The sequence below is a fragment of the Mesorhizobium sp. M7A.F.Ca.MR.148.00.0.0 genome (assembly GCF_003997735.1).
Taxonomy (GTDB): domain Bacteria; phylum Pseudomonadota; class Alphaproteobacteria; order Rhizobiales; family Rhizobiaceae; genus Mesorhizobium.
Window position 1 is genome coordinate 1 of record NZ_RZTB01000005.1, and the last position, 56947, is coordinate 56947.

Annotated in this window: 54 protein-coding genes and 1 pseudogene (1 of these 55 cut by a window edge); 36 read left to right on the plus strand and 19 right to left on the minus strand. The window is 62.4% G+C overall.

The window, feature by feature from the left end:
- Together EOB49_RS03015 and EOB49_RS03020 are read left to right on the plus strand one after the other, a co-directional pair.
- Positions 1 to 290: hypothetical protein (locus EOB49_RS03015; protein ID WP_206526082.1), on the plus strand; the 290-nt coding region annotated here is incomplete at its 5' end.
- Between the two features lie 74 nt (positions 291 to 364).
- Entirely contained in the window at positions 365 to 1156 is a 792-nt protein-coding gene (locus EOB49_RS03020; RefSeq protein ID WP_127380106.1) for a YdcF family protein, read from the plus strand.
- Here the strand turns inward: EOB49_RS03020 and EOB49_RS03025 are convergent.
- Positions 1135 to 1848, minus strand: coding sequence for a DUF599 domain-containing protein (locus EOB49_RS03025; RefSeq protein ID WP_127380107.1), 714 nt, complete (start codon positions 1846 to 1848; stop codon positions 1135 to 1137). The two genes, EOB49_RS03020 and EOB49_RS03025, sit on opposite strands and share 22 nt — an antisense overlap.
- Positions 1849 to 2026: 178 nt before the next feature.
- On the opposite strand from EOB49_RS03025, the gene EOB49_RS03030 reads away from it, so the two are divergent.
- From EOB49_RS03030 to EOB49_RS03045, 4 genes are all read left to right on the plus strand, one after another.
- Positions 2027 to 3430: an L-serine ammonia-lyase gene (locus EOB49_RS03030; protein WP_127380108.1), complete on the plus strand. Its 1404-nt coding sequence runs from the start codon at positions 2027 to 2029 to the stop codon at positions 3428 to 3430.
- A 76-nt stretch (positions 3431 to 3506) separates the two neighbouring features.
- A complete protein-coding gene (locus EOB49_RS03035; RefSeq protein WP_127321621.1) occupies positions 3507 to 3944 on the plus strand; it encodes a DUF1489 family protein in 438 nt (145 codons plus the stop codon).
- A gap of 84 nt (positions 3945 to 4028) precedes the next feature.
- Positions 4029 to 4760: a VWA domain-containing protein gene (locus EOB49_RS03040; RefSeq protein ID WP_164761857.1), complete on the plus strand. Its 732-nt coding sequence runs from the start codon at positions 4029 to 4031 to the stop codon at positions 4758 to 4760.
- A complete protein-coding gene (locus tag EOB49_RS03045; RefSeq protein ID WP_127321619.1) occupies positions 4760 to 5458 on the plus strand; it encodes a DnaJ domain-containing protein in 699 nt (232 codons plus the stop codon). Before EOB49_RS03040 ends, EOB49_RS03045 begins: the two co-directional genes overlap by 1 nt.
- A 46-nt stretch (positions 5459 to 5504) precedes the next feature.
- Here EOB49_RS03045 and EOB49_RS03050 read toward each other — a convergent pair whose 3' ends face one another.
- Positions 5505 to 6914, minus strand: coding sequence for a D-alanyl-D-alanine carboxypeptidase (locus tag EOB49_RS03050; protein WP_127380109.1), 1410 nt, complete (start codon positions 6912 to 6914; stop codon positions 5505 to 5507).
- A gap of 285 nt (positions 6915 to 7199) precedes the next feature.
- On the opposite strand from EOB49_RS03050, the gene EOB49_RS03055 reads away from it, so the two are divergent.
- From EOB49_RS03055 to EOB49_RS03070, 4 genes and pseudogenes are all read left to right on the plus strand, one after another.
- Entirely contained in the window at positions 7200 to 7529 is a 330-nt protein-coding gene (locus EOB49_RS03055; protein WP_013531776.1) for a phasin family protein, read from the plus strand.
- A gap of 296 nt (positions 7530 to 7825) precedes the next feature.
- The gene (gene clpS / locus EOB49_RS03060; RefSeq protein WP_023812950.1) at positions 7826 to 8155 is read left to right on the plus strand and encodes an ATP-dependent Clp protease adapter ClpS; all 330 of its coding nucleotides are present in this window, start codon (positions 7826 to 7828) and stop codon (positions 8153 to 8155) included.
- Between the two features lie 6 nt (positions 8156 to 8161).
- On the plus strand, positions 8162 to 10630 hold the full coding sequence (gene clpA, locus EOB49_RS03065; protein ID WP_127258970.1) for an ATP-dependent Clp protease ATP-binding subunit ClpA: 2469 nt from the start codon (positions 8162 to 8164) through the stop codon (positions 10628 to 10630).
- 61 nt (positions 10631 to 10691) lie between these two features.
- Positions 10692 to 11317 (plus strand): annotated as a pseudogene (locus EOB49_RS03070) (chloramphenicol phosphotransferase).
- 26 nt (positions 11318 to 11343) lie between these two features.
- On the opposite strand, the gene EOB49_RS03075 reads toward EOB49_RS03070, so the two are convergent.
- The 4 genes from EOB49_RS03075 to EOB49_RS03090 all read right to left on the minus strand — a co-directional run bounded on the left by EOB49_RS03075 (position 11344) and on the right by EOB49_RS03090 (position 14347).
- Positions 11344 to 11775 carry an HIT family protein gene (locus EOB49_RS03075; RefSeq protein WP_127380110.1) on the minus strand — a complete coding sequence of 144 codons (432 nt, stop codon included), beginning with the start codon at positions 11773 to 11775 and terminating at the stop codon, positions 11344 to 11346.
- A gap of 99 nt (positions 11776 to 11874) precedes the next feature.
- A complete protein-coding gene (locus EOB49_RS03080) occupies positions 11875 to 13089 on the minus strand; it encodes a GNAT family N-acetyltransferase (protein WP_127322676.1) in 1215 nt (404 codons plus the stop codon).
- A 50-nt stretch (positions 13090 to 13139) separates the two neighbouring features.
- Positions 13140 to 13868 carry a glycerophosphodiester phosphodiesterase gene (locus EOB49_RS03085; protein WP_127380111.1) on the minus strand — a complete coding sequence of 243 codons (729 nt, stop codon included), beginning with the start codon at positions 13866 to 13868 and terminating at the stop codon, positions 13140 to 13142.
- 14 nt (positions 13869 to 13882) lie between these two features.
- A complete protein-coding gene (locus EOB49_RS03090) occupies positions 13883 to 14347 on the minus strand; it encodes a RidA family protein (protein WP_127380112.1) in 465 nt (154 codons plus the stop codon).
- Between the two features lie 138 nt (positions 14348 to 14485).
- On the opposite strand from EOB49_RS03090, the gene EOB49_RS03095 reads away from it, so the two are divergent.
- From EOB49_RS03095 to tsf, 6 genes are all read left to right on the plus strand, one after another.
- Positions 14486 to 15313, plus strand: coding sequence for a cell envelope integrity EipB family protein (locus tag EOB49_RS03095; RefSeq protein WP_127269019.1), 828 nt, complete (start codon positions 14486 to 14488; stop codon positions 15311 to 15313).
- Between the two features lie 114 nt (positions 15314 to 15427).
- On the plus strand, positions 15428 to 16480 hold the full coding sequence (locus EOB49_RS03100) for a hypothetical protein (protein WP_245472430.1): 1053 nt from the start codon (positions 15428 to 15430) through the stop codon (positions 16478 to 16480).
- Positions 16481 to 16593: 113 nt separating this feature from the next.
- Complete coding sequence (locus EOB49_RS37295) at positions 16594 to 16734, plus strand: hypothetical protein (RefSeq protein ID WP_245472433.1); 141 nt, start codon at positions 16594 to 16596, stop codon at positions 16732 to 16734.
- Between the two features lie 59 nt (positions 16735 to 16793).
- Entirely contained in the window at positions 16794 to 17072 is a 279-nt protein-coding gene (locus EOB49_RS03105; RefSeq protein WP_127380113.1) for a DUF4031 domain-containing protein, read from the plus strand.
- 203 nt (positions 17073 to 17275) lie between these two features.
- Entirely contained in the window at positions 17276 to 18058 is a 783-nt protein-coding gene (rpsB, locus tag EOB49_RS03110; protein WP_023777441.1) for a 30S ribosomal protein S2, read from the plus strand.
- A gap of 109 nt (positions 18059 to 18167) precedes the next feature.
- On the plus strand, positions 18168 to 19088 hold the full coding sequence (tsf, locus tag EOB49_RS03115) for a translation elongation factor Ts (protein ID WP_127321483.1): 921 nt from the start codon (positions 18168 to 18170) through the stop codon (positions 19086 to 19088).
- A gap of 21 nt (positions 19089 to 19109) precedes the next feature.
- On the opposite strand, the gene EOB49_RS03120 is transcribed toward tsf, so the two are convergent.
- Positions 19110 to 20036, minus strand: coding sequence for a LysR family transcriptional regulator (locus tag EOB49_RS03120; protein ID WP_127380114.1), 927 nt, complete (start codon positions 20034 to 20036; stop codon positions 19110 to 19112).
- A gap of 115 nt (positions 20037 to 20151) precedes the next feature.
- Between EOB49_RS03120 and EOB49_RS03125 the strand changes: the two genes are divergently transcribed.
- The 13 genes from EOB49_RS03125 (at position 20152) to lpxB (ending at position 33253) form a co-directional block, all read left to right on the plus strand.
- Entirely contained in the window at positions 20152 to 20688 is a 537-nt protein-coding gene (locus EOB49_RS03125) for a nuclear transport factor 2 family protein (RefSeq protein WP_127321485.1), read from the plus strand.
- A gap of 27 nt (positions 20689 to 20715) precedes the next feature.
- A complete protein-coding gene (locus EOB49_RS03130) occupies positions 20716 to 21822 on the plus strand; it encodes an aldo/keto reductase (protein WP_127380115.1) in 1107 nt (368 codons plus the stop codon).
- 138 nt (positions 21823 to 21960) lie between these two features.
- Positions 21961 to 22683: a UMP kinase gene (gene pyrH, locus EOB49_RS03135; RefSeq protein ID WP_127380116.1), complete on the plus strand. Its 723-nt coding sequence runs from the start codon at positions 21961 to 21963 to the stop codon at positions 22681 to 22683.
- Positions 22684 to 22782: 99 nt separating this feature from the next.
- Entirely contained in the window at positions 22783 to 23337 is a 555-nt protein-coding gene (gene frr / locus EOB49_RS03140; RefSeq protein WP_013531759.1) for a ribosome recycling factor, read from the plus strand.
- 34 nt (positions 23338 to 23371) lie between these two features.
- Complete coding sequence (locus tag EOB49_RS03145) at positions 23372 to 24106, plus strand: isoprenyl transferase (protein ID WP_023812930.1); 735 nt, start codon at positions 23372 to 23374, stop codon at positions 24104 to 24106.
- A complete protein-coding gene (locus EOB49_RS03150; RefSeq protein ID WP_127270545.1) occupies positions 24103 to 24918 on the plus strand; it encodes a phosphatidate cytidylyltransferase in 816 nt (271 codons plus the stop codon). The genes EOB49_RS03145 and EOB49_RS03150 overlap by 4 nt, the downstream gene beginning before the upstream one ends.
- 104 nt (positions 24919 to 25022) lie before the next feature.
- Entirely contained in the window at positions 25023 to 26165 is a 1143-nt protein-coding gene (rseP, locus tag EOB49_RS03155) for an RIP metalloprotease RseP (protein ID WP_127273216.1), read from the plus strand.
- A gap of 217 nt (positions 26166 to 26382) precedes the next feature.
- Positions 26383 to 28752 (plus strand): outer membrane protein assembly factor BamA, encoded by a 2370-nt coding sequence (gene bamA, locus EOB49_RS03160; RefSeq protein WP_127380117.1) that lies wholly within the window; start codon positions 26383 to 26385, stop codon positions 28750 to 28752.
- Between the two features lie 75 nt (positions 28753 to 28827).
- Positions 28828 to 29886, plus strand: a complete 1059-nt coding sequence (lpxD, locus tag EOB49_RS03165; RefSeq protein WP_027036658.1) for a UDP-3-O-(3-hydroxymyristoyl)glucosamine N-acyltransferase — start codon at positions 28828 to 28830, stop codon at positions 29884 to 29886.
- The gene (gene fabZ, locus EOB49_RS03170; protein ID WP_013531753.1) at positions 29879 to 30346 is read left to right on the plus strand and encodes a 3-hydroxyacyl-ACP dehydratase FabZ; all 468 of its coding nucleotides are present in this window, start codon (positions 29879 to 29881) and stop codon (positions 30344 to 30346) included. Before lpxD ends, fabZ begins: the two co-directional genes overlap by 8 nt.
- 13 nt (positions 30347 to 30359) lie before the next feature.
- On the plus strand, positions 30360 to 31193 hold the full coding sequence (lpxA, locus tag EOB49_RS03175) for an acyl-ACP--UDP-N-acetylglucosamine O-acyltransferase (RefSeq protein ID WP_127380118.1): 834 nt from the start codon (positions 30360 to 30362) through the stop codon (positions 31191 to 31193).
- The gene (locus EOB49_RS03180) at positions 31180 to 32082 is read left to right on the plus strand and encodes an LpxI family protein (protein ID WP_245466297.1); all 903 of its coding nucleotides are present in this window, start codon (positions 31180 to 31182) and stop codon (positions 32080 to 32082) included. Before lpxA ends, EOB49_RS03180 begins: the two co-directional genes overlap by 14 nt.
- Entirely contained in the window at positions 32075 to 33253 is a 1179-nt protein-coding gene (lpxB, locus tag EOB49_RS03185; protein ID WP_127380119.1) for a lipid-A-disaccharide synthase, read from the plus strand. The genes EOB49_RS03180 and lpxB overlap by 8 nt, the downstream gene beginning before the upstream one ends.
- Before the next feature lie 61 nt (positions 33254 to 33314).
- Here lpxB and gltA read toward each other — a convergent pair whose 3' ends face one another.
- Both gltA and gltX read right to left on the minus strand, forming a co-directional pair.
- Positions 33315 to 34643, minus strand: coding sequence for a citrate synthase (gene gltA / locus EOB49_RS03190; protein WP_127327357.1), 1329 nt, complete (start codon positions 34641 to 34643; stop codon positions 33315 to 33317).
- A gap of 185 nt (positions 34644 to 34828) precedes the next feature.
- The gene (gltX, locus tag EOB49_RS03195) at positions 34829 to 36253 is read right to left on the minus strand and encodes a glutamate--tRNA ligase (RefSeq protein ID WP_127380120.1); all 1425 of its coding nucleotides are present in this window, start codon (positions 36251 to 36253) and stop codon (positions 34829 to 34831) included.
- A 102-nt stretch (positions 36254 to 36355) separates the two neighbouring features.
- Between gltX and EOB49_RS03200 the strand changes: the two genes are divergently transcribed.
- Positions 36356 to 38818, plus strand: a complete 2463-nt coding sequence (locus EOB49_RS03200) for a ComEC/Rec2 family competence protein (protein WP_127380121.1) — start codon at positions 36356 to 36358, stop codon at positions 38816 to 38818.
- Here EOB49_RS03200 and lexA read toward each other — a convergent pair.
- The 4 genes from lexA to EOB49_RS03220 form a co-directional block, all read right to left on the minus strand.
- Positions 38812 to 39552, minus strand: coding sequence for a transcriptional repressor LexA (lexA, locus tag EOB49_RS03205; protein WP_127327360.1), 741 nt, complete (start codon positions 39550 to 39552; stop codon positions 38812 to 38814). The two genes, EOB49_RS03200 and lexA, sit on opposite strands and share 7 nt — an antisense overlap.
- A 409-nt stretch (positions 39553 to 39961) precedes the next feature.
- On the minus strand, positions 39962 to 41209 hold the full coding sequence (kynU, locus tag EOB49_RS03210) for a kynureninase (RefSeq protein WP_127380122.1): 1248 nt from the start codon (positions 41207 to 41209) through the stop codon (positions 39962 to 39964).
- A 71-nt stretch (positions 41210 to 41280) separates the two neighbouring features.
- Positions 41281 to 42117 carry a tryptophan 2,3-dioxygenase gene (gene kynA / locus EOB49_RS03215; protein WP_127380123.1) on the minus strand — a complete coding sequence of 279 codons (837 nt, stop codon included), beginning with the start codon at positions 42115 to 42117 and terminating at the stop codon, positions 41281 to 41283.
- Positions 42114 to 43739 (minus strand): AMP-binding protein, encoded by a 1626-nt coding sequence (locus EOB49_RS03220; RefSeq protein ID WP_127380124.1) that lies wholly within the window; start codon positions 43737 to 43739, stop codon positions 42114 to 42116. The genes kynA and EOB49_RS03220 overlap by 4 nt, the downstream gene beginning before the upstream one ends.
- A 311-nt stretch (positions 43740 to 44050) precedes the next feature.
- Between EOB49_RS03220 and EOB49_RS03225 the strand changes: the two genes are divergently transcribed.
- Complete coding sequence (locus EOB49_RS03225; RefSeq protein WP_127322492.1) at positions 44051 to 44881, plus strand: alpha/beta hydrolase; 831 nt, start codon at positions 44051 to 44053, stop codon at positions 44879 to 44881.
- Between the two features lie 49 nt (positions 44882 to 44930).
- Here the strand turns inward: EOB49_RS03225 and glp are convergent, their stop codons facing one another.
- From glp to EOB49_RS03250, 5 genes are read right to left on the minus strand one after another with little or no spacing between them, the layout of a single operon-like run.
- On the minus strand, positions 44931 to 46136 hold the full coding sequence (glp, locus tag EOB49_RS03230) for a gephyrin-like molybdotransferase Glp (RefSeq protein WP_127272192.1): 1206 nt from the start codon (positions 46134 to 46136) through the stop codon (positions 44931 to 44933).
- Positions 46136 to 46618 carry a cyclic pyranopterin monophosphate synthase MoaC gene (gene moaC / locus EOB49_RS03235; RefSeq protein ID WP_127271357.1) on the minus strand — a complete coding sequence of 161 codons (483 nt, stop codon included), beginning with the start codon at positions 46616 to 46618 and terminating at the stop codon, positions 46136 to 46138. Before moaC ends, glp begins: the two co-directional genes overlap by 1 nt.
- Positions 46619 to 46620: 2 nt before the next feature.
- Positions 46621 to 47433 (minus strand): indole-3-glycerol phosphate synthase TrpC, encoded by an 813-nt coding sequence (gene trpC, locus EOB49_RS03240; RefSeq protein ID WP_127380125.1) that lies wholly within the window; start codon positions 47431 to 47433, stop codon positions 46621 to 46623.
- A gap of 10 nt (positions 47434 to 47443) precedes the next feature.
- The gene (trpD, locus tag EOB49_RS03245; protein ID WP_127380126.1) at positions 47444 to 48454 is read right to left on the minus strand and encodes an anthranilate phosphoribosyltransferase; all 1011 of its coding nucleotides are present in this window, start codon (positions 48452 to 48454) and stop codon (positions 47444 to 47446) included.
- The gene (locus EOB49_RS03250; protein WP_127380127.1) at positions 48451 to 50343 is read right to left on the minus strand and encodes a SurA N-terminal domain-containing protein; all 1893 of its coding nucleotides are present in this window, start codon (positions 50341 to 50343) and stop codon (positions 48451 to 48453) included. Before EOB49_RS03250 ends, trpD begins: the two co-directional genes overlap by 4 nt.
- 145 nt (positions 50344 to 50488) lie before the next feature.
- On the opposite strand from EOB49_RS03250, the gene tpiA reads away from it, so the two are divergent.
- The 5 genes from tpiA (at position 50489) to EOB49_RS03275 (ending at position 55565) form a co-directional block, all read left to right on the plus strand.
- The gene (tpiA, locus tag EOB49_RS03255) at positions 50489 to 51256 is read left to right on the plus strand and encodes a triose-phosphate isomerase (RefSeq protein ID WP_127380128.1); all 768 of its coding nucleotides are present in this window, start codon (positions 50489 to 50491) and stop codon (positions 51254 to 51256) included.
- 170 nt (positions 51257 to 51426) lie between these two features.
- Positions 51427 to 51897, plus strand: coding sequence for a preprotein translocase subunit SecG (gene secG / locus EOB49_RS03260; protein WP_127268768.1), 471 nt, complete (start codon positions 51427 to 51429; stop codon positions 51895 to 51897).
- A gap of 211 nt (positions 51898 to 52108) precedes the next feature.
- Positions 52109 to 53236, plus strand: a complete 1128-nt coding sequence (locus EOB49_RS03265) for a L,D-transpeptidase (protein ID WP_127327369.1) — start codon at positions 52109 to 52111, stop codon at positions 53234 to 53236.
- A 146-nt stretch (positions 53237 to 53382) separates the two neighbouring features.
- Positions 53383 to 55011, plus strand: a complete 1629-nt coding sequence (locus tag EOB49_RS03270; protein ID WP_164781575.1) for a CTP synthase — start codon at positions 53383 to 53385, stop codon at positions 55009 to 55011.
- A 17-nt stretch (positions 55012 to 55028) separates the two neighbouring features.
- Complete coding sequence (locus tag EOB49_RS03275) at positions 55029 to 55565, plus strand: DUF1697 domain-containing protein (RefSeq protein WP_127380130.1); 537 nt, start codon at positions 55029 to 55031, stop codon at positions 55563 to 55565.
- 35 nt (positions 55566 to 55600) lie between these two features.
- Here the strand turns inward: EOB49_RS03275 and EOB49_RS03280 are convergent, their stop codons facing one another.
- Positions 55601 to 56947: the 3' portion of an NCS1 family nucleobase:cation symporter-1 gene (locus EOB49_RS03280; RefSeq protein WP_127380131.1), read on the minus strand. Its footprint extends 111 nt past the window's final position; only the last 1347 of its 1458 coding nucleotides appear in the window; its start codon lies off the right edge, out of view; the stop codon is at positions 55601 to 55603.

A 56947-nucleotide genomic window follows, 5' to 3' on the forward strand; every position in this document is an offset into this window, starting at 1 on the left:
GCAGGCACGTTCCAGCCGGAGAAGTGGTGGTAGAGAACGAAAAGATCATGTCGTATGGATTTGCCAGCTTGCTACTGCTGGCCATCCTTCTGCCGCTCTATTGCTACTGGCTTTGGCGCGGTGTTCCTGTACTGATCTCAGCTTTGAAAACGAAAACGCTCAAGACAAGGACAGGATTACACCGGAAAAGCGAAGATCCGGGAATATATTGGCTCGGCGTTGGTTTTTACATTTTGGCGTTGACCGTAATTCCGCTGTGCATATTTTCCATTGTGTATCCTTATTTGTAAGATATTGCCGCTATTCGTGCCAGAGCGTAGATTTCGTATAAATCGACGGGCACTCCGAGGGACATCCGGCTCCTATGTTCTTCTACCTTTCCAAGATCTTCTGGTTCTTCATCCAGCCGCTCAACCTGGCGATCTTCCTGCTGCTGGCGGGATTGCTCGCGGCCATGATCGGGCGCCGGCGGCTGGCGGCCACCGGCAGCGTGCTGGCATTTCTGGTCCTTGCGCTGTCAGCCTGGACGTCGCTCGGCGCCATGATGCTCAATCCGCTGGAAGAGCGCTTCGCGCGCCCGCCGCTGCCGGCAAAGGTCGACGGCATCGTCGTGCTCGGCGGCGGCTTTGAGGGCGCCATCAATCTGGCGCGCGGTGGCTATGAGTTGAACAGCAGCGGCGATCGGATGGTCGAGACCGCAGTTCTGGCCCGGCGCTTTCCCACCGCCAAGGTGGTCGTCTCCGGCGGCACCGGCGCGTTGTTTCTCGATGGCGAGGGCGATGCCGCAACCGCGCCGCGCCTGCTCACCGCGCTTGGCGTGGCCGCCGATCGTCTGATCCTGGAGAACAAATCCCGCAACACCTATGAGAACGCGGTCTTCACCAAGGAGTTGGTCACGCCGAAGCCCGGCGAGACCTGGCTGCTCGTGACCTCAGCCTTCCATATGCCGCGCGCCAAGGCGCTGTTCGACAAGGCTGGCTTCGCCACCGTTCCCTGGCCGGTCGACTATCGCACCTCGGGCAAAGAAGGCATCGGGCTGTTCCGCGATAATCCGGCCGACTCACTGCAGGCCACCACCATGGCCATCCGCGAATGGATCGGGCTTTTTGCCTATTGGCTGTCTGGCCGGATCGATCATGCTTTTCCAGGCGGCTGACCGATCACCGCCTGCCTGGCGGCCGAGAAGAACTGGCGCCGCACCAGAACGGCCAGCAGCAACAGCGTCGACAACACGAACACCATGGGGTCGACGAACCAGCCGAGATAACCGATCGAGAAGAACACCCCGCGCAGGCCGGAGTTGAAGTGCTTTCCGGCCAGCATGTTCATTTGCGCCGCACGCCACACCGCCGTTTCGGTGACCGGATTGCGTGAGGCTTCGCCATGCGGGATCGGCACGGCGCCGATCAGGATCGTGCAATAGTTGAACAGCCGGTACGCCCAGCCGAATTTGAAGAACGAAAACGCCAGGATCAGCACCAGTCCGAACACCTTTATCTGAAAAGCCGCGCGCGACGGCGCGCCACCCAAGGGCAGGTCGCTGAGCACTTCAAGAACCCGGTCGGACGCGCCGAGCAAGGCAAAGCAGCCGCCGATCGCGATCAGCGAGCTGGAGGCGAAGAAGGCGGTGCCTTGCTGCAGCCCGCTCATAATGGCGGTGTCGACGATGCGGATCTCGCGCTCGGCCATGGTCCGCATCCAGGCTTGCCGCTGTGCATTCATCGCCGTCGTCAGCGACATGCGGCTGACCAGCTTGCCGTCGGAGGCGAACGTGTGCAGCAGCCACGCGACGAGGAAGAAGGCCAGCGCCGCGAGATCGGCTGTCGAAAGATCGAGGGAATCGCCCATGGACTGAATTTATCACATTCAGCGCAATCGCTTCGATGTCCGCATACAGCGATCGTACCAATGTCGCTGCCGGAGCAAACAAGGTCGGCGGGTGCAGCGCCGCGATTTCCAAAAGAGCGGAAACATCGTGGGAATTCCTATATGTAGTCCTCGACCTGACTCCAGGAGACAACGCCGCGTGTTCCTTTCGGTTTTCGACCTGTTCAAGATCGGCATAGGACCGTCGAGTTCGCACACGATGGGGCCGATGACCGCCGCTGCGCGGTTTCTCGACGAGGTCGCGGGAAATGACTGGCCGCGTCCGGCGGGCGTCAAGGTCGACCGGCTTGGCGCAAGCCTGCACGGGTCACTCGCCTACACCGGTATTGGCCACGGCAGTGATCGCGCCGTCATGCTCGGCCTTGCCGGTCTGACGCCGCAGACGGTTGATCCCGATCAGGCGGATGGCATTGCCGGCCGCATCACCGCCGAAAAGCGCATTTCGCCTCCCGGCCATCCCTCGTATCGCTTCGATCCGGCCACCGATCTGGTGCTGGACCGCAAGACGCCGCTCACCGGCCACGCCAACGGCATGGCGTTCTACGCCTATGACGCCGGCGGCCGCCTGCTGCTCAAGCGGATCTATTATTCGATCGGCGGCGGCTTCGTGGTTTCCGAAGAAGAACTGCAGCGGATGAAAGCCAAGGGTTCGGTGACAACCGAAGGCAAGAAAGTGCCTTATCCGTTCAAGAATGCGGTCGAGATGCTGGCCATGGCCGGCAAAAGCGGTCTTTCCATCGCCGACATGAAACGCGTCAACGAGGAGACGCAGATGACGCGCGAGGAGCTCGACGCCGGCCTCGACGGAATCTGGAGCGCCATGAAGGGCTGCATCGACCGTGGCCTGTCGCAGGATGGCATCATGCCGGGTGGGCTGAAGGTGCGCCGCCGTGCCCGCATGCTGCACGATAAGCTGCAGGAGCAGTGGCAGCAGAACAAGCCCAATCCTTTGCTCGCCAATGACTGGCTGTCGATCTACGCCATGGCCGTGAACGAGGAAAATGCCGCCGGCGGCCGCGTGGTCACCGCGCCGACCAATGGCGCTGCCGGCACGCTGCCGGCGGTGCTGCGCTACTGGCTGCATTTCCATCCCGAGGCGGACCAGCCGAGCATTCGTGATTTCCTGCTGACGGCTGCCGCCGTTGGCGGCATCATCAAGACCAACGCATCGATCTCGGGCGCCGAGGTCGGCTGTCAGGGCGAGGTCGGGTCGGCATCGGCGATGGCGGCGGCCGGCCTGTGCGCCGTCATGGGCGGTACGCCCGAACAGGTCGAGAATGCCGCCGAGATCGCGCTCGAACATCATCTCGGCATGACCTGCGATCCGGTTGGTGGTCTGGTTCAGGTGCCGTGCATCGAGCGCAATGCGCTGGGCGCGGTCAAGGCGGTGACGGCCGCGTCGCTGGCCATCAAGGGCGACGGCATCCATTTCGTACCGCTCGATGCGGCGATCGAGACCATGCGCCAGACCGGCCTCGACATGAACGAGAAGTACAAGGAAACCAGCCTTGGCGGGCTTGCAGTCAACGTCGTGGAGTGCTGAAGGCTGGCCTAAACCGCCACTGTGGAGAAGTCGATCCGGTCGTTGACGCGTTCGCGTGCGGGACTAACCTTAAGCGATGTCTCTCAATCTCATAAAACTCTGTGTCGGCTGCGACAGCGTCGAGGATCTCGAAGAGTGGATCGCCTTCCGCCTCGACGAGCGGCGGCGCTCCGGTGAGCCGGTCGAGCAGTATCACACCACCCGCATGATGCCGACGCGCGGCGCCGAGGTTACCGATGGTGGTTCGCTCTATTGGGTGATCAAAGGCAATGTGCAGTGCCGCCAGTTGATCACCGAGATCCGGCCGTTCACCGACGGTGAAGGCATCAGCCGCTGCCACCTGATTCTCGACCCCGAGGTTGTTCGAACCGACTGGCAGCCGCGCCGGGCTTTTCAGGGCTGGCGCTACCTGAAGCCGGCGGACGCGCCGCTCGATCTGGGCAAGGGCAAGGCCGGATTGATCGAGATGCCGCCGAAACTCAGGCGCGAGCTGGCCGATCTCGGTCTGCTCTGACCCCAGGTGGCATCACCGCCTGGCCCTTTGCACCGCCCGATGTGGGGCTTGCAAGCGATGTGGCAACGCCACATCTTGTTTTTCATGAGCGATAAGAAGCAGCCCGTGCCCGCGAGGGCCAATCCTGCGCCGATCAAGCCTCAATCCAACGCCGGCGAGATCGACGCCTTCATCCGTCAGGCGAGGACACTTGCCACGTCGGCGACCGGTTCGGGCAGGCTGATCCTTGCTCTCGACGCAACAATGAGCCGCCAGCCGACCTGGGATCTGGCTTGTGAGCTGCAGGGCCAGATGTTCGACGCCGTCGGCAAGGCCGGAACCCTCAGCGTGCAACTGGTTTATTTTCGCGGTCTCGGCGAGTGCCGTTCGTCGGCTTTCGTGAGCGACACCAATGCCTTGAAGCAGCTGATGACGCGGATCGAATGCCGTAGCGGCCACACCCAGATCGGCAAGGTCCTGACGCATGCGCTGAAACAGACGGCGGCCGCCAAGGTCAATGCGCTGGTCTACATCGGCGACGCGATGGAAGAGAATATCGACGATCTGGCCGAAAAGGCCGGCAGCCTCGGCCTTCATGGCGTTCCTGTCTTCGTGTTTCAGGAAGGCCATGATTCCGGCGCGGAAAAGGCGTTCAAAGAGATTGCGCGGCTTTCCAAGGGGGCTTGGTTCCGATTTGATCGGCGGGCTGCCGCGACCCTGGCAGGGCTGCTTTCGGCCGTCGCCGTGTATGCGACCGGCGGGTTGAAGGCGCTCGAAGCCAGGGGCAGGCCGGAAGACCGGCTGATGATCGAGCATCTGCGGGGCGGCGGAAAATAATGGGCGCAATCATCGCTTTTGTAGCGTTGCTTCTGCTGCTTCTCGGCGCGGTGACGATCTTTCTGCGTGCCGAGCCGGCGAAACTGGCGAGCACGCTGCGAACGCTCGGCCCGGCTCTTCTGGCACTTGTCGGCGTCGCCGTGCTTGTGGTCGGCCGTGAAGGCATCGGCGGCATGATCCTCACCGCGGCAATTGCCTGGTATGGTTCCATGCGCATGAAACGCGAGCCGGCCGGGCTTGCACCGGGCAAACGCTCCACGGTGCGCACGGCCGCATTGGAAATGGAGCTCGATCACGATACCGGCGGCCTCGAAGGACTGGTCCTGGCTGGCCGCCACGAAGGCAAGATGCTTGGCGCGATGGGGCTGGCGGAATTGCAACACCTCTACCGCGAACTCTCCAGCGATCCAGAGAGCCGACAGCTGCTAGAGACGTATCTTGACGGCAGATTTCCCGTCTGGCGCAAAAACGCTGAGACGAACGGTGGCGAAGGGCTGGGTGTTCCGCCAGGTCCGGGCGCCATGACTAAGGAGGAGGCCTACAAGGTCCTTGGTCTTGAAGCGGGGGCCGCCGCGGCGGATGTCCGCAAGGCGCACCGCCGCCTGATGCAGCGCCTGCACCCCGATGTCGGCGGCACGTCTTTCCTGGCGGCGCGGATTAACGAAGCCAAGGACGTCTTGCTCTCCAATCACAACTAGTCTCCTTCGACGCAGAATTTTTCCGGGAGATGGCTTGCGCGCCGTCCTACTGCTGGACGGCGTAGCACTCGATGTTCTTCTTCTTCAAAGCGGTACAGGCCTTCCAGGCGGCGGTCTTCGAACCGAAGCCACCGAAGCGGGCGCGGTAGTAGGTGACGCCATCCTTGTCGAAGGCGACAGTGAAACCGGAAGCTTCCGCCAGCACCTTGGGCGCCTGCTTGGTGGTCTTGTCGAGAAAGGCCTGGGCCTCGGACTGCTTGGGCGACGAGGCGACCTGAATGGCCCAGCCCGACGGCACCGACGCGGTGTTGACCGGGTCGACAGCCGCCGGCGTCGGCTCGGCATAGGCCGCTACCACCTGGGCCGTCGCGACCTGGGGGGCTGAAACGATGACGGTCTTGACCTTTCTGGTCTTGACGACGGGAGCTGCTTCCTCGGCCTGCGCGGTGTCGTCTTCGGCGACCGTGGCGTCCTCGGCAACGATGGCATCGTCCTGCGCTATGACAGGCTTGTCGTCCGGTGTCGGAGCGTCATGCTTGGGCAGAAGAACCTTGGCGAGGGCGGTGATCGGGTTGTTGCCACCGGCCTTGGCGACCAGATCGCCACCGCCGCGAGTCGATGCCCTCGGCAGATAGGTGTTGATCAGGTTGGCCATCTGATTGTCACGGCTGCCGCCCGAGGTGCCGCCCATGACCACGCCGACGATGCGGCGATTGCCATCGGAAACCGATGAGACGAGGTTGAAGCCGGAGGCGCGGGTGTAGCCCGTCTTGATGCCGTCCACACCCTTGATGCGTCCGAGCAGGCGGTTGTGGCCGTTGATGCGCTTGCGCCCGTAGAGAAAGGAGCGCTGCGAGAAATAGCCGTAATACTGCGGAAAATGCTCGCGCAGCGCGATGCCGAGCGTCGCCATGTCGCGCGCGGTGGTGAACTGGCCGGGGTCGGGCAGGCCATTGGCGTTTCGGAACACGGTGCCGTTCATGCCCAGCGCACGCGCCTTGGCCGTCATCATGCGGGCAAAAGTGGTTTCATTGCCACCGAGCATTTCGCCGAGCGCGGTGGCCGAGTCGTTCGCCGATTTGGTGACGACCGACAGGATCGCGGTCTCGACCGTGACGGAACCACCCGGCTTCACGCCAAGTTTCGTCGGCGCCTCGGCGGAAGCCTTGGCGGAAAATACCACTGGCGTGTTCCTGCTGATCTTGCCCTTCGCCATAGCTTCGAAGGTCAGGTACAGCGTCATCATCTTGGTCAGCGAAGCCGGGTAGCGCCTGCCGTTGGCATCTGCGGAGTAAAGCACCTTGCCGGTCTTGGCATCCACGACGATGGCCGCCTGCCTGGCCGCCAGCGACGAGGCAACGTCGCCAAAAACGAATGTCATCGCCAAGGCGATGATCATCATCGTTTTGAGAGGGGAGGTGGATTTGGAAACGATGCCCAACAACGCCTTACGCACTGGTACTTCCCTTGGATTTCTTCGTTGCGTTGGAGGCGGCAAAGGGTCCTGCCTCGCTTCCGGTCAAGCTACCGGCGCAGCGTTACCAATCCGTTTATGGTAACCGCCGCGTTCACCATTTTCTTCGGGTTTGAGGTTCTCTTTATTCCATTTTTAGCCATTGGCTGGGCAGGCGGGCCCGCAAGCCCGCGAAATCTTGACTTTTGTGCGGCGCACAATATATTATCTTGCATTGCACAAGGGCGCCCCGAAGAAGGACGCTTCAACCGTCAAGGGAATCGTGAAATGACCCAGACCTATGAGGACTTCAGCAAATACGGCAAAGAGTTCGCCGACACCGGATTGAAGAGCTTCGCGTCGCTGTCCAAGGGCGCGCAGGCGATTGCCACCGAGGCTGGTGAATACACCAAGAAGAGTTTTGAAACCGGCAGCGCCACTGTGGAGAAGCTGTTTTCAGCCAAGTCGCTGGAAAAGGCGATCGAGATCCAGTCGGACTACGCCAAGCAGTCTTATGAGGCGTTCGTCGCCGAGGCCACCAAGATCGGCGATCTCTATGCCGAACTCGCCAAGGAAGCTTACAAGCCATTCGAATCGATCGTTGCCAAGGCAAAGTAATTTTGCCCGGGCGAACTGATTTCGCCTGACGTGACCCCAGATTCAGCCTTTGAACCCGAGAAAAGGCCCGGCCACGGAAACGCGGCCGGGCTTTTTCGTGTCAATTTCCGTTCCAGGGCCTCGCGCCCCTTCACGATTGCGAAAATCGTCCAAGTTGGTGACCTAGCCATATTGTCAGCTAACCAGAAGGGCTTAAAATCGTACATCGAACACCTACATGTCGAACTCGCATGGGGAATCGAAAGAGGCAGGAATACGTGACTTCAGGTTTGACTGCCACGAGACGAGTGGTGCGAATGCAAGACGGCGACGGTAACGGCAATGGGGCCGGCCGTGGGACGGCCGTCATCACGCGCACCAAAACCAAGACCAAGAAGCCCAGCCTTTATCGGGTCCTCATCCTCAACGACGACTACACTCCGATGGAGTTCGTGGTTCACGTGCTGGAGCGTTTTTTCCAGAAGGATCGCGAAGCCGCCACACGCATCATGCTTCATGTTCACAATCATGGAGTGGGCGAGTGCGGGGTCTATACATTCGAGGTGGCCGAGACCAAAGTGTCCCAGGTCATGGATTTCGCCCGACAGAATCAGCATCCGCTGCAATGCGTGATGGAGAAGAAGTGAGGTAACATGCCGGCTTTCTCCCAAGGCCTGGAAAAGGCGCTTCACCAGGCGCTGACGCTCGCCAATGAGCGGCACCATGAATATGCAACCCTAGAACATCTGCTGCTCGCGCTCATCGACGACACCGAGGCGGCCGCCGTCATGCGCGCCTGCAATGTCGATCTCGATGAGCTCAAGCACACGGTTCTCACCTATATCGACACCGAGCTCGACAATCTCGTCACCGGTTACGACGAGGACTCCAAGCCGACCGCCGGTTTCCAGCGCGTCATCCAGCGCGCGGTGATCCATGTGCAGTCGTCTGGCCGCGAGGAAGTGTCGGGCGCCAACGTGCTCGTCGCCATTTTCGCCGAGCGCGAGAGCCATGCCGCCTATTTCCTGCAGGAACAGCAGATGACCCGCTACGATGCGGTCAACTACATCTCGCACGGCATTGCCAAGCGTCCGGGCGCGTCGGAGACACGCTCGCCGCGCGGTGCGGACGACGAGCAGGGCGGCCAGAACGGCGCCGAGCCACAAGAGGAAGGCGGCAAGAAGAAGCAGCAGCAGGATGCGCTGACGGCTTATTGCGTCAATCTCAACAACAAGGCCAAGGCCGGCAAGATCGACCCGCTGATCGGCCGCGAGTCCGAGATCAACCGCACCATCCAGGTGCTGTGCCGCCGCTCCAAGAACAACCCGCTCTATGTCGGCGACCCCGGCGTCGGCAAGACGGCGATCGCCGAGGGTCTGGCCAAGCGCATCGTCGAGGGCGACGTTCCCGAAGTGCTGCACAACGCCACCATCTTCGCGCTCGACATGGGCACGCTGCTCGCCGGCACGCGCTATCGCGGCGATTTCGAGGAACGGCTGAAGCAGGTCGTCAAGGAGCTCGAGGACTATCCTGGCGCCGTGCTGTTCATCGACGAGATCCACACGGTCATCGGGGCAGGGGCTACTTCAGGCGGCGCCATGGATGCGTCCAACCTGTTGAAGCCGGCGCTGTCGTCGGGTGCGATCCGCTGCATCGGCTCGACCACCTACAAGGAATTCCGCCAGTTCTTCGAGAAGGACCGTGCCCTGGTGCGGCGCTTCCAGAAGATCGACGTCAACGAACCGACCATCGAGGACGCCATCGAGATCATGAAGGGCCTCAAGCCCTATTATGAGGAGTTCCACAAGGTGAAGTTCACCAATGAGGCGATCAAGGCCTCGGTGGAACTGTCGGCACGTTACATCAACGACCGCAAGCTGCCGGACAAGGCGATCGATGTGATCGACGAGACCGGCGCCTCGCAGATGCTGGTGCCCGAAGCCAAGCGCAAGAAGACCATCGGCATCAAGGAGATCGAGGCGACGATCGCCACCATGGCCCGCATCCCGCCGAAGACGGTTTCGGCCGATGACGAGAAGGTGCTGCAGGGCCTCGATATCGAGCTGAAGCGCGTCGTCTATGGCCAGGACACTGCGATCACCGCGCTGACCTCGGCGATCAAGCTGGCACGTGCCGGCCTGCGCGAACCGGAGAAGCCGATCGGCTCCTACCTGTTCTCCGGCCCGACCGGCGTCGGCAAGACCGAAGTGGCCAAGCAGTTGGCCGCCTCGCTCGGCGTCGAGCTGATCCGCTTCGACATGTCGGAATATATGGAACGCCACACCGTCTCGCGGCTGATCGGCGCGCCTCCGGGCTATGTCGGCTTCGACCAGGGCGGTCTTCTGACGGACGGCGTCGACCAGCATCCGCATTGCGTGCTGTTGCTCGACGAGGTCGAGAAGGCGCATCCGGACCTGTTCAACATCCTGTTGCAGGTGATGGACCACGGCAAACTGACCGACCATAACGGCAAGCAGATCGACTTCCGCAATGTGATCCTGATCATGACCACCAATGCGGGCGCGTCGGATGCGCAGCGCGCGGCGATCGGCTTCGGCTCGACCAAGCGCGAAGGCGACGATGTCGAGGCGATCAACCGGTTGTTCACGCCGGAGTTCCGCAACCGGCTCGATGCGATCATCCCGTTCGGCTCGCTGCCGGTGCCGGTCATCCATCAGGTGGTGCAGAAGTTCGTCATGCAGCTCGAGGCCCAGCTTTCCGAGCGTGGCGTCACCTTCGACCTGTCGGCGGATGCGATCGCCTGGCTCGCCGACAAGGGCTATGATGAGCGCATGGGAGCGCGGCCGCTCGGCCGTGTGATCCAGGAGCACATCAAGAAGCCGTTGGCCGACGAGGTGCTGTTCGGCAAGCTCAAGAAGGGCGGCACGGTGCGCGTCACCGTCGAGAAGAAGGAAACCGGCGAGACCGGCCTGAAGCTCGAATCGCTCGCCGACGAGGCGCCGGTGAAGCCGAAGAAGGAAGAGCCGGAAGAAACGCCGAAGCCCAGAAAGGCCGTGGCGAAGAAGCCGGCGGCCAAGAAGCTGGTGGCGCAGAAGCCCGAAGCCAAGGGCAAGGACGGCGGCAAGCGCAGTCTCGTCCCGCAACTGCCCAGAAAGAACTGACTTTGAGGAAAGTCGAAAAGCCCCGGAAACGGGGCTTTTTTCGTTTGCAAGGAGGAGGGGCATGAGCGGCCAGATCATCATCCTGAACGGTGCGCCGCGATCGGGAAAAACAAGCATCGCCAGAGCTGTTCAGGAGCGCTTCAATGGCGTCTGGATCAATCTCGGCGTCGACGTTACGAGCAGGCTACGCCGGCACGCTATCGGCCCGGGATAGGATTGCGGCCCGGCGGCGAGCGTCCGGACCTTGAGGCCCTCGTGCCCGGATTATACGCCGCGCTCTACGAATCGATCGCCGTCCACAGCCGGCTGGGGCTGAATGTCGTGGCGGATATCGGCCATCACGATGCTTATTCGAGACCACTTCACATTGTGGCCGGTTGCGCGCGGCGGCTTGTAGGTCTGCCGGTGCTGTTTGTCGGTGTTCGCTGCCCGCTGGAAATCATCATGGAAAGGCGTGCCGCCAGCGCGGCGGACAAGAGATATGTGACCGGCTCATCAGACGATCCGGTGCCGTTGCCCGTGCGCCTGTGGCAGGAGGAGGTCCACCGCCCAGGCGTCTACGATCTGGAAGTCGATACTTCGCTCATGAGCCCGAAGCAGTGCGCGGATACGATCCGGCGACGGCTGGAGCAAGGCATCGCTCGGCCCAGCGCGATTGAGCAACTGGCTCAAACCGGAACCGATTAAGACGGTTTCGCAAGCGGACATGCGCGTCAGCTTTGCAGCGCTGACCGTATCTTTTCGGCGTTCCCGACCAAAATCTCCGGCTTCTCCATCCCGCCCGTGTGCGGCTTCAGGGGAATGCCGTCGAAGCGCGGGATGACATGCACATGCAGATGATAGACGGTCTGCCCCGAGGCCGGCTCATTGAACTGCATGACGGTGACGCCATCGGCGCCGAAGGCCTTTTTCACCGCCAGTGCCACTTTCTGAACGACGCTCAAGAGATGGCCGAAAATTGACGGGTCGGCGTCGAGCAGGTTGCGCGATGGCGCCTTCGGCACCACCAGCGTGTGGCCCGGCCCCTGCGGCATCACATCCATGAAGGCGATGACCGCGTCATCCTCGTAGACACGGTGCGAGGGAATTTCGCCGCGCAGGATCTTGGCGAAGATGTTGTCGGTATCGTAGGCGGCCTCGGTCATGGCGAACGCTCCGGATTGTGCCTTTCGTGTAGCGAAACGGTGGAAAATCGGCAAGACGATCGGACGAAGTCGGCCCTGCTCGTCAAGGCAGCCCTGTTGCTACTCCTCCAGATCCTTGCGGAACGGGGTGTGCTCTTCCAGATATTCGCTCATCCGCTCCACCTCCTGCCGTTCGCGCCCGAGGTAGTCGGCGACGGCATTGCGCAGGCCTGGGTGTGCAATGTAGTGCGCGGAATGCATGGTCACCGGCCGGTAGCCGCGCGCCAGCTTGTGTTCGCCCTGCGCGCCCGCCTCGACCACCTTCAGCTTGCGCTCGATGGCGAAGTCGATCGCCTGATGGTAGCAGACCTCGAAATGCAGGAAGGGATGGTCCTCGATGCAGCCCCAGTTGCGGCCATAAAGTGCGTCGGAGCCGATGAAATTGATGGCGCCGGCGATATAGCGCCCATTGCGCCTGGCCATCACCAGCAGGATGTCGTCGGCCATGCGTTCGCCGATCAGCGAGAAGAATTGACGGTTGAGATAGGGCCGGCCCCATTTGCGGCTGCCGGTGTCCATGTAGAAGGCGAAGAAATCGTCCCAGGCCTTCTCCGTGAGGTCCTTGCCGGTCAGCCGATCGATCGAAATGCCGTCGCCAAGCGCTTCGCGCCTTTCCTTCTTCATCGCCTTTCGCTTGCGCGAGGCAAGGGTGGCGAGGAAGTCGTCATAGGTTGAAAAGCCTTCGTTGAAGAAATGGAATTGCTGATCGGTGCGGTGCAGGAAACCGGCCGCTTCCAGCACCTCCACATCGCTCTCTTGCGCGAAGGTGACATGCGCGGAAGAGACACCGAGCTTTTGCGTCACCGCCTTCAGGCCCGCCGCGAGACCGGCCTTCACTTTGGCGCTGTCCTCGCCTTTGCTGACCAGCAGGCGAGGGCCGGTGACCGGCGAGAACGGCACGGCACTTTGCAGTTTGGGATAGTAACGGCCGCCGGCGCGCTCGAAGGCATCCGACCAGCCATGATCGAACACATATTCGCCCTGGCTGTGCGATTTGAGATAACAGGGCACCGCACCCAGCAATCTGCCTTGCCCGTCCTCCAGCCTGAGGTGATGGCCCTGCCAGCCGGTGCGCCGCACGGCGCATCCAGAATCTTCGAGTGCGCTTAGAAAAGCGAAGGAAACCAAAGGATTGTAACTGGTTTCTGAATTTCCGCGCGCAGTTCCGGCAAAGCCGTTCCATTCATCACAGGTGAAGGCGCCGATGCCGGCGGCGACGCGGATCGAATAGTCCGCATTGGCCGTTTGTCCGTCACCCTCGTCGCCCTGATCCATGAGGCTTATTTAAGCTCCGTCCGGCCTGGTACAAGTCACGTTTCAGACATTCAGGCGACTTTGACCAGATCGGGCTCGAACCCCTCGAACGTCATCTGGTCGGCATATCTGAAGGTCAGGTCGACCGCCGGCTGGTCGTGCACCGTCCAGGTGATAACAGGCATTTTCAGCCTTTCACGCACGAAGCTGACAAATGGGTTCGGCAGGTCGCCGGCGGCGTAGGAGGTGAAGGCGATCTCATGCGCCAGCATGGCGAAATGCGCCTCGATCAACCCGACGTCCTTGCCGTAGGCGGTGAGCCCCCCCGGGATACCCGGCGCGTCCTTCGGAAAATCGCGGACCAGCCAGTGGTCGAACGACATGATCGCCGCCTTGCCCTTGTAGCGCTTGAGCATATTGCCGACGCTTGCCACCAGGCCTTCGTCATAGCCGGGCGTGCCTTTCAACTCGACCACCAATGGCACGCGGCCGTCGACCAGGTGGAGCATTTCCTGCAGCGTCGGCACATGGTCCGCCGTGCCACCGACCCTGAGCGCCGCGAGTTCTGCTGCGGTGCGCTGCCAGACGAAACCATCCTGGCCGGTCAGGCGCTTGAGATCTCCGTCATGGATGATGACAGGAACGCGGTCGGACGACAGGTGGACGTCGCATTCGATGGCATAGCCGCGTTCGGCGGCCGCGGCGAAGGCCGACAGCGTGTTTTCCCAGCGCGTCTTGTTCATGTCGTGGAAGCCGCGATGGGCGACGGGCCGGGCGGTCAGCCAGGATAGGTCGGTCATATCAGTCCCCTGGCTCATTCGATTTCGAAGACGGCTTCGATTTCCACTGAGGCATTAAGCGGCAGGCAGGCGGTGCCGACGGCGGAGCGCGCATGCTTGCCACGCTCGCCAAGGGCCGCCACCAGGAAATCGGAGGCGCCGTTGGCAACCAGATGCTGCTCGACGAACTCAGGTGTCGAGGCGACGAAAACGGTGATCTTCACCAGACGGCTAATCTTCTCGAGGTCGCCGAGTGCTGCCTTGGCCTGCGCCAGGATGTTGATCGCGCAGTATTTTGCCGCATCCTTGCCACCTGCCGTATCCAGATCGCGACCTAACAGCCCGCTCGCCTGCAGCTTGCCGTCCTTGAGCGGCAATTGCCCGGCGGTGAACAGCAGATTGCCGGTCCGGCAATAGGGCACGTAGTTGGCGGCGGGCGCGGCGGCGACGGGAAGCGTCACACCCAGATCGCTTAGCCGCTTTTCGATTGTTTCACTCATGGTATTTCCCTATTGCTTGGTGACGCCGCGCCGGCCGGGCCGAAATTGCTATTTTTGCCTCGCTTCCGCCACGACTTTTTTTAAGCTGGACCATCTTTCCCTGCGGCCTGCCATCAGTCGCGACGATCGGAGTACCTCATGCGCGCAACGCGCCTCGCATTCCATGCCGTCCTGTTGTCGGGGGTCTTCTCGATAGGCCCTGCCTTCGCAGCGCCGGCGTTGCAAGCCCACCGCGCCGTCTACGATCTTACCTTGAAAAAAGCGTCCGATCAGTCCGGCATCACAGGCATATCCGGCCGCATGGTCTATGAGTTCAATGGCTCGGCCTGCGAAGGCTATACGGTGAAATTCCGCTTCGTCACCCAGATCGTCACCGCCGACAACACCAGGCTGACCGACCAGCAGACGACCACTTTCGAGGACGCCGAAGGCAAGACATTTTCGTTCGTGACAAAATCCTTCGTCGACCAGAATCTCGACAAAGAGGTCAAGGGCATCGCCACCAAAGAGACCAAGGGCCTGAAGGTCGACATCGACAAGCCTGAAAAGAACAGCGTCGAGCTGGCGACAACCCAATTCCCGACCCAGCATCTGGTCGAGCTGATCGGCAAGGCCGAAAAGGGCGAGAATTTTTACGAAACCAACCTGTTCGACGGTTCCGAAGACGCCAACAAGGTGATGACCACCACCGTCGTGGTCGGCAAGAAAACCGATGCCGACAAGGCCGACCCGGAAGCTTCGGCACTGGCAAAGCTCGCCACCGACAAATACTGGCCGGTCGATATCGCCTATTTCGACGACACCAACAAGACGGGCGAAGAGGTGCCGGAATACCGTATCAGCTTCAAGCTGCATGAGAACGGCATCACCCGCGATCTCGTCATGGACTATGGCGACTTCTCGATGACCGGCAAGCTGGTCAACCTGTCGCTGTTCGACCAGACGAAACCCTGTCCCGCCAAATAGTGCCGGTCTAGGCAGTTGTTTTGCCACGACGCAGCGTGGTCGTAACGATCGACTTGAACGTGCCGCAATCGTCTCTCAACCTCTCCCCGGCGTCCAGGCGCGAGGGGGATCAGCTTGAGCAGGATCGATACATTCGTGGCGCCGCGGCCCAACCCGGCACTGATCAGGGCCATGACATCCGTCAACCGGATCGTCATGCTGCGCGGCATTCCCGGATTTCGGGATATCTTGCCGTTCAATCGCCTGGCCGGTCTGCGCGGCGTCTCAGATGTCCGCCATATCGACTTTCCCCACGCCGACCTTGAGCGGCTGAAGGCCAGTTGCGGGGCAGGGAAGGCGACCTTCATCACGCCCAATCATCCCGAGTTCTTCACCGACTGGATGATCGACAAGGAAATCGTGTCGCAGGTCAGCCCGCTCACGGCCTCATGGGCAACCAATGGTGTCGTCAACGGCCTTGGCCGGCTGATGCAGAAGTTCTGGCTGGCCAACAATTTGATCGCTCAGATTCCCGGCAACAGCGGGGCAGCCAAGGAACACTCCATCGCCTGGGCCTTGAAAGGGCATGGCGTGCTGCTGCATCCCGAAGGCGGCGTCGGCTGGCATGCCAATGTCGTTGCGCCTTTGCTGCCGGGTGCCATCGAGATGGGGCTGGAGGCCCTCAAGCGCGGCCGGGCCACGGATTCCGATTTCAAGGTCTGGATCGCGCCAGTCGTCTGGAAGCTCGCCTTCACCGGGAATGTCGAAGCGGCGCTGGCGAAGGAATGCGCTTATGTCGAGAAAAGCCTGAAAATAGAACGCCTTGCGACCGACACGCTCCTGCAGCGCATCCACCATGTCTATTCGGCGCTGCTGGCCCGCGATGAAGCAGCATCGGGCATGCCATCCGGCGAAGGCGCAACCTATGCCGAGCGCCAGCAGGCGTTGGTTGCTGAACTCGGCCGCCGACTCGGCGAAAGCATCTCATGCGACGCTGCCATAACCGACACCGCAGAGCTTCTGCGGCGTGCGCGTCGCTGGCAGCGCGAAAACGCGAAAACACCGACGATACGGAACGGCAAAGCCAGGTCCGCGCGCTCGCCGATAGGGTTCAGAGGCTGCAGCGCGTCGGACCCTGGGCCTGCGCCAATCCGCGCATCACCCAGGAGGAGATCGCCGAACATCTGAAGCGGATCCGCAACGACTATTGCCGGGGCGGGCTGCGCGACACGATAAACCGGTTCATTCCGCAGCCGGCCGGGCCGCGTTGCGCCCACATCCGGGTGCCGGAGGCACTGGGCTTGCATGAGCATACGGACTCTATCGACGATGCGGTTGCCGAACTGCACCGTCGCATGCAGGATACGGTCACCAACATTGTGGCCGAGCTTGCGGCCAATGGCGGCTTCATTTTCTATCCGAATCCATTCTATCGTCCCTGACATCCTGACGGGCCACGTGGCCCGCTGTGGTGGAGGATGGAAGGCAAACAGCAAGCTTCATGACGGTCTATGTCGACGCAGCGATCTGGAACTGGGCCGGCCATCGCTGGTGCCATCTGTTGGCCGACGACACCGACGAGTTGCATCGCTTTGCCGCCCGGCTCGGCGTCAAGCGCTCATCCTACCAGGGGCCGCCCAAGACATCGGCGCCGCATTATGACATAACCGGCTTCGAGCGCGATCGAGCGGTGCGGCTCGGCGCCATCGAATGCAGCCGCGAAGAGATCGTCGCGGTCTTCCGGCGAGTGCGAGTGCCGAACGGGAAGATAAAGCGCTGACGGCAGGGCGCGGATCGTCGCACGCCGCACCACAGATCCCGCGGCGCTTGCGTTTATCGCGCATCCCCTCTATATGCGCGCTCATTCCACACACGGACTTTGGTGTCTGCCCGGGAGAAATCCGGCTGAAACCTCCGGTGGCGTTCGAGGACAAAGTCCAAAAATGCCTGTGTCCGTGGAGGCTAACCGGAAAGGAACTTTGAATGGCACTGCCTGATTTCAGCATGCGCCAGCTTTTGGAAGCTGGCATTCACTTCGGCCACCAGACCCACCGCTGGAACCCGAAGATGGCGCCCTACATCTATGGCGCCCGCAACAACATCCACATCATCGACCTGTCGCAGACGGTGCCTTTGCTGCACCAGGCGCTTAAGCAGGTTTCCGACACCGTCGCCAAGGGTGGTCGCGTGCTGTTCGTCGGCACCAAGCGCCAGGCGTCCGACATCGTCGCCGATGCTGCACAGCGTTCGGCTCAGTATTATGTCAACTCGCGTTGGCTCGGCGGCATGCTGACCAACTGGAAGACGATCTCGAATTCGATCCAGCGCCTGCGCAAGCTCGACGAGATGCTGGCCGGCGAGGCGCAAGGATTGACCAAGAAGGAACGCCTGAACCTCGACCGCGAGCGCGAGAAGCTCGACAAGGCGCTGGGCGGCATCAAGGACATGGGCTCGACGCCCGACCTGATGTTCGTGATCGACACCAACAAGGAAGCGATCGCCATCCTCGAGGCCAAGCGCCTCGGCATCCCGGTTGTCGCCATCATCGATTCGAACTGCGATCCGGACAAGATCGACTTCCCGATCCCCGGCAATGACGACGCGGCGCGCGCCATCCAGCTCTATTGCGATCTGATCGCCAAGGCTGCGATCGACGGCATCGCCCGCCAGCAGGGCGCGCTCGGCGTCGACATCGGCGCTTCGGTCGAAGCTCCGGTCGAACCCGCGCTCGACCCGGCTCCGGCGTCGGAAGCTCCCGAAGCTTGATAATCGAAGGCCGGTTGCGGCCTTCATCTTTCTCATATTCTGGCACGCTAAACAGACGCACCATCGAATACCGATGGTGCGTCGGTGCATTTAAAACAAAGAGGCGACAATGAGCATTTCGGCTGCACAGGTCAAAGAACTCCGCGACTTGACCGGCGCGGGCATGATGGATTGCAAGGCGGCGTTGACCGAGACCAACGGCAACATGGAAGAAGCCGTCGACTGGCTGCGCAAGAAGGGTATCTCCAAGGCCGACAAGAAGGCTGGCCGCACCGCGGCTGAAGGCCTGATCGGCGTCGACAATGGCGTGCGCGAAGCCGCCGTCGTGGAAGTCAATTCCGAGACCGACTTCGTGGCCCGCAACGCCGCGTTTCAGGAAATCGTCGGCAACGTTGCCAAGGTTGCGCTGGCCTATGGCACGACGGAGGCTGTGGCCGCCGCAAAGTATCCAGGTTCCGACAAGTCGGTTGCCGACACCATCAAGGACGCTGTCGGCACCATCGGCGAAAACATGGGATTCCGCCGCTCGGCCAAGCTCACCGTCCCGCACGGCGCTGTCGCTACCTACGTCCACAACGCGGTTGCCGACGGCCTTGGCAAGCTCGGCGTGCTGGTCGCGATCGAGACCACGGGCAATGAGCATGCCGCCAATGCCTTTGGGCGCCAGGTGGCCATGCATGTTGCCGCCACCAACCCTCTGGCGCTGACCGCAGAGCAGATCGATCCGGCCGCGGTCGAACGCGAGAAGGCGATCTTCTCCGACCAGGCGCGCCAGTCCGGCAAGCCGGAAGCGATCATCGAGAAGATGGTCGAGGGCCGTCTGCGCAAGTTCTACGAGGAAGTCGTGCTCCTGAAGCAAGCCTTCGTGCTCAATCCCGACATCACTGTCGAGAAGGCGCTGAAGGATGCCGAGAAGGACATCGGCGCCCCGGCCAAGATCACCGCCTACCTGCGCTTTGCGCTGGGCGAGGGCATCGAGAAGGAAGAGACCGATTTCGCCGCGGAAGTCGCTGCAGCGGTCAAGAAGTAAGCTGCCAAGCAGCTTTTCGGCTCAGGCAACTCGGCCGGGCGCTCGCGAGGGTGTCCGGCCGATTTCTTGTGTGACGTCGACAAAGGCGCGCAGCTTCGGTGCCATTGCCGCCCGGCGCGGAAAGTAGAGAAACAGGCCTGGTTCCTCGATTGCCGACTGCGGCAACACCTGGACAAGCCGACCAGCGGCCAGGTCGGCGCGCACCAGCGGCTCGAACACATAGGCCAGTCCCATTCCCGACAGCGCCAGGTCGATCGCGGCAAGCGAATCGGTGACGATGGCGGTGCCGCGCGTTTCCACGGCCACGTCCTTGCCGTCCTCCGTCAAATCCCAACGATAGACCGCGCCGGATCGCACCAGACGGTAGCCGATGCAATTGTGGGCGGCGAGATCGGCCAGGCTGTGCGGGCGGCTATGCCGGCCGATATAGGCTGGTGACGCTACGATGATCACCTGGAATGGCGGGGTCATCCGGATCGCGATCATGTCCTGCGCGATCATTTCGCCAAGTCTGATGCCGGCGTCAAAGCCTTCGCTGACGATATCGACCAATCCTTCATTGGCATAGATTTCCACTGTCACATCCGGATAGCGGTCCGCCATGGCCGCCACCACCGGCGTCACCGCCATCGGGACGGCGATATGTGAAACATTGATTCTGAGCAGTCCCGCCGGGCGACCCTTGATGCCGCGGATACGCTCCATCCGCTCGGCGATATCCTGCAGCGCGGGCTCGGCCGTCGCGACAAGCGCCTGACCGGCCTCGGTCAGCGATACGCTGCGGGTTGTGCGGGCAAAGAGCGGCTGGCCGATGCGCTCCTCCACAAGACGTACAGCGTGGCTGACCGCCGAAGGGCTCATGCCGAGTTCGGCAGCGGCAAGCGCAAAGCCGCCCCGCCGCGCCACGGCGACGATAACGGGAAGGTGGCTGAGCAGGTCGCGATCCATTCATGCATAGTATCGCATAGTCCATGCGAATAATGCAATCTTTTCGATGCCGGCCTGTTGGCCCACATTGTCGCCAGCAAACCGGCGACGGGCCGATGCGCAAAGGAGAAGAGACATGAATGCATTGAGGTATGCCACCTTCGCGGCGGGTATCGCGCTGGCGCCGGTCGATGCCGGCGGAGCCGAATCGTCCCCTGAAATCGCGCTCGCCGATGAGCGCGCCGTCATCCGCATCGCCGATGCCATCGACCGCGCGGTCGATGCCCAGGATTGGCGGCTCGCCCGTAGTTACTTCGCCGACCGCGTCACCGTCGACTTCAGCAGCCTGAGTGGGCAGCCTGCGGCCACCATCGCGTCGGACGACCTGATCGGGACCTGGGCCGCCAACCTCAGGGGCAACAAGACCAGCCTGCACCTGCGCACCAACCATCAGGTCGCCATCGACGGCGACGCCGCGACTGTCTCCTCCAACGGCTACGCCTGGAACCGGATGGAAGGCAATGGCGAACCGCTATGGGAAGTCTGGGGCACCTACGAACACCACCTGACCCGTTCGGGAGCCGACTGGAGCGTGGACGGCTTCACATTCCGCATGACGCATGAACGCGGCAACCCGTGGGTCAAGACGACCCCCGGACAGGATCGGCATTGAAGATTGGATCAGGATCGGAGCGACATCATGACCATGCCCTTCTACACCCTTGGCAGCAGCGGGCTTCGTGTCACCCGGCTGGCGCTCGGAACCATGACCTTCGGCACCGAATGGGGCTGGGGCGCCGACAAGGAGACGGCCCGCGCCCTGGTCAATGCCTATGTCGAGGCAGGCGGCAATTTCTTCGATACGGCCGATGCCTATACCGGCGGCACCTCCGAGACCTGGCTTGGCGAGTTCGTTGCCGAACGCGGTCTGCGCGACAGAGCGGTGATCAGCACCAAGTTCAGCATGAATCTGGAGCAGGGCAATCCGAATGCCGGCGGCAACGGCCGCAAGAACATCATCCGCGCCGTCGAAGGCTCGCTGAAGCGGCTCGGCACCGATTATATCGACCTCTATGTCCTGCATGCCTGGGACAGGCTGACTTCACCGGAAGAGGTGATGCGGACGCTGGACGATCTGGTGCGCGCCGGAAAGATTCGCCATGTCGGTCTCTCCGACGTCCCCGCCTGGTACGCGAGCAGGGCGCAGTCCATCGCCGAGCAGCGCGGCTATGAACCGGTTTCGGCGCTGCAGCTCGAATATTCGTTGGTCGAGCGCAACATAGAGCATGAATTCGTGCCGTTCGGCACGCGCTATGGCGCCGGCATCATGGTCTGGAGCCCGCTGGCCAGCGGCTTGCTGAGCGGCAAATATCGTTCAGATACAATCAGCAACGCCGGCGGCAGGCTGGAGGCGATGCGCGGTTCGACCAATCCCGGCTTCCAGAAGTTCACCGACCGCAACTGGGCAATCGTTGCCGAACTGGAAAAGGTCGCCGGCAAACTTGGCCACGGCATGGCCCAAATCGCCTTGAACTGGGCGGCAACGCGGCCCGGTGTCGCTTCGGTGATCATCGGTGCGACGAGGCTCGATCAGCTCAGGGACAATCTCGGCGCGCTCGATTTCGAGATTCCCCAAGAGCTCCTGGCAAGGCTCGACGCAGTCAGCCTGCCGGTCACGCCGTTCCCGTACTCGTTCTTCGGTCCGGAAATCCAGGGTGGCCTTACCGGGGGCCAGGCCGTCGGCTGCAAGCCTGCGGGCTATTTCCCTGACCTGCTCATGGAAGGTGCATTTGCCGGCGTGAGTTGACAAAAGGCGAGAGAATTCCGGGTCGGGCGCCGCGTGACATCGCGGCGCCCTTCGTGTATCGGAACGCCATTGTTTCGGTGGCGCGCCTGCGCGAGAGCAGCCACCCGGAACGCGCCACATGCAAATGAAGAGGCCCAGATGACGGTGAAGCCCCTCTACCGACGTGTCTTGCTGAAAGCGTCGGGCGAAGCGTTGATGGGCGAGCAGCATTTCGGCATCGACGTGTCAGTGGTGGATCGCATCGCCGGCGACATCGCCGAGGCGCGTGCATTGGGCATCGAGGTCGGCGTCGTCATCGGCGGTGGCAACATCTTTCGCGGCGTGGCCGTTGCCTCCAAGGGCGGCGACCGTGTCACCGGCGACCACATGGGCATGCTTGCCACGGTGATCAATTCGTTGGCGCTGCGCACGTCGTTGAACAAGATCGGCGTCGAGGCCGTGGTGCTTTCAGCGATCGCCATGCCGGAACTTTGCGAGAGCTTTTCGCAGCGCCAGGCGACCGCCTACATGAACCAGGGCAAGGTGGTGATCTTTGCCGGCGGCACCGGCAATCCATTCTTCACCACTGATTCGGCCGCAGCCCTTCGCGCCGCTGAAATCGGCGCCGACGCGCTGTTCAAGGGCACTCAGGTCGACGGCGTCTACTCGGCGGACCCGAAGAAGGACCCGAATGCAACGCGTTTCGAGCGCATCAGCCATGGCGAAGTCATAAATCGCGGCCTTTCCATCATGGATACTGCTGCGATTGCACTTGCGCGCGAAAACAACATTCCGATAATCGTCTATTCGATCCACGAAAAAGGTGGTTTCGGCGATATTCTGAGGGGCGGCGGCCGCTGCACCGTCGTCGCGGACGATTGATCGGCGGCCTGACCCGAAAAGGGAAGCCGGTTTTCGAAAGTCCGATTCGAAGACGGCCCGAAGCAGTGAGCCCGCATTAGACGGGTCGAGGAGATAAAGATGAGTGGTGAGTACGACGATCTCAAGCGGCGCATGGATGGGGCTATTGCCGCGTTCAAGCATGATCTGGCCTCGCTGCGAACCGGTCGCGCCTCCAGCAATCTGCTCGATGCGATCCAGGTGCAGGCCTACGGCACCACCATGCCGATCAATCAGGTCGCCAACGTCTCGGTGCCGGAGCCGCGCATGATCTCGGTATCGGTATGGGACAAGTCGATGGTTGGCGCGGTCGACCGCGCGATCCGCGAATCCAATTTGGGGTTCAACCCGATCGTAGACGGCACCAACCTCAGGATTCCACTTCCCGAACTTAACGAACAGCGCCGCAAGGAACTGGTCAAGATCTCGCACACCTACGCCGAGAACGCCCGTGTCGCCGCGCGCCATGTGCGCCGCGACGGCATGGACTTCCTGAAGAAGGCGGAGAAAGACGGCGACATCAGCGAAGACGATCAGCGCAAGCGCTCGGACCAGGTCCAGAAACTTACCGACGAGACGATCAGCACCATCGACCACCTGCTTTCCGATAAGGAAGCTGAAATCATGCAGGTTTAGGGTCATGGCCGCCGGCTGACCCGAAAGCGAGAACATGGCAACGCCCGCGCATGTCGCGATCATCATGGACGGAAACGGACGCTGGGCCAAGGCGCGCGGCATGCCCCGTCTTGCGGGCCACCGTGCCGGTGTCGAGGCGCTGCGCAAGACGGTGCGCGCGGCACCTGGGCTCGGCATTTCCTACCTGACCGTCTATGCTTTCTCGTCGGAGAACTGGTCGCGGCCGAAGTCCGAGGTCAGCGACCTGATGGGCCTCTTGAAAATGTTCATCCGCCGTGACCTTGCTGAACTGCACCAGAGCGGTGTGCGGGTTAGAATCATCGGTGACCGGGCAGGGCTGCAGTCTGATATCAGGGGACTGCTCGACGAGGCCGAAACGCTGACGGCCGCAAACGAATCGCTGACGCTGGTGATCGCCTTCAACTATGGCGGACGAGACGAAATCGTTCGCACGGCACAAAAGCTTGCGGCGGCTGTGGCGCGTGGCGAACTCGACGCCGAGGCGATATCAGCCGAAAGCTTTGCCGGCGCGCTTGATACGCAAGGCATTCCCGACCCGGAATTGGTCATTCGCACCAGCGGCGAGCTCCGGCTGTCGAACTTCCTTCTGTGGCAAGCCGCCTATAGCGAACTCGTCTTCCTGCCTTGCTACTGGCCCGACTTCAGCCGCGAGCACCTTGCGGAAGCTTTGCGTGAGTTTGCTGGCCGCGAACGCCGTTTCGGCGGACTTGGAGGCCAGGACGTCGCTTCGCGACCGGCCGCGGGATGAGCAATCTTCAACTGCGTATCGTTTCGGCGATCGTGCTCGCCATCATCACTCTCGGCTTGACCTGGATCGGCGGTTTGCCGTTCCGGCTGCTGTGTGCCGTGATCGTAGCGGCGATCTTCTATGAATGGACCCGCATGTCGCGGCCAACCGGGGCAACGGGCCTTGGTTTCCTGCCGGAAGCACTGCTGGTTGTCTTCATTGGCGCCTTGATTGGCGGTCTGGCCGCCTCCTGGCTGCTGCCGCTTGTGGCGGCCATTGTTGCCGCAACGGCGATAGCCGCTTCGGTTCGCAAGACCGGACAATGGGATGCGAGCGGCCTTGCCTATGCCGCGGTTTCAGGCCTGTCGCTCGCCTTGCTGCGCGATGGCGATCGTTCAGGCCTCATTGCCATCCTGTTCCTGTTCGCTGTCGTCTGGGCCACCGATATCCTTGCCTATTTCGTTGGCCGAGCCGTTGGGGGGGCGAAACTGGCGCCCTCTATCTCGCCCGGCAAGACGCGCAGCGGCGCACTCGGCGGCGCTGTCGGCGGCGTCGTCGCCGGGCTGGTCCTCGCCGCAGCTGCCGGTGTCGGCAATCTGGCATTGCTCGGCCTGGTCGCGCTCGTGCTGTCGATTGTCTCGCAGGCAGGCGACCTGTTCGAATCCTGGATCAAGCGCCGCCATGGCCGCAAGGATTCGGGGGCGCTCATCCCGGGCCATGGCGGCGTCATGGATCGTGTCGACGGGCTTGTCGCAGCGGCATTCGCCCTATACGTCATCGGCTGGATTTCGGCGAACGCCGATCATCCGGCGCAGGGTCTGTTTCCCGTTTGAGCGATGTCATTTCAGGGTCCTTTGCGCGGTGCGCCTTGGATTCGCCCGGATTGGTGTCACAGTCACGGCGTAGTCTGCGCCGTGGAAGAATTTGAGGGTTTGTCTTGAACGAGATTCTTCACGCGCTTTTCAGCACAGAAGGCTTTGTCCTCGGTACGCTGGTGCCATTCCTCTTCGTGCTGACCGTAGTCGTGTTCGTCCACGAAATGGGCCATTACCTTGTCGGGCGCTGGTGCGGCATCGGCGTCAGGGCCTTCTCGATCGGCTTCGGCCCGGAACTCTTCGGCTTCAACGACAGCCACGGCACGCGCTGGAAACTGTGTGCGATACCGCTTGGCGGCTATGTAAAATTCGTCGGCGACATGAACGCCACATCGAGCCAGCCCACGTCGGAAGAAATTGAAACGCTGACCGAGGACGAGCGCAAGGTCGCCTTTCACACGCAGCCGATCTGGAAGCGCGCGGCAACGGTGGTGGCCGGACCATTGTTCAATTTCCTGCTGACGATCGTCGTCTTTTCCGTGCTGTTCACCGCCTATGGCCGCTATGTCGCCGAGCCCATGGTGGCCGAGGTGACCGCCGACAGCCCGGCGGCGAAGGCCGGCATCCTTCCCGGCGACCGATTCGTCAGTGTCGACGGCAACAAGGTCGAAACCTTTGGCGACGTCCAGCGCCTGGTCTCGGGCCGTGCCGACGACGCAATCACCTTCGTCATGTTGCGCGACGGCCAGGAGGTCACTGTGACCGCGGCGCCGCGGCTGATGGAACAGGAAGACGCGCTCGGCAACAAGGTCAAGGTCGCCGTGATCGGTGTCGTCAACAACAAGGAACTCGGTCAGCCGAGGCTGATCACCTACACGCCGGTCGGAGCGGTCGCGGCGGCGGTCGAGGAAACCGGTCACGTCATCCAGCGCACGGGCCAGTTCCTGCAGCGCTTTGTTGTAGGGCGCGAAGACAAATGTCAGCTGGGCGGTCCGGTGAAGATCGCCGACATGGCGGGCAGGGCTGCGAAACTGGGATTCGAATGGCTCGTGCAGCTGGTTGCACTGCTATCCGTTGGCATCGGAATTCTGAACCTTTTGCCGATTCCCCCCCTCGACGGCGGTCACCTCTTGTTCTACGGGGTGGAGGCTGTCATTCGCCGTCCAGTGTCGGAACGGATGATGGAAATGGCCTATCGGGCCGGGTTGCTTCTGGTGCTGTGCTTCATGGGGTTCGTTTTTTGGAACGATCTGTTTGGGTGCTGAAATCATGAAGAAATTTGGCTTCTGCATGGACGATGTTGAGACGCCGTTTACCATGCAAGGGGATATGAGTGACGCGAAAGCCACGCCGCAGGGTTAAGTAAATACAAATTAACCAGAAGCCTTGCGTGTAGGGAAAATCCGGTTAATACGGTAGGGGAAATTACCGCACGTCCGGTTTTCTCGCCGTGGGGACTACGAGAAAAGGTTATTAAGCCCGATGAAGGCAGCATCCAAGTTTCTAAGCGCCGCGTCCGCGGTGACCCTGTCCGCGGCCATGGTCGTGCCAGGCGCGCTCGCAGTGCAGTTCGTTGCCACATCGGCGGCTGAAGCCGCTGTCGTCAGCAGAGTGGAAGTGAGCGGCAACCAGCGTATCGACGCTGAGACCATCCGCAATTACATCACCATCAAGCCGGGCAAGGCGTTCTCCAGTTCCGATATCGACGGTGCGGTCAAGGCACTGTTCGGCACTGGCCTGTTTTCGGACGTGCAGATCAACCAGGTCGGCTCGACGCTGGTGGTCAAGGTCGCCGAGTACCAGGTGGTCAACCAGGTGCTGTTCCAGAACAACAAGAAGCTCAAGGACAATGCACTTGCGGCGGCGGTGCAGCTGAAGCCGCGCGGAACGTTCTCACAGGCGACGCTCGATGCCGACGTGGAATCGGTCAAGGCTGCATACAGGCGCATTGGTCGTGACGATGTGACCGTGACCACGCAGGTTATGCAGCTTGGCGACAATCGCGTAAACGTTGTCTTCAACATCGTTGAAGGCGATCGCACGCAGATCGCGGCGGTCAATTTCGTCGGCAACAGTGCCTATTCCAGCCGCCGCCTGGCGGATATCATCAATACCAAGCGCTCGTCCTGGCTTTCCTTCGTCCTGCGCGACGACGTCTATGACGATGACAAGCTGCGCGCGGACGAGGAGCTGCTGCGCCGCTTCTACTACAATCACGGCTATGCCGACTTCCAGGTCGTGTCTGCTGTCGGCGAGCTCGACAGCGCGACGAACAAGTACACGGTCACCATCACCGTCCAGGAAGGCGACCGCTACACGTTCGGTGATGTCAGCGTCGAGAGCTCGATCCCTGAAGTCGACGGCAAGTCGCTGGAATCGGTGATCGAGACCCATAAGGGTGACGTCTACAACGCCAAGAACGTCGAGGATTCCATCATCGCGCTGACCGAGAAGGTGGCCGGTTCCGGCTATGCCTTCGCGCAGGTCACGCCGCGCGGCGACCGGAATTTCGAGAACCACACCATTTCGGTCGTCTACACGATCGACCAGGGCACCAAGGCCTATATCGAGCGCATCGAGATCCGCGGCAATGATCGCACGCGTGACTATGTCATTCGCCGCGAGTTCGACGTCAGCGAAGGCGACGCCTTCAACCAGGTGCTTGTCCAGCGCGCGAAAAAGCGCCTGGAAAACTTGAATTACTTTGAGAAAGTCGACATCTCGACCGTGCCTGGCTCGCAGCCCGACCAGGTCGTGCTGGTGGTCGATGTGGTCGAGAAATCGACCGGCGAGTTCTCCGTGGGCGCTGGTTATTCGACTGGTGGCGACACGGCCGGTCCGTCGGTCGAAGGATCCGTGACCGAGCGCAACTTCCTCGGTCGTGGCCAGTTCATCAAGCTGTCGGCGGGCGGCGGCAAGAATTCACGCGACTACAGCCTGTCCTTCACCGAGCCTTATTTCCTCGGACGGCGCATCGCCGCCGGCTTCGACATCTTCAAGTCGACCAGGGAATACGACAACTACGACAGCGATACCACGGGTGCGACGGTGCGCTTCGGTCTGCCGATCACCGACAGCATCTCGACCCAGTTGGCGTACAACATCTCGCAAGAGAAATATGAGCTGGATGACAGCTGCGATGCAAATGGCGATGGGGTTCCTGATCCCGGTTGCAGTGTTTCCACGGCTATCCTGGACGGCATCGAACAAAGCCCTTGGATCAAGTCGTCGGTCAGCCTCGGGCTGGTCTACAACACCATCGACGATATGAAGAGCCCGCACGAGGGTATCTATGCCACCACGACCGTGGAAGTCGCAGGCCTCGGTGGTGATGCCAAGTTCGTGAAAGTCACGGGCCGCGGCAGCATCTACCAGACGCTGTCGGAGCAGTACGACCTGGTCGGGCTCATTTCAGGTGGCGCTGGCCATGTTGAAGGATACGGCAGCGATGGTCTGCGGATTTTCGATCAGTTCCAGAGCACCGATCGCATGATCCGTGGCTTCGCCTATGGCGGCATCGGTCCTGTCGATACTGCTACGGGCGACCATCTCGGCGGCACGACCTATTTCAATGCGTCGGCAGAGGCCCAGTTCCCACTGCCGGTCATTCCGGAGAGCTTTGGCTTGCGTGGCGCGGTCTTCGCGGACGCGGCAACGCTCTATGGAAGCAAGGTCGACACCGCTGGCGTCACTCAGGAGTCGGTCGGCATGAAGTTGCGTGCCTCGGTCGGCCTCGGCCTGATGTGGGCATCGCCATTCGGTCCGATCCGTATCGACTATGCGATCCCGGTCAAGAAGGAAGCGCGCGACGACGTGCAGGAATTCAACTTCGGCATATCGACCCGCTTCTGATCGGCGGCCAACGATGCTCCCGGGTCCTCAGGGTCCGGGAGAAATGTTCCGACCTAGCTGGATATAGCTTCTGGAATGACCGATCCGGTGTTCTTCGCGCCATCACGCCGGTATACGGCGGGCGAAGTCGCGAATCTGACCGGCTCGGTGCTCGTCGATTCCGGCCACTCCGATATTTCGATCGAAGCACTCGCGCCTGCCAGCGAGGGCGGCGAGAATGCGCTCGTCTTTGTCGACGGCAAGCGTAATTCCGCGCTGATGCCGTCGTTGCGGGCAGCCGCGGTCCTGTGCCCGGCGGAATTTGCCGGCAAGGCGCCGGCAAGCGTTGCCGTTCTCATTCATCCGCGTCCACAACAGGCCTTCGCGCTGATCGGGCGTCTGCTGTTTCCGAGGGCGGCGACACCAGGGCCGATGACCAGCGAAACCGGCGTCTCGCCGCACGCTCACGTCGATGCGACCGCGCATGTCGAAGCCGGTGCCGTCATCGAGGCCGGCGCGGTGATCGGGCCAGGCGCTTCGATCGGCAGCGGCACTGTCATCGCCCCGAATGCGGTGATTGGACAATCCTGCCAGATCGGCCGCGACGGCTATGTCGGTCCGGGCGCCAGCATCCAGTATGCCTTGATCGGCAATCGCGTCATCATTCATGGCGGCGCCAGGATAGGCCAGGATGGTTTTGGGTTCGTCGGCGGGGCCAAGGGGCCTGAGCGCGTGCCGCAGATCGGCCGTGTCGTTATCCAGGACGACGTCGAGATCGGCTCCAACACCACCGTCGATCGCGGCGCCATGTCCGATACGATCATCGGCCAGGGCACCAAGATCGACAATCTCGTGCAGATCGCCCATAACGTCCGCATCGGCCGCAATTGCATAATAGCCGGGCTTTCGGGTATTTCGGGTTCCGTGGTGGTGGGTGACAATGTCACCATGGGCGGCGGCGTCGGGCTTGCGGATCACCTGACCATAGGGACAGGGGCCAAGCTTGCCGCCAGAAGTGGATTTATGAGCAATGTCCCTGCAGGCGAGATCTGGGGCGGCTATCCGGCACAGCCGATGGCGGAAGCCATGCGGGAGATAGCCATGCTGCGCAAGCTCGCCAGGACCCGCAAACAGGGCGAGGGAGGCAATGGCTGACATGATCGCGTCGACGACGCTGGAGGCGGTCGACATTATGGGGCTGATGAAGCTCCTGCCGCACCGCTATCCGTTCCTGATGATCGATCGTATCGTCGACATCGATGGCGACGAATCCGCCATCGGCATCAAGAACGTGACCATAAACGAGCCGCATTTTCAGGGCCATTTCCCTGAGCAGCCGGTCATGCCGGGTGTGCTCATCGTCGAGGCGATGGCGCAGACGGCCGGCGCCATCTGTATCCGCAGCCTGGGCACCGAAAAGCCGTCGCTGGTCTATTTCCTGACCATCGACAACGCCAAATTCCGCAAACCGGTGGTTCCCGGCGACCAGTTGAAGATCTATGTCAAGAAAATCAAGAAACGCGGCAACCTGCTCAAATTCGCTTGTGAAGCCATGGTCGACGGCGCCAAGGCGGCCGAGGCCGAGATTTCAGCCATGATGGTCACCAGCGACTGACGATCGAGTGCTTATGAAAATCAATACATCCATTCATGCTTCCTCCATTGTCGAGGAAGGCGCCCAAATCGGCGAAGGTGTGCGCATCGGGCCGTTCTGCCATGTCGGTGCCGATGTGGTGATCGGCGACGACGTCGAACTGGTCAGTCATGTCTCGGTGATGGGCGCGACGTCGATCGGCGCCTCGACCAAAGTCTATCCGATGGCGACATTGGGCGCACCGCCGCAGAACACCAAGCACAAGGGCGGTCGCACCACCTTGGTCATCGGCAGGAACTGCACGATCCGCGAAGGCGTGACCATGCATCTCGGCACCGATTCCAGCCGCGGCGAGACGACGGTCGGCGACAATGGCAATTTCCTTGCCTACGCCCATATCGCCCATGATTGCGTCGTCGGCAACAATGCGACGTTCGCCAATGGCGCAACGCTGGGCGGCCACTGCGAGGTCGGCAACAATGTCTATATCGGCGGCCTGACCGCAGTGCATCAGTTTGTCCGCATCGGCGACAACGCCTTTCTCGGCGGCTGCTCCGCGATCGTCGGCGATGTCATCCCCTTTGCCATCGCGGTCGGCAACCGCGCCAGCCTGCGCGGCCTCAACATCATCGGCCTCAAGCGCTCCGGCCTGCCAAGGTCCGAAATCCTTGTGCTGCGCAAGGCTTACAGGATGATCTTCGATCGTTCCCGCACCGTTGGCGAGAACATCGAGTTCGCCAAGGCGGAGTTCGCGTCGTCGCCGACCGCCATGAAGATCATCGATTTCATCACCAGTCGCGGCAAGCGGCACTATGCTGTGCCGTCGCTCAAGGGCGGCGATGGCGACGATGTCGATGACGAAGACTGAGACAGCGGCTGCGCGTCTTGATCTTCCGCCGGGCTCCAGGGTCGGCATCATTGCCGGCGGCGGCAGTCTGCCGGTCGAAGTCGCGGCCGGTTCGGCTGAACAAGGTTATCCGCCCTTCGTCATCCTGATGGAAGGCGAGGTCGACCGCATCGCGGAACTCTCCCGATACGATCACGAAAACCTCGCTCTGGAAGGTATAGGCTCGCTCGTCCCTTTGCTGCGGCGGCACCGGATCACCCATCTGGTGCTTGCAGGCGAGATCAAGCGCCGGCCGCGATTGCTTGCGCTGCGCCCCAGTCTCAGCCTGCTCGCGGTGATTCCTTTGGTCGTCATGGCGCTCGCGCGTGGCGACGATGGTCTTCTGAAGGTCTTGGCACGGGGCCTCGAAGCGCGCGGAGTAAAGGTCGTTGGCGCCCACGAAGTAGTGCCGAATCTTGTCGCCGCCGAAGGCGTGCTGACCAAGGCCGAACCGCGAAAATTGGACTGGCGCGATATTGAGGCAGGCCTTGCGGCAGCAAAGGCCATCGGGGCGCTGGATGTCGGCCAAGCGGCGATCGCGGTTGGCGGCCGGGCAATCGCGCTGGAAGGCATCGAAGGAACAGCCGGCCTGCTTGATCGTGCGAAGCTGCTGCGCGGCCACGGCCGTATTGCGGGCAAGACCCGCGGCGTCCTCGTCAAGTGCGCCAAGCCCGGTCAGGAACTGCGCGCCGATCTTCCATCCATCGGTCCGCAGACGGTCGAGGCAGCGCACGCGGCCGGACTCGCCGGCATTGCCGTCGAGGCGGGACGGTCGCTGATCCTCGAAGGTCCTGAAACCATCGCGCGCGCCAATGCACTTGGCCTGTTCGTCCTTGGCCTGCGTGCCGCCACGGAGCCGCGCAATGGCTGACAGGGCATTGAAGATCGCAATCGTTGCCGGAGAGGAGTCCGGCGACCTGCTCGGTGCCGACATAGTGCGCTCGCTCAGCCAGGCTGTGGGGCGCGAGGTGCAACTCGTCGGCCTCGGCGGCCGTCATTTGCAGGCGCTGGGACTGGTCTCGCCATTCGATGCCGGCGAGATCGCCCTCATGGGGTTCAGCGCCGTTCTGCGCGACCTGCCGCGCCTGATGCGGCGGATCAGCCAACTGGCCAAGACCGTTGCCGACGAAAAGCCGGACTGCATGGTCACCATCGACAGTCCGGACTTTTCGTTGCGCGTCGCCAAAAAGGTGCGTGCGGCCAACCCATCGATACCGATCATCCACTATGTCTGCCCGAGCGTGTGGGCGTGGCGGCCGGGCAGGGCGGTGGCGATGAAGCCCTATGTCGACCACATCCTCTGCATCCTGCCTTTCGAGGTCAAGGAGCTCGAGCGGCTCGGCGGGCCACCGGGCACCTATGTCGGGCATCGCCTGACCCACGATGCGGGTTTGCTGGCCGCAGCCAAGGCGCAGGAACTACCGCGCGACCTTTCTCCTGATCGCGTCAAGACCCTGCTCGTCCTGCCCGGTTCGCGGCGTGGCGAGGTACGGCGGCTGCTCGACCCGTTCGGCGAGACGGTGTCGATTCTGCGTGCGCGTGGCCACCGCCTGCGGCTGCTGCTGCCGACCGTTCCGCATGTCGCCGAGCTCGTCAAATCCTCCGTCAACCGCTGGGATGAAAAGCCTGAGATCATCGTCGATTCCCAGCGCAAATGGCAGGCTTTCGGCAAAGCCGATGCGGCGCTGATCGCGTCCGGGACGGTATCGCTGGAACTGGCGCTGGCCGGCGTGCCGATGATTTCCTGCTACAGGCTCGACCCGGTCGCGCGGGTCTTGGCGCCGTACCTCGTTTCCGTCTGGTCGGCGCTGCTGCCCAATCTGATATCGGATCGAGCACTTATTCCGGAATTCTACGACGGCTACATCAAGCCGAACAATCTGGCCCGGCAATTGGAAGCCCTGTTCGCCGACAGCGGCATGCGCGCCTGGCAGAAGAATGGATTTGCAGAGATCACGCGGCGCATGGCGACGGACAGACCGTCCGGCGAGATCGCCGCGCAGGTGGTGATGCGGTATATCAAGAGAGGGAATAGTCAGTAGGGAGTAGGGAAGTTGACCGTGCCTACTGCCTACTGCCTACTGCCCGATCCCTACTCCCAATTCACCGCTTGGCGATCGGCACGTAGTCACGCTCGGGTGCGCCGGTATAGAGCTGGCGCGGGCGGCCGATCTTCTGGCGCGGATCCTCGATCATCTCCTTCCACTGCGCGATCCAGCCGACGGTGCGGGCGACCGCGAACAGCACGGTGAACATGGTGGTGGGGAAGCCCAGCGCCTTCAGCGTAATGCCGGAATAGAAGTCGACATTCGGGTAGAGCTTCTTCTCGATGAAATAGGGATCGGTCAGCGCGATCTTTTCCAGCTCCATGGCGATGTCCAGCAGCGGATCGTCCTTGATGCCGAGCTCGCCCAGAACCTCATGCGCCGTCTTCTGCATGATCTTGGCGCGCGGATCGTAGTTCTTGTAGACGCGGTGGCCGAAGCCCATTAGCCGGAACGGATCGTTCTTGTCCTTGGCGCGAGCGATGAACTCCGGGATATGGTCGACATGGCCGATCTCGCCAAGCATGTTGAGCGCCGCTTCATTGGCGCCGCCATGCGCAGGCCCCCACAGGCAGGCGATGCCGGCGGCGATGCACGCGAACGGGTTGGCGCCCGACGAGCCGGCGAGACGAACGGTCGAGGTCGAGGCGTTCTGCTCGTGGTCGGCGTGCAGAATGAAGATGCGCTCCATGGCGCGCGCCAGCACCGGGTTGATCTTGTATTCCTCGCACGGCACGGCAAAGCACATGTGCAGGAAGTTGGCGGCGAAGTTCAGTTCGTTCTTCGGGTAAATGAACGGCTGGCCGATGTGGTATTTGTAGGCCATCGCCGCGATCGTTGGCATCTTGGCGATCAGCCGCATGGAGGCAACCATGCGCTGGTAGGGGTCGGAGATGTCGGTGGAGTCGTGGTAGAAGGCCGACAGCGCGCCGACCACGCCGCACATCACCGCCATCGGGTGCGCGTCGCGGCGGAAGCCGGTGAAAAAGCGCGACATCTGCTCATGCACCATGGTGTGGCGCGTCACGCGGTAGTCGAAGTCGTCCTTCTGCGCCTTGGTCGGCAATTCACCGTAGAGCAGGAGATAGCAGACCTCGAGGAAGTCGCCATGTTCGGCCAACTGGTCGATCGGATAGCCGCGATGGAGGAGGATGCCGGCGTCGCCGTCGATGAAGGTGATTTCGGACTCGCAGCTTGCCGTCGAGGTGAAGCCCGGATCGTAAGTGAAGGCGCCGGTGGTTGAGTAGAGCGAGGCGATGTCGATGACATCAGGCCCGACCGAACCACTTCGCACCTTGAATTCATGGGTCTTGCCGGCGAATGCAAGCGTTGCCGTGGCCTCCTGGATCTTGCCGCCCAAATCCATTTTTTTCGCAGCTTCGGTCATTGCAAACTCCTTCTTGTTTCCTCATGCCGGCAAAGGCAAAATTCTGCAGAGCGACACGTCGAAAATCACCGCAATGCGCGTATTCGCCACCGCATTTCAGGAGGTGCGTGCCAGATTGGGCCAAGGCCTAATGTTGCACTGCGAAACCCGCCTTTCAATGCCAATCTTCTTGGGCCAGTTTGCTCCTAATCGATTTGATCTGAGATGCGCGCCAGGCTTTCCTCGCGGCCGAGCACGGCGAGCACATCGAACACGCCCGGCGAGGTGCTTTTGCCGGTCAACGCAGCGCGCAAAGGCTGGGCCACCGCGCCGAGCTTGTGACTGCCGGCCGCTGCCACCTCGCGTATCGCCGCCTCCGCCGAGGCGGCTGTCCAGTCACTCGCAAGCCTGTTCAAAGCTTCGTGAGCACTGCGCAGGATCTTGCGGGCATCGTCGGTAAGCAGAAGGGCCGCCTTGTCGTCGATCGGCAGGGGGCGCGTGGCGAACAGGAAGGCCGCGCCATCGACGAGCTCGACCAGCGTCTTGGCGCGCTCCTTCAGGCCCGGAAGCGCTGCCAGCAACTGCGCCTTGGTGCTGTCGTTCAGGCGCGCGGCGATCGCCGGGCCGCCTTCGAGATAGGGCAGGGTAGCGATGAAGATGTCGAACAGTTCGGCATCGCTCATGCGGCGCATATGCGCGCCGTTGATCGCCTCCAGCTTGGCGAAGTCGAAGCGCGCCGCGCCCTTGTTGACATCGCCGATATCGAACCAGGAAATCATATCCTTGATCGACATGATCTCGTCGTCGCCATGGCTCCAGCCAAGGCGCGCCAGGTAATTGAGCAGCGCCTCCGGCAGGTAGCCCATGGCGCGATAGGCCTCGACGCCAAGCGCGCCGTGCCGCTTCGACAGCTTGGCGCCATCGGCGCCGTGGATCAGCGGGATATGCGACATGGACGGCACGTTCCAGCCCATGGCGTTGTAGATCACGGTCTGGCGAGCGGCGTTGGTCAGATGATCGTCGCCGCGAATGATATGGGTGACTCCCATATCATGATCATCGACGACGACGGCATGCATGTAAGTGGGATTGCCGTCAGAACGCAGGATGATGAAGTCATCGAGATCCTTGTTGGGAAAGCGCACCTCGCCCTGGACACGGTCATGGACGATGGTCTCGCCTTCGGTCGGCGCCTTGATACGAATGGCGCCCTTAACGCCTGCGGGCGCCTCAGAGGGGTCGCGGTCGCGCCAGCGGCCGTCATAGCGGGGCGGCAGCCCCTTGGCTCTGGCGGCCTCGCGCATGGCCTCCAGTTCGGCCGGCGTGGCATAGCAATAATAGGCCTTGCCCATGCGCACGAGCTCCTCAGCCACCTCGCGGTGGCGCGGAGCACGCTCGAACTGCGACACCGGCTCGCCGTCCCAGCTCAGGCCAAGCCAGGAAAGCCCGTCGAGGATGGCAGCCGTCGCGGCTTCATTGGAGCGTTCGCGGTCGGTGTCCTCGATGCGCAGCAGCATCGTGCCGCCAGTGTGCTTCGCATACAGCCAGTTGAACAGCGCCGTGCGCGCGCCGCCTATGTGCAGATAGCCGGTGGGCGAAGGGGCAAAACGGGTGACGACCTTGTCGGACATGGAACTCTCGGAAACCATCTGAAGCGGGGTGCGGTTGCGCGGGCTTTCGCGCGCCCGGCGTTCATGTAGCATAGGGTGTCGAGGGCGCAAGGGGCAGACCCGATGGCTGGACGAGGCTGGGGCTCGGATCAGGGCGAGGACGCTGCCATCGGCGTCAGCGAACGGTCCCTGTTTGCGCCTCGGCCAGCCCCATTGCCGCCGCCATCGCCCCTTGTGCCGGATCCCGGCAAGGCGCCCTTGCAAGCGGATGTCGCCGCCTCTGTTCCTGTTGCCGAAACCGGCAGGATCGTTCGCGTGCGCCGGCAAATCAGCCTGACATCACTGCCTCGCCTGCGTCACAGCGTGAACACGGCGGCGAGCCTGGAACTCGACCGGGGCGTGGCCTTCCTGCTGGTGCCGGTCTGCCTGGCGATCGGAGCGATCGGCTATTTTTCGCTGACGGCTGAACCCGACTTTGCGAGACCTGTCGCGGTTGTCATCTTGACGGGGATCTGTGCGCTGGTCTCGCGCTCATGGCCAAAGACCCATCTGTGTTTCATGGCGGCGCTTTTGTGCGCCCTAGGACTGCTTGCTGCCAAGGTCGAGACGTGGCGTGCGGGCACACAAATGTTGGGCTCGGAAATCTCGACGCAGGTGACCGGCCGCGTCGTCTCGCTCGACCGGATGGAAACTGGCCGTATCCGGCTGACCATCGACGTGACATCGACCGCAAGACCGAAACTGCGCTATGCGCCGGAACGGGTGCGGCTTTCGGCACGCAAGATCCCGGCTGACGTGACCGCAGGCTCCCTCATCACTGGATATGCCAAGCTTTTGCCGCCGACTGGGCCGGTGCGGCCGGACAGCTATGATTTCTCCTTCGACAGCTATTTTGCCGGCATCGGCGGCAGCGGGTTCTTTCTCGGCAACCCAAAGCTTGTCGTCAGCGATGGTGGCGACATGCCGCTGCCGGCCCGAATTTCCTCTAGCGTGGAAAATGCCCGCGAGGCCATCGCCGACCATATCAGGGCGAGCGTCGGCGGCGCCGAAGGCGAGATCGCCGCGGCGCTGATCGTCGGCGTGCGCGCCGGCATTCCCGATGACATCAATGAGGCGATGCGACGTACCGGCATCTACCACATCATCTCGATTTCGGGACTGCACATGGCGCTGGTCGCAGGCACCATCATGGGCTTGCTGCGCGGCGCCTTCGCGTTGTTTCCCGACTTTTCCGCGCGTCGCCCGGTCAAGAAGTATGCCGCCGTCGCCGCACTGTTCTCGATCGCGGCCTATCTCATCATCTCTGGAGTCGTCGTTGCCGCCGAGCGCAGCTTCATCATGCTGGCGGTGATGCTGATTGCCGTGCTGTTCGATCGAGCAGCACTCACCATGCGCAATCTGGCGATCTCGGCGATCGCCGTCATCGTGGTGTCGCCGCATGAGGTGGTCGGCCCGAGTTTTCAGATGTCGTTCGCCGCGACCGCGGCTCTGGTCGGCGCCTATGCCGGCTGGGCCGATCACCGCGCGGGAAAAGCAAGACCGCCGCCCCCAAAGCGATCCATGCCCGGTTTCCTGACGCGAAAGTTCGTGCTCGCGGCAACCGGCCTTGCCATGACCTCCATCATCGCCGGCAGCGCCACGACGCTGTTTGCCATCTGGCATTTTCAGCGTGTGTCGCCGCTCAGCCTGTTCGCCAATCTGGCGGTTATGCCGATCGTCACCGTCGTCATGTTCCTGGCTGTCGCAAGCGCGCTGCTGATGCCTTTCGGATTGGATTGGCCGGCCCTCTACCTGATGGGCAAGGGTCTGACGGTGATGATCGCCATATCGGGTTGGATCTCCGAACGTTCGCCTGTCGATGGGGTTGGGCTGATTTCGCAGCAATCTGTCCTGCTGGTGACAATTGCCCTGGTCATCGCGACGATGGCGACAACTTGGCTGCGGCTCGCTGCTCTGCCATTCGCGCTGGCAGGCTTGCTGACCGTCTCGGATACGCGCACGCCGGATGTGCTGATCTCGGAAGACGCCCGGCTGGTGGCGTTGCCGATCGGTGGCGGCGAGCTTGCCGTCAGCCGGGAACGGCCGAACGAATTCACCGTCGACAACTGGAAACGCGCCCTGACATCAGAAACCATCGTCGTGCCAGAGGTGTTCGACAAGAGCGATGGGCAATTCGACGTCGCGGACGCCGTTGAGCTACCGCCGGGATCGCCGTTCTATTGCTCCTCAGGCGTTTGCGTGGCCAGGCATATGTCCGGTGCGATCATTGCCTATGTCGAGGACCGCAAGGACACCTGGAAAGCCTGCGGCTTCGCCGAGCTGATCGTCATCAATGACGCCACCGCCTATGACGCCTGTCACAATCCGCTGGTTCTCGTCATCACCAAGCGGCAACTGGCTCGCAAAGGCAGTGCCGCGGTCTTCTTCGATCGCCAATCGGCGACCACGCCGGCGACAATCAGCTTCGCGGTGAACAGCCCATATCGGCCCTGGCACACGCAACGCAAATACTCTCGTGAGGCGAGGGGGCTGGCACCCTTCAAGAAACCCGAGAAGCCAGCGGCCAACCCGCAGCCGCCTCAGTAGCGGCGGATGAGGCCGACGAGCTTGCCTTGCACCTTGACCCTGTCTGGGCCGAAAATACGGGTTTCATAGGCCGGATTGGCGGCTTCGAGAGCAATCGAAGCGCCCTTGCGGCGGAACCGCTTCAGCGTCGCTTCCTCTTGATCGACCAGCGCCACGATGATCTCGCCGGGGTTCGCCGTGTCGGCATTGCGGATGATGACGGTGTCGCCGTCGAAGATACCGGCCTCGATCATCGAGTCGCCCTTGACCTCCAGCGCATAGTGGGCGCCGCCCATGATCATGTCCGGCGGCACCGAGATCGAATGCGTCTGATGCTGGATGGCATCGATCGGCACACCGGCGGCGATACGGCCCATCACCGGTATCGACACGGCGGAGACCGCATCGTCATCATTGCCGGGCGAGGGCATCCGCGAAGGCGCCGGCTTGATCTGCCGGCCAAGAGCACCACCCTGACCGAGACTGCCCTGGATGACGCTTGGCGAAAACTTCTTTGCCGCGTTGAGGCCGGGCGCGATCGAGTCCGGCAATCGCAGCACTTCCAGCGCGCGTGCCCGGTTGGGCAACCGGCGAATAAAGCCGCGCTCCTCAAGTGCGGTGATCAGCCGATGAATCCCGGATTTGGAGGCAAGGTCGAGCGCCTCCTTCATCTCGTCGAAGGATGGCGGAATGCCGCTCTCCTTCAGGCGTTCATGGATGAACATCAGCAGTTCATGTTGCTTGCGTGTCAGCATGGCGGCCCCCAGATTACCTGAAACCAGAATCGAAAAACAAACCCAGAACAAACACTATCTGTTCCAGTTGTGTTCTGCAACCGTTTAAAGTTTAATGAATTTGTTAAGGCTGCTGAAATTATTTCGGCTTGCCAGCGGGTCGCGATCGACAGGCGCCAACCACGGCAATGCGCCTGCTCACATTGAAACCATTATGGTTAATGACCTGTGGCTCATCCTCGACCCAAGGCTTGGCATCATCTGCCGATCGACCGCCACAAGGGACGCTATCAATCTTCGGGACGTTCGTTTGCCGTGAACGAAACGGAGCCAAAACGCCAACGTCTGTTGGCATTTGTGGCTGGAATTCAGCCCTCCGTCATCTGCCGGGCAGTGAGGGCGGCGACGGCAAATCGCGGAGATCGTTGCGTCAGGTAACGGCTTCCTTGACGGCGAAACGCTGGTCCTTCCATGCGCCCGTGCGCAGAATGTCTTCTAGCACTTGAACCGCCAGCCACACATCCTTGTAGCCGACATAGAGCGGCGTGAAGCCGAAACGGATGGTCGATGGCGCGCGAAAATCACCGATGACGCCGCGCTCGATCAGCGCCCGCATGATTTGATAGCCGTGATCGTGAAGGAACGACACCTGGCTGCCGCGCCTGGTCGCGTCGCGGGTGGTCTCCAGCGTGAGGCCATAGGCGCCGCACTTTGCTTCGACGAGCTGGATGAACAGTTCCGTCAGCGCGACGCTCTTTTTTCGCAATGCCGCCATGTCGACGTCGTTCCAGATAACAAGCGCGCCTTTGAGCGCCCGCATCGACAGGACAGGCTGGGTGCCGCACAGAAAGCGGCGGATACCGGTGCCGGCAACATACCCCCGTTCGAAGGCAAAGGGCCGCGCATGGCCCCACCAGCCGCTGAGCGGCTGGCTGATATCGCCGTGATGGCGCTGCGCGGCATAGATGAAGGCCGGTGCGCCCGGACCGCCGTTGAGGTACTTGTAAGTGCAGCCGATGGCGAAATCGGCATTTGCGTGATCGAGCTCGACGGGCAGGGCGCCGGCGGTGTGGCATAGATCCCAGACGATCAGCGCTCCGGCCGCATGAGCCTTGCGCGTCAGCGCCGCCATGTCGCGCAGTTCACCCGATTTGTAGTTGACGTGGTTGACCAGCACCACCGCGACGTTTTCGTCGATCAGCTCTTCGATGGTGGGCGCGTCGACGCCCGCGAGGCGCAGCAGGACGCCGTCCCGTGTCGAGGCCACCCCTTCGGCGATGTACAGGTCGGTGGGGAAACTGTCACCCTCGGCGACGATGACCGACCGGCCCGGCCGCATCTCCAGCGCCGCATGCAGCACCTTGTAGATGTTGGTCGACGTCGTGTCGCAGACGACGGTCTGGCCGGCCGCGGCTCCAATCAGGCGCCCGAGTTGATCGCCGAGTTCGATCGGCATCTCGAACCATCCGGCCGTATTCCAGGCTCGGATGAGATCCTGGGCCCATTCCTGGGTTGCCGCCTGCTGCAGCTCGCCGAAAACGGCATGAGACGCTGCCCCCAGTGAATTGCCGTCGAGATAGATCACCCCCTCCGGCAGAATGAAACGGTCGCGCATGGCCCGCAGCGGATCTGTGGCATCCATCGCTTCGACTGCGGCGAGATCAGGAAATCCACTCATGGTCAGTCAGTCCCCGGTTGTTCGCGAAGGGTGTTCCGCCGCCGCGCGTCGCTGTTTTCATTTCGACGATGTCAGAGCCGGGTGCGGACCGTCCACAGCTCCGGGAACAGCACCACCTCGAGCATCTTCTTCAGATACGAAGCACCCGACGTGCCGCCGGTGCCGCGTTTCAGACCGATGATGCGCTCAACCGTGGTGACGTGGTTGAAGCGCCAGCGGCGGAAATAATCCTCGAAGTCGACCAGCTTCTCTGCCAGTTCGTAGAACATCCAGTAGCGCTGCGGATCGCGATAGATCGTCTGCCAGGCGACCAGCACCTCTTCGTTCTCGGTTCGCGTCTCACGCCAGTCCGTGCGCCTGGCATCGGCACCGATGTCGAATCCGTTGCGCGCAAGCAGCAGCAGCGCTTCGTCGTAGAGCGATGGTTCGGTCAGGATCGCTTCCAGCTTTCCGCTCAGGTCGGGCCGGTGCTTGTGCGGCCCGAGCATTGCCAAGTTTCGGTTGCCGGCCATGAACTCGATGGCGCGATACTGCCAGGACTGAAAACCCGAGGACTGGCCCAGCGCGTCGCGGAACTCGGTGTATTCGCTCGGCGTCATCGTCCGCAGCACATCCCAGGCACTGTTCAGCTGCTCGAAGATCCGCGCAACGCGCGACAGCATCTTGAAGCTCGGCTCGAGCCGGTCGGCGCGGATGGAACGGATCGCGGCGCCGATCTCGTGCAGAGCGAGCTTCATCCAGAGTTCGGAGGTCTGATGCTGGATGATGAACAGCATCTCGTCATGCGCCGATGACAGCGGCGTCTGGGCCTCCAGCACTTTCTCCAGGTGCAGGTAGTCGCTGTAGGACATGCGCTCCTTGAACGACATCTGGGCGCCTTCGGACGCCGGATCGTATGGCTCGCTCAATCGATTTTCTCCGTGCGCAGCCGGAAGCGCTGGATCTTGCCGGTCTGGGTCTTGGGCAGGGCGGCGATGAATTTTACCGATCGCGGATATTTATAGGGCGCGATCATTGCCTTGACATGGTCCTGCAGGCGCTTGGTGGTGAGGGCGTCGGGCGCGACGCCCTGCACCAGCACGACATGCGCCTCGACGATCTGGCCGCGCTCGGCGTCCTCGGCGCCAATGACAGCGCATTCGGCGACGTCCGGGTGCGCCAGCAGCGCCGCCTCGACCTCGGGACCGGCGATGTTGTAGCCGGCGCTGACGATCATGTCGTCGGAGCGTGCGGCGAAATGGAAAAAGCCGTCCTCGTCCTGCGTGAAGGTATCGCCGGTGAGGTTCCAGCCGTCGCGCACGTATTCCTTCTGCCTGTCATCGGCCATGTAGCGGCAGCCGGTCGGTCCGCGCACCGCAAGCCTGCCGGTCGCGCCGCGTGGCACCTCGCGCATCTCGTCATCGACGACGCGCGCCTCGTAGCCGCCCACCGGCTTTCCGGTCGACGCGGGCTTCATGTCGTCAAAACGGTTGGAGATGAAGATGTGCAGCATCTCGGTGGCTCCGATGCCGTCGAGGATCGGCTTTCCGGTCTTTTGTGTCCACTCTTCGAAAACGGGAGCAGGCAAGGTTTCGCCGGCCGAAACGGCGACGCGCAGCGATGACAGGTCCGCTCCTTCATCCATGGCCTTCAGCATGGCGCGGTAGGCAGTCGGCGCGGTGAAAGAGATCGTCGCTTTGTAGGTCTCGATGATGTGGATCATGTTGGGTGGCGTCGCCTGCTCCAGCAGCGTCGCCGCCGCACCGAAGCGCAGCGGGAAGATGGCGAGTCCGCCAAGGCCGAAGGTGAAGGCCAGCGGCGGCGAGCCGACGAAGATGTCGTCCGGCGTCACCTCCAGGATTTCGCGGGCGTAGGCGTCGGCGATGATCAGCAGGTCGCGGTGGAAATGCATCGTCGCCTTCGGAACGCCTGTTGTGCCCGAGGTGAAGCCGAGCAGGGCAACATCGTCGCGGCCGGTGTCGACTGCGGTGAACGTCACCGGCTTGTCGAGAGCGGCACGATCGAGTTCAGCATCATGGTTGGCGGTGCCGTCGAAACCGATGACCTGCTTGAGGAATGCGCTGTCCTTGGCGCAGGCGGTCATCTCGTCCATCAGCCTGGTGTCGCAGAGCGCGACGGTGATTTCCGCTTTGTCGACGATCTTGGCGAGTTCGCCGGCGCGCAGCATCGGCATGGTGTTGACGACCACGGCGCCAACCTTGGTGGCGGCCAGCCAGCAGGCGACCATTGCGGGGTTGTTGGCCGAACGGATCAGCACCCGGTTGCCGGGCTCGACCCCATAATTCTCGACCAGCGCGTGGGCCAGCCTGTTCGTCCAGTCGGACAGTTCCTTGTAGGTGCGGCGGCGGCCATTGCCGATCAGCGCGGTGTGGTCGCCCAGGCCTTTCTCGACCAGCCTGTCGGTCAGTTCGACACCGGCGTTGAGGCGTTCGGGATAGTCGAAGCCGTCGAGCAGGATTTCAGGCCATTGCTCCGGCGGCGGCAGGTGATCGCGCGTGAACGTGTCGATATGCGCTGAAGGCCCAAGCATGTCGCCGCTCTCCCGTCTGCTGCCTGGCCAGTGCGCGATGCGCCTTGGCCGGATGTCGTGGATCCTAAGGTCCTGCTCTGAGGAGGCTTCGTACTGCCCATCGCACCTGCTGAGATGCGCCCAGAAAGGGTGAACATCTGCAGGTTCGGGCAGCACAGCAGACCTCCCATTGTCGGCTGTTCGTGCGGGCAGGATCGCACCAGTCGAAATTTGTTTCAAGCCTAAAATGTTTTTGCCCTAGAGCATTGACGCATGGCGTGGCGGTGGCCATTGCTAGCGGAACAGCGATGCCGTTTTTGGGGAGGGCACAGATGTTCGAACGTCACATCGTCGATTGGGATGATGCCTATGCCAACGGTGCGAATATCGCCGGCAGCGACCGATGGCCGGCCGCGTGGGTGGAGCCTGCGCAAGCGTTTCGTGACGCACTCTCGGCGCAGGGCCGGGCACGGCTCGACATCACCTATGGCGATGGGCGACGCAATCGGCTCGATCTCTTCCTCCCCAGCGCCACGCCCAAAGGGTTGGTGGTGTTCATCCATGGCGGTTACTGGAAGGCGTTCGACAAGAGTTTCTGGTCGCATCTCGCCAATGGTGCGGTCAGCAGCGGCTTTGCCGTGGCGATGCCGTCCTACACGCTGTGCCCGGACTTACGCATCGCCGGCATCGTCCAGGAGATCGGCGTGGCGATCGGCAAGGCGGCGGCAATGGTCGACGGGCCGCTGATGCTGACCGGACATTCGGCCGGCGGCCATCTTGCCAGCCGGATGGTGACGACAACCACGCCTCTGGCGGACGATGTGGCGCGGCGCGTGCGCCATGTCGTTTCGATTTCGGGTGTCCACGATCTGCGTCCGATCATGCGCACCGAGATGAACGCGACTCTGGCCATCGACGAGGCCGAGGCGTTGGCGGAAAGCCCGGCACTGTTGCGGCCCATGGATGGTGTCCGCATCACCTGTTGGGCCGGTGGTGGCGAGCGCGCCGAGTTCCTGCGTCAGAACGCCTTGCTTGCCAACATCTGGACGGGCCTCGGTGCTGCAACCAGCACCGTGGTCGAGCCCGACCGGCATCATTTCAGCATTGTCGACGGCCTTGCCGATCCGGCCCACCCACTGAGCCGCGCCTTGATATCGGGCTAGCGCCGAGATCATTTTCCAATTTGTTATTAATGGTTTGTCTTGCTATGCTTCAACGCAGCATCAACACGCTGCAGGCCTCGCCCGCAGCCGCTGCGGGGGCAAACGGCGCCCGCACGATCAGCCCGTTGGCGTCGGCCAGCATTCTCAGCATCGACGAATCCTGGATGCCGAACGGGGTTGCCACCAGAGCTCCGTCATCTTCCCGGACCACCGCCCGCACATAGTCCTGGCGCAGATCATTGGCCGGCATGGCGGCACCCAACCGCGCCGGACGAATGTCCTGGCGATGATTGCGGCCGCCGAGCCGCGCCAGCAGCGGCTTCAGGAACAATTGCGAGCAGACCAGGCTTGCCACCGGATTGCCGGGCAGGCCGATGCACCTGATATCGCCGAGGCGGCCGAACATCAGCGGCTTGCCAGGACGCATGGCGATCTTCCAGAAGCCGAGCGTCATGCCTTCGCCGGTCAGCACGTCGTGGATCAGGTCGTGATCGCCGACCGAGGCGCCACCAAGCGTCACGATGACATCCGCACCGGCCGCGACCGCTTTTTGCACCAGTTCGGCGATAGCCTCCTTGCGATCGGCGGCAATGCCGAGATCGAGCGCGCGGGCGCCGACCGAGTGTGCGGTGGCGGCGACGCCATAGGCATTCGATGAGATGATCTGGTCCGGGCCGAGATCACTGCCCGGCGGCAGCAATTCGTCGCCGGTGGCGATAATGGCGACCAGCGGCCGTTTCACCACGCTGACCCGAGGATGGTTGGCCGATGCTGCCAGCGACAGTGCCGCCGGGTCGAGCAAGCGGCCTTTTTCCAGCAGCATGTCGCCTGTTGAAAAATCGAGCCCGATGCGGCGGATATTGCGCCATTGCGCCGTTGGCTCGGTCACTTCGATTTCGCCGCCGCCGAGATCGCGGACATTCTCCTGGATGACGATGGTGTCGGCGCCTTCGGGCAGCGGCGCGCCGGTGAAGATGCGCACGGCCTGCGTCTGGCCGACCGTGCCGTCGAAGCCACGCCCAGCCGGCGCCATGCCGATCACCGACAGCCTGGATGGGACCGACGTGACGTCGGCGGCGCGCGCTGCATAGCCGTCCATGGCGGAAGCATTGAAAGGCGGCTGGGTGCGAAGTGCTACGACCGGTTCCGCCAGAACACGATCCACAGCCTCGAACAGGGGAACGCTTTCGCCGGCTAGAGGCGCCGCGCCATCAAGCAGGCGTTCAAGCGCCTCCGCGATAGGAACCAGCGCCATCAGGCGCTCGCCTTGTAGTCACCCGACTTGCCACCGGTCTTTTCGACTAGGCGGATGCCGGTGATGACCATGGCGCGGTCTACTGCTTTGGCCATGTCGTAGATGGTCAGGCAGGCGACCGAGGCAGCCGTCAGCGCTTCCATCTCGACACCCGTCTTGCCGGTGACGCGCGCCAGTGCGGTGACCTTCAGGCCCGGCAAAGCATGGTCGGGCTCGATGTCGACGGAAACCTTGGTCAAAAGCAGCGGGTGGCAGAGCGGGATCAGTTCATGCGTCTTCTTCGCCGCCATGATACCGGCGATGCGCGCAGTGCCGAGCACATCGCCCTTCTTGGCGTTGCCGGCGAGGATCATCTTCAGCGTCTCGGGCTGCATCGCGACAAAGCCTTCGGCGATCGCCGTGCGCGTTGTTTCGTCCTTGTCGCCGACGTCGACCATGTTGGCCTCGCCCTGCGCGCCGAGATGGGTAAGGCCCGATACCATCGTCAGATGGCCTCGGCCAAAGCCTTGCCTGTCAGAAGCAGGCGCGTCGCCGCGGTGACGTCCTGTTGCCGCATCAGGCTCTCGCCGACAAGAAAAGTGCCGATGTCGCTCTTTTGCAGCCTGAGGCAGTCGTCATGCGAGAAAATACCGCTCTCGCTGACCAGCAAGCGGTCGGCCGGAACCATCGTCGCCAGCCGCATGGAAGTGTCGAGGCTGGTCTCGAATGTGCGCAGATTGCGGTTGTTGATGCCGATCAGCCGCGACGACAGTTTTAGCGCGCGCTGCGTCTCGGTCTCGTCGTGCACTTCGACCAGTGCATCCATGCCGAGTTCGAAGGCCGTCGCCTCGAGCTCGCTGGCCAGGACGTCGTCGACACTGGCCATGATGATCAGGATGGCATCCGCGCCCCAGGCGCGGGCTTCGTAGACCTGATACGGATCGAACAGGAAATCCTTGCGCAGCGCCGGCAGCGCGACGGCGGCTCGCGCCCGGGTGAGAAATTCGGGCGCACCCTGGAAGGACGGTGCATCGGTCAGCACCGAAAGACAGGCAGCACCACCCTTGGCATAGGCCTGCGCCAGCGCCGGTGGATCGAAATCGGCACGGATCAGACCCTTGGAAGGGCTCGCCTTCTTGATCTCGGCGATTAGCGCGAAGGCGCCGGATTTGCGCTTCGCTTCCAGTGCGGCAAGAAAGCCGCGCGGTGCGTCGGCGTCTTTTGCCCGGGCCTTGATTTCGGCCAACGGCACGCGTGCCTTTGCTGCCGCGATCTCGTCGCGCTTGTAGGCCTCGATCTTGCGAAGAATGTCAGACACGCTCTATCCGTTATCCGCTCGAAATCTCGACCAGCCTGTCGAGCACTTGCAGGGCACGGCCGCTATCGATGGCTTGCGCCGCCGCCGCGATGCCGTCGCCAAGCGTCGTCGCCTTGCCGGCCACAACCAGTCCGGCACCGGCGTTCATCAGCACGGTGTCGCGATAGGCGCCGGCGGCGCCGCCCAGCATATCGCGCAAGGCCTTGGCGTTGTAGTCCGCATCGCCGCCACGCAATTCGTCCTTGCTGTGGCGCGGCAACCCAACCGCTTCAGGCGTCAGGGTGAAGCTGCGGATCTCGCCGCCGATCACTTCGGCAACCTGCGTCTCGCCGGTGGTGGTGATCTCGTCATAGCCGTCGCCATGGGCAACCCAGACATGCTCGGCACCCAGCGCCTTCAGCGTCTCGGCAACCGGCAGGATCCATTCCGGCAGGAACACACCGACCAGCTGCCGCTTGACGCCGGCCGGATTGGAGAGCGGCCCGAGCAGGTTGAATATGGTGCGGGTGCCGAGTTCGACGCGAGTCGGGCCGACATGCTTCATCGCCGGATGGTGCGCAGGCGCGAACATGAAGCCAACGCCTGCCTCGTGGATGCAGCGGCCGATGAATTCGGGCGAGATGTCGATCTTGACGCCGAGCGCAACCAGCACGTCGGCTGCCCCCGTCAGCGATGAAAGGCCGCGATTGCCGTGTTTGGCAACCGGCACGCCGCTGCCGGCAACGACGAAGGCCGATGCCGTCGAAATGTTGACGCTGTGAGAATTGTCGCCGCCGGTGCCGACGATGTCGATGGCGTCGGTGGGCGCGTCGACGTGCAGCATCTTGCCCCGCATGGTTGCGACGGCGCCTGAAATCTCGCTCACCGTCTCGCCGCGCACACGCAGCGCCATCAGGAAACCGCCGATCTGGCCGGGGGTTGCGTCACCCGACATGATGATGTCGAAGGCCTCGCGCGCTTCCTCGAAGGAAAGCGCGCTACCGGTCGCGATCTTGGCGATATGGGTTTTCAGCGCGCTCATCTTGTCGAGGCTTGGGCGACGGCGGCCTGGTCGATGCGAACGTCGTACTGCGTCTGCAACTGCGCCACCAACTGGTCGAGCAGGTCATCCGACATGCCGGAGGTGAAGGATTTCTGCGCGTCGTCCGGCACCGAACTGGCATCGGCTCCGGCGGGCTCGAACACTTCGGCGACCTTGTACAGGATCTGCCCGTCTCCGGTGGGTGAGGGGATCAGGCCGGTGCCGCCTTCGCCGACACCGAACATCGCTGCCGCACCCTCCTTACCGAAGTCGACATCGTCAGCCTCACGCTTGACACCGCGCTTGGTCTGCTTTTCGAGCTTCAGTTCGCTGGCGATGACATCGAGCGTTGCGCCGGCCTTGAGCCGCTTTTCCAGTTCGTCAGCCTTGGCGGCCAGCCGCTTGCTTATTTCCGCCGCCGTCCAGTCGGCGACGACTTTCTGACGAACCTCATCCAGCGTGCGGTCGCGAGCCGGCGTGATGGACGCCACCTCATAGAAGACGAAGCCGTTGTCGGCTGTGGTCAAGGCATCGTTTTCCGTGTTGGGTTCGGCGTCGAAGACGGCTTTGATCAGCTCCGGCGATTGCGGCAGGTCCTTGACGATGGTTGCATCTGGCCGCAGTCCACTACGATCGATGGCGTCGATGGTGACGACCTTCAGCTTCAGCTTGGCCGCGGCCTCCGCCAGCGAACTGCCGGCGGCGCGGGTGTCATCGTAATTGTCGCGCACGTCCAGAAGGATGCGACTTGCCTCGCCCAGCGCCAGATCCTTGCGGATCTGATCGGACACCTCGGCCAGTGGCTTCACCACCTCGGGCTTGATCTCGGTGACGCGCAGCAGCACCGGACCGAAGGCGCCTTGCACGACCTGACTGACTTCATTGGCGTTGAGCGAAAAGGCCGCGTCGGCGACCGCCTTGTCGGCGATCTTGTCCTTGGCAAGCGTGCCGAGCAACGTATCGGCCGGCATCTTGCCTTCCGCCGTGACAAGCTTGTCGAAAGTGGCGCCGGCCTTAAGCGAATCGAGTGCGGCCTTGGCCGCATCCGGCGTCTTGAACACGAGCTGCTCGACGGTGCGCAGTTCCGGCGTGGTGTAACGCGCCTTGTTCTTGTTGTAGTCGTCGCTGACCTGGCTGTCGGTGACGGCGGTCGTATCCATGATGTCGACGGGTTCGAGGCGGACATAGGAAAATTTGCGGTATTCGGGTGCCGCATATGTCTTCTTGTTGGCTTCGAAATAGGCCGAGAGCACGCTATCGGACGGCGCCGCGATCGGCTCGACCAGTGCCTTGGGCAGCGTCAAATAGTCGATGGTGCGGTCTTCGCCGCGATAGAGCGCAACCGCCTTGAAGAAAGTGTCCGGAGCCTTGAGGCCATCCGAGACCGCCTCGACAATTTGCTGGCGCACGGCCACCTGGGCACGGTTCTTCAAATAGTCCTCGGGCCGCATGCCGATCTGCTGCAGCATATATTCGAACGTTCTGCGGTCGAACTGGCCGCCCGGGCCCTTGAAGGCTGGGTCCTCGCGTGTCAACTCGGCCAGCCGATCCTTGGAAAGTCCGAGGCCCAGCTTGCGGGCCTGTTCGTCGAGAACGGCACCAGAGACGAGCTGAGCCAACACCTGGTTGTCGACGCCGAGCGCCTTTGCCTGTTCGTGGCTGAGACGTTGGCCGAACTGTTGCGACATGACGGCGAGCTGGCGATCGTAGGCGAGACGGTATTCGTTGATCGATACTCTGGTGCCGCCGGCGGTTATCACCGAATCGTGGCCGGCAAGACCGCTCATCAGCTGTCCGGAAACGCCCCAGACCAAAAAGCTGAGCACCAGCAGCACCAACAGTCCCTTCGCGACCCAGGTGCCTGCCGCGTTTCTCAATATACCAAGCATTTTTACTTCCGATTTATGCGCATTTTCGCATGCGCCGAGTCTGAAACAAGCGCAATAGCGCCCTTCCGGCCCACTGTCGATTGCTTTGTGGCCTGATTTTGGTAGTGAGGGCCAGAGCCCCGATATCATCCGGAGAAGCAAACCCATGACGCCAGGAATTCGCCCGCTCGTCGCCGGCAACTGGAAAATGAACGGCACCAGCGCCTCCCTCAACGAGCTCCGGATGATCGGCAACGGTTTCATGAGCGGACTTGACGCGGAGACCGAAGCGCTGGTTTGCGTTCCCGCAACCCTGCTTGCTCACGCCGCGGAGATCCTGTCACGCACGCCGGTGCATGCCGGCGGTGAGGATTGCCATGCCAAGGAGAGCGGCGCCTACACCGGCTGCATATCGGCGGAAATGCTCAGGGATGCCGGTGCGAGCCATGTCATCGTCGGCCATTCCGAATGCCGCGAGCAACGCGGCGAGGATGACGCCACTGTCCAGGCCAAGGCATCCGCCGCATGGCGTGCCGGGCTTGTTGCCATCATTTGCGTCGGCGAAACGCATGAACAGCGTGAAGCGGGCGCCACGCTGGACGTGCTGTCGCGGCAGGTCGATGGTTCGGTCCCGTCAAGCGCCACCCCATCCAACACCATCATTGCCTATGAGCCGGTATGGGCGATCGGCACCGGCCTGACGCCGACGGCCGGCGATGTGGCCGCAGCACATGCACATATCCGCGAAAAGCTGTCGGAAAAGCTCGGCGGCGTCGCGGCGAAGATGCGCATTCTCTACGGCGGCTCGGTCAAGCCCTCCAACGCGGTCGAACTGCTCGGCGTCAGGAATGTCGACGGCGCGCTGGTCGGCGGCGCCAGCCTGAAAGCGGCGGATTTTCTCGGCATCGCCGAGGCTTATCGCAATATTGCCTGAAGACATTCGCTCCGCCGGACAGGGCTTCCGGTGCACGAAATCGTTGCAAAGGACGGGTTGCTTCCCATATTCCGGCCACGGGCTTGGAAATGCCGTCAAAGCATTGTATTGAGCCGCCTCCAATTCACCGGTCGTGTCCGCGGCCGGGCAAGGCCTTGCCAGGATAAACTATGGAAACCGTACTGATCGTCATCCATCTCATGGTCGTACTCGCCCTTGTCGGCGTGGTGCTGCTGCAGCGTTCCGAAGGCGGCGGCCTCGGCATCGGTGGCGGATCCGGCTTCATGACCGCGCGTGGTGCTGCCAATGCCCTGACGCGTGCGACGGCGATCCTGGCGGCCGCCTTCTTCGCCACGTCACTGACACTGTCGATCGTCGCCCGCTACGGCGAGAAGCCGATCGACATCCTCGACCGCGTGCCGGCGACGTCGGATGGTGCGGGCAAAGGCGTGCTCAACCAGTTGCCCGGCACGACCACCCCGGCGCCCGCCGGCAGCACCACGCCGACGCCGCCTTCCGGCAACGACGCTGCGGCTCCGGCGACTGCCCCGGCCACGGCGCCTGCCGCCGGTTCGACGCCGCCGGCGACCAACGGCACGGCTCCCGCCGCACCGGCGACCCCGCAGGTCCCGAACCAATAGTCTTCCACGCTTGAAACCGCGATCTGTGGTCGTTTGAACACAGTCGCGGCAAATGCAGCAAGATCACGAAGATTCGACGGGGTGAGGCGGGGCCTCGCGCTTGAGGCAGCCGCGCTTATTCGACTATAGATTGCGCGCGGCATTTCCGGCGCCCTTGGGGGGCGCTGGGCGACGCCGTGGGCAACAAGCATAGAACGATCGGATCTTCGCCATGCAGCTTCGCAGCTTCATTTTCCTGGGACTTTGCGCCGCACTCGGCATGAGTTCCCCAGCCTCCGCCGGCGTGCCGGCAAATATGGCCGCTCAGCCTTCGGCTGAAACAACTTCTGCCATCAACGTCGCCGTCAAGAGCGATGCGTCGCAATTGAAGCTTCTCAAGAAGAAGAAAAACCCGACGCCCGACGACCTCGCCCAGATCAAGAAGATCGAGGCCAAGATCGTTGCCGACAAGGAAGCCGCCAAAGCCAAGGCGCTCGAAGCCAGGAAACTGGCGATGCGCGAGGCGGCCAAGGCCAAGGCCGACGCTGAACGGCAGGCGTTCCTGGCCAAGAAGGGCAAGAGCGCGCAGGCAACCCAGGTGGCCGATGCCAAGCCAGCCAAGAAGCTGGTTGCCAAGATCATCGAACCAATCGAACCGATCGCGCCGATCCAGTCGGCCGAGCCGCTTCCGGCAGAGGCGATGAACATCGCCCTGACCGGCAACAATGGCGAGTTGCGCAGCGAGGTCATCGGCCAGAAGCAGCCGAGCAGCGGCGGTTTGTTCGCCGGTCTCTTCGGCGGTAGCTCTTCCTCTTCGTCGATTTCATATCTTCCCGAGACACGGGCTCTCGACCAGGCTCTCGCCAAGAGGGAAGCCAAGAAGCAGTTCAAGGTGAAGCCGGAATTCGTGCCGCAGGACGTGGAATTCAGCGGTTACGCTGCCGGTACCATCGTTATCGACACCAGCGCGCGCCGCCTCTACCTCGTCGAATCGTCCTCCACCGCGCGCCGCTACGCCATCGCGGTCGGCCGCGACGGCCTGCAGTTCAAGGGTACGGTTGCAGTCGGTGACAAGCAGGAATGGCCGCGCTGGATCCCGACGCTGGACATGCAGAAGCGCGAGCCGAAGCATTACGGCCAGTATAAGGACGGTATGCCCGGCGGTGGCCAGAATCCGCTCGGCGCGCGCGCCATCTATCTCTATGACGGCAAAAAGGACACGCATCTGCGCATCCACGGCACCATTGCGCCGCAGTCGATCGGAACCAGCGCCTCGAATGGTTGCTTCCGCATGATCAACGAGCACGTCATGGACCTTTACAGCCGCGTCAGGGTTGGCACCAAGGTCGTCATCATCTGACGTTTTCGTCATCCTGCCGAAAGGGCCGGCTCAGCCGGCCCTTTTGTTTTGCCTTGTTCACGATCCAAGCGCCTTCTTGGGAAAAAAGCTTCGCGGCGGTTTTTTCTCTGGCGGAATCAATCCGGCCGCGTTAAGCGATGACTCCCATGGCGCGATATGTATTCATCACAGGCGGCGTGGTTTCCTCACTTGGAAAAGGCATTGCCGCAGCGGCCCTTGGGGCTCTCCTGCAGGCGCGAGGCTATCGCGCACGCATCAAAAAACTCGATCCCTACCTGAATGTCGATCCCGGCACGATGTCGCCGTATCAGCATGGCGAAGTCTTCGTCACCGACGATGGCGCGGAAACCGATCTCGATCTTGGCCATTACGAGCGCTTCACAGGCCGCTCCGCCAACCAGCAGGACAACATCACCACCGGCCGCATCTACAAGAACATCATCGAGCGCGAGCGGCGCGGCGACTATCTCGGCGCAACCGTGCAGGTCATCCCGCACGTCACCGATGAGATCAAGAATTTCGTTCTCAACGGCAATGACGACTATGATTTCGTGTTGTGCGAGATCGGCGGCACGGTCGGCGACATCGAGGCGATGCCATTCCTGGAAGCTATTCGCCAGCTCGGCAACGACCTGCCGCGCAACAACGCCGTCTACGTCCATCTGACGCTGATGCCCTACATCCCGACGGCAGGCGAGCTGAAGACCAAGCCGACTCAGCATTCGGTCAAGGAGCTGCGCGGCATCGGCATTGCGCCCGATATCCTGCTGGTCCGTGCCGACCGCGCCATTCCCAAGGAAGAGCGCAGGAAACTGTCGCTGTTTTGCAATGTGCGCGAAAGTGCCGTGATCCAGGCGCTCGACGTGCCGCATATCTACGATGTGCCGATGGCCTATCACAAGGAAGGGCTCGATTCGGAAGTGCTGGCCGCCTTCGGCATCGATCCGGCGCCGAAGCCGCGCATGGAGCCGTGGCAGGCGGTATCCAACCGCATCCACAATCCGGAAGGCGAGGTCACCATCGCTGTGGTCGGCAAGTATACCGGCCTCAAGGACGCCTACAAATCTCTGATCGAGGCGCTCTCGCATGGCGGCCTTGCCAACCACGTCAAGGTCAAGCTCGACTGGATCGAATCGGAGATCTTCGAAAAAGAGGATCCGACGCCCTGGCTGGAAAAGGTGCATGGCATCCTGGTTCCCGGCGGTTTTGGCGAGCGCGGCTCGGAAGGCAAGATCCTGGCGGCGAAGTTCGCGCGTGAGCGCAAGGTGCCGTATTTCGGCATCTGCTTCGGCATGCAGATGGCCTGCATCGAGGCGGCGCGGTCGCTGGCCGGCGTCGAACATGCGTCTTCGACCGAGTTTGGTCCGACCGAGGAACCGGTGGTCGGCCTGATGACCGAATGGCTGAAAGGCAACATGCTGGAGAAGCGCCGCGAAACCGGCGATCTCGGCGGCACGATGCGGCTCGGCGCCTATCAGGCCGAGCTCGCCAAGGGCTCCAAGATCGCCGAGATTTACGGCGACACACAGATTTTCGAGCGCCATCGCCACCGCTACGAGGTCAATGTCGACTATAAGGAGCGGCTTGAGGATTGCGGCCTGGTGTTTGCCGGCATGTCGCCCGACGGCGTGTTGCCGGAGACGGTCGAGTACCCAGACCATCCGTGGTTCATCGGCGTGCAGTATCACCCGGAACTGAAAAGCCGGCCGCTCGAGCCGCATCCGCTGTTCGCCAGTTTCATCGAGGCGGCCGTGGAGCAGAGCCGGCTGGTGTAGCGATCAGGTCGGGCGCAATGCAGACCTATGTCGCACTGCTTTACAGCATTATCCTGGCCGAGGGGCGACGGGTCGTCATGGCCGACCTCAAGGCCATGGCCGAAGAACTCGGGCTGAACAACCCGCGCACGCTGGTGGCGACGGGCAATCTGGTCTTCGAGGCACCGGCAACTGATATCGCCGACCTCGAACAGTGGTTGGAGGCTGCCTTTGAAAAAACCTTCGGCCGCCATGTCGATATCATCGTGCGCGGTGCCGAGGACTGGCTGAAGCTTGCCGCCGGCAATCCGTTCCCGGCCGATTCGGCTAAAGCAGGCGATCAGGTGGCCGTACGGGTGATGCGTAAGCCTGCGCCCGAGCAGGCCGTGACGGCACTGCAGGCCTATGCCGCCGAGGACGAGAAAATGACTTCGCTCGACGGCGACATCTGGGTCGTCTTTTCGCGAGAGAGACCAAGCTCGCGGCTGCTTGCGGCAATGAACCACAAGCGCATTGGCATCGGCACGTCGCGCAACTGGAACACGGTGCGCAAATTGGCCGAGATGATCGGGTAGTTGGGGGCGGCTTTGCGCCGCCCCTTGGTGGCTCGTCAGGCTTTCGCGGTCCTGGCGCCGGCGCCCAAAGCGGCGGTGCGCAGCACGTAGTAGATGATGCCGGCGATCGCTACGCCGAAGAACCAGCCATAGACGCCCCACCAGGACGGCAGCCAGTTGGTGAAGTTGGGCAGGATGGACGAGAAGATGGCGCCGATGCCGGCGGCGATGAAGGCGTTGACGTGCCAGCCGCCCTGGAAACGGAACTCGCCGTCCTCGCGATAAAGCGCCTCGACGTCGACCTCGCCCTTCCGGATCAGGTAGTAGTCGACCATCATCACGCCGAAGATCGGCCCCATTGTCGCGCCGATGATGTTGACGAAGGAAGCGGCACTGCCTTCCCACGGCGCGAAGGGGTAAAGCAGCAGGGCAATCACAGCCGCGATATAGCCGCCCTTCTTGAAGTCGATCTGCCTGGGGAAGACGTTGGAGAAGTCGAAGGCCGGCGAGACGAAGTTTGCCACCACGTTGATGCCGAGGGTTGCCACGGCAAAGGTCAGGGCTGCGAGCGCTGCCAGGAACCAGCTGTCGAATTTCGCCGAGATCTGGTCGGGATGCAGCAGCACTTCGCCATAGACATCAAAGGCGGCAATGGTGGTGACGCCGGCGACCAGCGAGAACAGGATCAGGTTGATCGGCAGGCCCCAGATGTTGCCCTTGCGCAGCGATGCCTTGTCCGGCGCGTAACGGGCGAAATCGCAGAAGTTGAGATAGAGCGCCGAGAAATAGGTGACCCAGATCGCCGCCACCGCAAACAGCGAGGTCCACGATCCCGGCGTGCCGGGCACGCCCGCGTCCTTCGTCTTGTCCAGCAGCACGTCCATCGGGATATCGCTGGTGAAGGCAAATCTCCCGGATTTCACGCAGAGATAGATCGCCAGGACCAGCATCATCACCCAAACCGCGGGGCCGGCCCAGTCCTGGAAGCGGCGCACCGTTTCCATGCCGTTCTGGATGATCAGCAGTTGCAGCCCCCAGATGACCACGAAGCAGATCACCTCCAGGCCGGTATGGCCGAGGAAATGCGTGCTGGCGTTGAAATCGGCGAACCATTGCGTGCGGATCAGCAGCGCCACGATCGCGCCCGAGGCGGCGGCCGTCTGCGCGCCGTACCAGAAGCAGGCGACGATGGCGCGCACCAGTGCCGGTATGTTGGCACCCCAGATGCCGAAAGAGGCGCGGGCAAGCACGGGGTAGGGCACGCCGGTCTTGACGCCGGCATAGCCGACCATGTTCATCAGCACATAGATGATCAGCGAGCCGATACCGATGGCGATGATGAAGTTGACGAAGCCGCCGCAGAACAGAAACAGGCTGGCGGCAAGATAGTAGCCCCAAAGGCT

Bases quoted from the DNA above. Each gene is read 5' to 3' on its own strand.
- EOB49_RS03020 (WP_127380106.1), top strand. From the start codon at position 365: ATGTTCTTCTACCTTTCCAAGATCTTCTGGTTCTTCATCCAGCCGCTC.
- EOB49_RS03025 (WP_127380107.1), bottom strand. From the start codon at position 1,848: ATGGGCGATTCCCTCGATCTTTCGACAGCCGATCTCGCGGCGCTGGCC.
- EOB49_RS03035 (WP_127321621.1), top strand. From the start codon at position 3,507: ATGTCTCTCAATCTCATAAAACTCTGTGTCGGCTGCGACAGCGTCGAG.
- EOB49_RS03040 (WP_164761857.1), top strand. From the start codon at position 4,029: ATGAGCGATAAGAAGCAGCCCGTGCCCGCGAGGGCCAATCCTGCGCCG.
- EOB49_RS03045 (WP_127321619.1), top strand. From the start codon at position 4,760: ATGGGCGCAATCATCGCTTTTGTAGCGTTGCTTCTGCTGCTTCTCGGC.
- EOB49_RS03055 (WP_013531776.1), top strand. From the start codon at position 7,200: ATGACCCAGACCTATGAGGACTTCAGCAAATACGGCAAAGAGTTCGCC.
- clpS (WP_023812950.1), top strand. From the start codon at position 7,826: ATGCAAGACGGCGACGGTAACGGCAATGGGGCCGGCCGTGGGACGGCC.
- clpA (WP_127258970.1), top strand. From the start codon at position 8,162: ATGCCGGCTTTCTCCCAAGGCCTGGAAAAGGCGCTTCACCAGGCGCTG.
- EOB49_RS03075 (WP_127380110.1), bottom strand. From the start codon at position 11,775: ATGACCGAGGCCGCCTACGATACCGACAACATCTTCGCCAAGATCCTG.
- EOB49_RS03080 (WP_127322676.1), bottom strand. From the start codon at position 13,089: ATGGATCAGGGCGACGAGGGTGACGGACAAACGGCCAATGCGGACTAT.
- EOB49_RS03085 (WP_127380111.1), bottom strand. From the start codon at position 13,868: ATGACCGACCTATCCTGGCTGACCGCCCGGCCCGTCGCCCATCGCGGC.
- EOB49_RS03090 (WP_127380112.1), bottom strand. From the start codon at position 14,347: ATGAGTGAAACAATCGAAAAGCGGCTAAGCGATCTGGGTGTGACGCTT.
- EOB49_RS03095 (WP_127269019.1), top strand. From the start codon at position 14,486: ATGCGCGCAACGCGCCTCGCATTCCATGCCGTCCTGTTGTCGGGGGTC.
- EOB49_RS03105 (WP_127380113.1), top strand. From the start codon at position 16,794: ATGACGGTCTATGTCGACGCAGCGATCTGGAACTGGGCCGGCCATCGC.
- rpsB (WP_023777441.1), top strand. From the start codon at position 17,276: ATGGCACTGCCTGATTTCAGCATGCGCCAGCTTTTGGAAGCTGGCATT.
- tsf (WP_127321483.1), top strand. From the start codon at position 18,168: ATGAGCATTTCGGCTGCACAGGTCAAAGAACTCCGCGACTTGACCGGC.
- EOB49_RS03120 (WP_127380114.1), bottom strand. From the start codon at position 20,036: ATGGATCGCGACCTGCTCAGCCACCTTCCCGTTATCGTCGCCGTGGCG.
- EOB49_RS03125 (WP_127321485.1), top strand. From the start codon at position 20,152: ATGAATGCATTGAGGTATGCCACCTTCGCGGCGGGTATCGCGCTGGCG.
- EOB49_RS03130 (WP_127380115.1), top strand. From the start codon at position 20,716: ATGACCATGCCCTTCTACACCCTTGGCAGCAGCGGGCTTCGTGTCACC.
- pyrH (WP_127380116.1), top strand. From the start codon at position 21,961: ATGACGGTGAAGCCCCTCTACCGACGTGTCTTGCTGAAAGCGTCGGGC.
- frr (WP_013531759.1), top strand. From the start codon at position 22,783: ATGAGTGGTGAGTACGACGATCTCAAGCGGCGCATGGATGGGGCTATT.
- EOB49_RS03145 (WP_023812930.1), top strand. From the start codon at position 23,372: ATGGCAACGCCCGCGCATGTCGCGATCATCATGGACGGAAACGGACGC.
- EOB49_RS03150 (WP_127270545.1), top strand. From the start codon at position 24,103: ATGAGCAATCTTCAACTGCGTATCGTTTCGGCGATCGTGCTCGCCATC.
- bamA (WP_127380117.1), top strand. From the start codon at position 26,383: ATGAAGGCAGCATCCAAGTTTCTAAGCGCCGCGTCCGCGGTGACCCTG.
- lpxD (WP_027036658.1), top strand. From the start codon at position 28,828: ATGACCGATCCGGTGTTCTTCGCGCCATCACGCCGGTATACGGCGGGC.
- fabZ (WP_013531753.1), top strand. From the start codon at position 29,879: ATGGCTGACATGATCGCGTCGACGACGCTGGAGGCGGTCGACATTATG.
- lpxA (WP_127380118.1), top strand. From the start codon at position 30,360: ATGAAAATCAATACATCCATTCATGCTTCCTCCATTGTCGAGGAAGGC.
- EOB49_RS03180 (WP_245466297.1), top strand. From the start codon at position 31,180: ATGACGAAGACTGAGACAGCGGCTGCGCGTCTTGATCTTCCGCCGGGC.
- lpxB (WP_127380119.1), top strand. From the start codon at position 32,075: ATGGCTGACAGGGCATTGAAGATCGCAATCGTTGCCGGAGAGGAGTCC.
- gltA (WP_127327357.1), bottom strand. From the start codon at position 34,643: ATGACCGAAGCTGCGAAAAAAATGGATTTGGGCGGCAAGATCCAGGAG.
- gltX (WP_127380120.1), bottom strand. From the start codon at position 36,253: ATGTCCGACAAGGTCGTCACCCGTTTTGCCCCTTCGCCCACCGGCTAT.
- EOB49_RS03200 (WP_127380121.1), top strand. From the start codon at position 36,356: ATGGCTGGACGAGGCTGGGGCTCGGATCAGGGCGAGGACGCTGCCATC.
- lexA (WP_127327360.1), bottom strand. From the start codon at position 39,552: ATGCTGACACGCAAGCAACATGAACTGCTGATGTTCATCCATGAACGC.
- kynU (WP_127380122.1), bottom strand. From the start codon at position 41,209: ATGAGTGGATTTCCTGATCTCGCCGCAGTCGAAGCGATGGATGCCACA.
- EOB49_RS03220 (WP_127380124.1), bottom strand. From the start codon at position 43,739: ATGCTTGGGCCTTCAGCGCATATCGACACGTTCACGCGCGATCACCTG.
- EOB49_RS03225 (WP_127322492.1), top strand. From the start codon at position 44,051: ATGTTCGAACGTCACATCGTCGATTGGGATGATGCCTATGCCAACGGT.
- glp (WP_127272192.1), bottom strand. From the start codon at position 46,136: ATGGCGCTGGTTCCTATCGCGGAGGCGCTTGAACGCCTGCTTGATGGC.
- moaC (WP_127271357.1), bottom strand. From the start codon at position 46,618: ATGGTATCGGGCCTTACCCATCTCGGCGCGCAGGGCGAGGCCAACATG.
- trpD (WP_127380126.1), bottom strand. From the start codon at position 48,454: ATGAGCGCGCTGAAAACCCATATCGCCAAGATCGCGACCGGTAGCGCG.
- EOB49_RS03250 (WP_127380127.1), bottom strand. From the start codon at position 50,343: ATGCTTGGTATATTGAGAAACGCGGCAGGCACCTGGGTCGCGAAGGGA.
- tpiA (WP_127380128.1), top strand. From the start codon at position 50,489: ATGACGCCAGGAATTCGCCCGCTCGTCGCCGGCAACTGGAAAATGAAC.
- secG (WP_127268768.1), top strand. From the start codon at position 51,427: ATGGAAACCGTACTGATCGTCATCCATCTCATGGTCGTACTCGCCCTT.
- EOB49_RS03265 (WP_127327369.1), top strand. From the start codon at position 52,109: ATGCAGCTTCGCAGCTTCATTTTCCTGGGACTTTGCGCCGCACTCGGC.
- EOB49_RS03270 (WP_164781575.1), top strand. From the start codon at position 53,383: ATGGCGCGATATGTATTCATCACAGGCGGCGTGGTTTCCTCACTTGGA.
- EOB49_RS03275 (WP_127380130.1), top strand. From the start codon at position 55,029: ATGCAGACCTATGTCGCACTGCTTTACAGCATTATCCTGGCCGAGGGG.